General features: G+C 64.3%; 43 protein-coding genes (2 of these 43 running past the window's edge). 8 read left to right on the forward strand and 35 right to left on the reverse strand.

Annotation, left to right across the window (positions count from 1 at the left end):
* Positions 1-1,046 carry the 3' portion of an FAD-binding oxidoreductase gene (locus FJV77_RS22485; RefSeq protein ID WP_142868807.1) on the forward strand. 340 nt of this gene lie to the left of the window's left edge, so the window shows 1,046 of its 1,386 coding nt (coding positions 341-1,386); its start codon lies beyond the left edge, outside the window; its stop codon occupies positions 1,044-1,046.
* An 11-nt stretch (positions 1,047-1,057) separates the two neighbouring features.
* Here FJV77_RS22485 and FJV77_RS22490 read toward each other — a convergent pair whose 3' ends face one another.
* Positions 1,058-1,714: a YjbE family putative metal transport protein gene (locus FJV77_RS22490; RefSeq protein WP_142868808.1), complete on the reverse strand. Its 657-nt coding sequence runs from the start codon at positions 1,712-1,714 to the stop codon at positions 1,058-1,060.
* A gap of 242 nt (positions 1,715-1,956) precedes the next feature.
* Between FJV77_RS22490 and FJV77_RS22495 the strand changes: the two genes are divergently transcribed.
* Complete coding sequence (locus FJV77_RS22495) at positions 1,957-2,604, forward strand: ThuA domain-containing protein (RefSeq protein ID WP_142868809.1); 648 nt, start codon at positions 1,957-1,959, stop codon at positions 2,602-2,604.
* A gap of 156 nt (positions 2,605-2,760) precedes the next feature.
* Here the strand turns inward: FJV77_RS22495 and FJV77_RS22500 are convergent, their stop codons facing one another.
* The 4 genes from FJV77_RS22500 to FJV77_RS22515 all read right to left on the reverse strand — a co-directional run bounded on the left by FJV77_RS22500 (position 2,761) and on the right by FJV77_RS22515 (position 10,533).
* On the reverse strand, positions 2,761-4,092 hold the full coding sequence (locus FJV77_RS22500; RefSeq protein WP_142868810.1) for an HlyD family type I secretion periplasmic adaptor subunit: 1,332 nt from the start codon (positions 4,090-4,092) through the stop codon (positions 2,761-2,763).
* A gap of 13 nt (positions 4,093-4,105) precedes the next feature.
* Positions 4,106-5,941 (reverse strand): type I secretion system permease/ATPase, encoded by a 1,836-nt coding sequence (locus FJV77_RS22505; RefSeq protein ID WP_246691347.1) that lies wholly within the window; start codon positions 5,939-5,941, stop codon positions 4,106-4,108.
* 77 nt (positions 5,942-6,018) lie between these two features.
* Positions 6,019-9,576, reverse strand: a complete 3,558-nt coding sequence (locus FJV77_RS22510) for a DUF5801 repeats-in-toxin domain-containing protein (protein ID WP_142868811.1) — start codon at positions 9,574-9,576, stop codon at positions 6,019-6,021.
* Positions 9,577-9,885: 309 nt separating this feature from the next.
* Positions 9,886-10,533, reverse strand: a complete 648-nt coding sequence (locus tag FJV77_RS22515) for a response regulator transcription factor (RefSeq protein ID WP_142868812.1) — start codon at positions 10,531-10,533, stop codon at positions 9,886-9,888.
* A 121-nt stretch (positions 10,534-10,654) separates the two neighbouring features.
* Here FJV77_RS22515 and FJV77_RS22520 point away from each other — a divergent pair, with 121 nt between their 5' ends.
* A complete protein-coding gene (locus tag FJV77_RS22520) occupies positions 10,655-10,810 on the forward strand; it encodes a hypothetical protein (RefSeq protein ID WP_246691345.1) in 156 nt (51 codons plus the stop codon).
* 21 nt (positions 10,811-10,831) lie between these two features.
* On the opposite strand, the gene FJV77_RS22525 is transcribed toward FJV77_RS22520, so the two are convergent.
* Positions 10,832-11,395 (reverse strand): hypothetical protein, encoded by a 564-nt coding sequence (locus FJV77_RS22525; protein ID WP_142868813.1) that lies wholly within the window; start codon positions 11,393-11,395, stop codon positions 10,832-10,834.
* Between the two features lie 330 nt (positions 11,396-11,725).
* Between FJV77_RS22525 and FJV77_RS22530 the strand changes: the two genes are divergently transcribed.
* Positions 11,726-12,262, forward strand: a complete 537-nt coding sequence (locus FJV77_RS22530; protein ID WP_142868814.1) for an OmpA family protein — start codon at positions 11,726-11,728, stop codon at positions 12,260-12,262.
* A gap of 85 nt (positions 12,263-12,347) precedes the next feature.
* Here the strand turns inward: FJV77_RS22530 and FJV77_RS22535 are convergent, their stop codons facing one another.
* The 8 genes from FJV77_RS22535 to tagH (FJV77_RS22570) form a co-directional block, all read right to left on the reverse strand.
* The gene (locus FJV77_RS22535; protein WP_142868815.1) at positions 12,348-14,003 is read right to left on the reverse strand and encodes a caspase family protein; all 1,656 of its coding nucleotides are present in this window, start codon (positions 14,001-14,003) and stop codon (positions 12,348-12,350) included.
* Between the two features lie 225 nt (positions 14,004-14,228).
* A complete protein-coding gene (locus FJV77_RS22540) occupies positions 14,229-16,628 on the reverse strand; it encodes a peptidoglycan DD-metalloendopeptidase family protein (protein WP_142868816.1) in 2,400 nt (799 codons plus the stop codon).
* A complete protein-coding gene (locus tag FJV77_RS22545) occupies positions 16,625-17,080 on the reverse strand; it encodes a DUF1036 domain-containing protein (RefSeq protein ID WP_246691346.1) in 456 nt (151 codons plus the stop codon). Before FJV77_RS22545 ends, FJV77_RS22540 begins: the two co-directional genes overlap by 4 nt.
* 11 nt (positions 17,081-17,091) lie before the next feature.
* Positions 17,092-19,467 (reverse strand): serine/threonine-protein kinase, encoded by a 2,376-nt coding sequence (locus FJV77_RS22550; protein ID WP_142868817.1) that lies wholly within the window; start codon positions 19,465-19,467, stop codon positions 17,092-17,094.
* Positions 19,464-20,222 (reverse strand): protein phosphatase 2C domain-containing protein, encoded by a 759-nt coding sequence (locus FJV77_RS22555; protein ID WP_142868818.1) that lies wholly within the window; start codon positions 20,220-20,222, stop codon positions 19,464-19,466. Before FJV77_RS22555 ends, FJV77_RS22550 begins: the two co-directional genes overlap by 4 nt.
* A gap of 157 nt (positions 20,223-20,379) precedes the next feature.
* The gene (gene tssM, locus FJV77_RS22560) at positions 20,380-23,898 is read right to left on the reverse strand and encodes a type VI secretion system membrane subunit TssM (protein WP_142868819.1); all 3,519 of its coding nucleotides are present in this window, start codon (positions 23,896-23,898) and stop codon (positions 20,380-20,382) included.
* Positions 23,895-25,454: a type VI secretion system protein TssL, long form gene (gene tssL / locus FJV77_RS22565; RefSeq protein ID WP_142868820.1), complete on the reverse strand. Its 1,560-nt coding sequence runs from the start codon at positions 25,452-25,454 to the stop codon at positions 23,895-23,897. The genes tssM (FJV77_RS22560) and tssL overlap by 4 nt, the downstream gene beginning before the upstream one ends.
* 236 nt (positions 25,455-25,690) lie before the next feature.
* Entirely contained in the window at positions 25,691-26,716 is a 1,026-nt protein-coding gene (gene tagH, locus FJV77_RS22570) for a type VI secretion system-associated FHA domain protein TagH (RefSeq protein ID WP_142868821.1), read from the reverse strand.
* 271 nt (positions 26,717-26,987) lie between these two features.
* Between tagH (FJV77_RS22570) and tssI the strand changes: the two genes are divergently transcribed.
* Genes tssI through FJV77_RS22585 form a run of 3 tightly spaced genes read left to right on the forward strand, consistent with a single transcriptional unit; the run spans position 26,988 to position 30,935 of the window.
* On the forward strand, positions 26,988-29,321 hold the full coding sequence (tssI, locus tag FJV77_RS22575; protein WP_142868822.1) for a type VI secretion system tip protein TssI/VgrG: 2,334 nt from the start codon (positions 26,988-26,990) through the stop codon (positions 29,319-29,321).
* 7 nt (positions 29,322-29,328) lie between these two features.
* On the forward strand, positions 29,329-29,754 hold the full coding sequence (locus tag FJV77_RS22580) for a DUF6484 domain-containing protein (protein WP_142868823.1): 426 nt from the start codon (positions 29,329-29,331) through the stop codon (positions 29,752-29,754).
* A gap of 11 nt (positions 29,755-29,765) precedes the next feature.
* Positions 29,766-30,935 carry a hypothetical protein gene (locus tag FJV77_RS22585; protein WP_142868824.1) on the forward strand — a complete coding sequence of 390 codons (1,170 nt, stop codon included), beginning with the start codon at positions 29,766-29,768 and terminating at the stop codon, positions 30,933-30,935.
* Positions 30,936-30,938: 3 nt separating this feature from the next.
* Here FJV77_RS22585 and FJV77_RS22590 read toward each other — a convergent pair whose 3' ends face one another.
* Genes FJV77_RS22590 through tssA form a run of 18 tightly spaced genes read right to left on the reverse strand, consistent with a single transcriptional unit; the run spans position 30,939 to position 50,999 of the window.
* Positions 30,939-31,982, reverse strand: a complete 1,044-nt coding sequence (locus tag FJV77_RS22590; protein ID WP_142868825.1) for a hypothetical protein — start codon at positions 31,980-31,982, stop codon at positions 30,939-30,941.
* Positions 31,979-33,067 carry a DUF2169 domain-containing protein gene (locus FJV77_RS22595; protein WP_142868826.1) on the reverse strand — a complete coding sequence of 363 codons (1,089 nt, stop codon included), beginning with the start codon at positions 33,065-33,067 and terminating at the stop codon, positions 31,979-31,981. Before FJV77_RS22595 ends, FJV77_RS22590 begins: the two co-directional genes overlap by 4 nt.
* A gap of 3 nt (positions 33,068-33,070) precedes the next feature.
* Complete coding sequence (locus tag FJV77_RS22600; RefSeq protein WP_142868827.1) at positions 33,071-33,562, reverse strand: hypothetical protein; 492 nt, start codon at positions 33,560-33,562, stop codon at positions 33,071-33,073.
* Entirely contained in the window at positions 33,563-33,991 is a 429-nt protein-coding gene (locus FJV77_RS22605; RefSeq protein WP_142868828.1) for a hypothetical protein, read from the reverse strand.
* Positions 33,992-34,011: 20 nt separating this feature from the next.
* A complete protein-coding gene (locus FJV77_RS22610; protein ID WP_142868829.1) occupies positions 34,012-34,911 on the reverse strand; it encodes a DUF4150 domain-containing protein in 900 nt (299 codons plus the stop codon).
* Between the two features lie 3 nt (positions 34,912-34,914).
* Complete coding sequence (tagF, locus tag FJV77_RS22615) at positions 34,915-35,454, reverse strand: type VI secretion system-associated protein TagF (RefSeq protein WP_142868830.1); 540 nt, start codon at positions 35,452-35,454, stop codon at positions 34,915-34,917.
* Positions 35,436-38,975, reverse strand: coding sequence for a type VI secretion system membrane subunit TssM (tssM, locus tag FJV77_RS22620; protein WP_142868831.1), 3,540 nt, complete (start codon positions 38,973-38,975; stop codon positions 35,436-35,438). The genes tagF and tssM (FJV77_RS22620) overlap by 19 nt, the downstream gene beginning before the upstream one ends.
* Before the next feature lies 1 nt (position 38,976).
* Positions 38,977-40,308 (reverse strand): type IVB secretion system protein IcmH/DotU, encoded by a 1,332-nt coding sequence (gene icmH, locus FJV77_RS22625; RefSeq protein ID WP_142868832.1) that lies wholly within the window; start codon positions 40,306-40,308, stop codon positions 38,977-38,979.
* 4 nt (positions 40,309-40,312) lie between these two features.
* Positions 40,313-41,647 carry a type VI secretion system baseplate subunit TssK gene (tssK, locus tag FJV77_RS22630; RefSeq protein WP_142868833.1) on the reverse strand — a complete coding sequence of 445 codons (1,335 nt, stop codon included), beginning with the start codon at positions 41,645-41,647 and terminating at the stop codon, positions 40,313-40,315.
* A gap of 58 nt (positions 41,648-41,705) precedes the next feature.
* On the reverse strand, positions 41,706-42,158 hold the full coding sequence (tssJ, locus tag FJV77_RS22635; protein ID WP_142868834.1) for a type VI secretion system lipoprotein TssJ: 453 nt from the start codon (positions 42,156-42,158) through the stop codon (positions 41,706-41,708).
* A gap of 3 nt (positions 42,159-42,161) precedes the next feature.
* Positions 42,162-43,637, reverse strand: a complete 1,476-nt coding sequence (tagH, locus tag FJV77_RS22640; protein WP_142868835.1) for a type VI secretion system-associated FHA domain protein TagH — start codon at positions 43,635-43,637, stop codon at positions 42,162-42,164.
* Positions 43,634-44,677, reverse strand: coding sequence for a type VI secretion system baseplate subunit TssG (gene tssG / locus FJV77_RS22645; protein WP_142868836.1), 1,044 nt, complete (start codon positions 44,675-44,677; stop codon positions 43,634-43,636). Before tssG ends, tagH (FJV77_RS22640) begins: the two co-directional genes overlap by 4 nt.
* Positions 44,641-46,515 carry a type VI secretion system baseplate subunit TssF gene (gene tssF, locus FJV77_RS22650; RefSeq protein WP_142868837.1) on the reverse strand — a complete coding sequence of 625 codons (1,875 nt, stop codon included), beginning with the start codon at positions 46,513-46,515 and terminating at the stop codon, positions 44,641-44,643. Before tssF ends, tssG begins: the two co-directional genes overlap by 37 nt.
* 1 nt (position 46,516) lies before the next feature.
* Positions 46,517-47,272, reverse strand: coding sequence for a type VI secretion system baseplate subunit TssE (gene tssE / locus FJV77_RS22655; RefSeq protein ID WP_112565916.1), 756 nt, complete (start codon positions 47,270-47,272; stop codon positions 46,517-46,519).
* Positions 47,259-47,708 carry an Hcp family type VI secretion system effector gene (locus FJV77_RS22660; RefSeq protein ID WP_023673716.1) on the reverse strand — a complete coding sequence of 150 codons (450 nt, stop codon included), beginning with the start codon at positions 47,706-47,708 and terminating at the stop codon, positions 47,259-47,261. The genes tssE and FJV77_RS22660 overlap by 14 nt, the downstream gene beginning before the upstream one ends.
* A gap of 54 nt (positions 47,709-47,762) precedes the next feature.
* Positions 47,763-49,271 (reverse strand): type VI secretion system contractile sheath large subunit, encoded by a 1,509-nt coding sequence (tssC, locus tag FJV77_RS22665; RefSeq protein WP_112565910.1) that lies wholly within the window; start codon positions 49,269-49,271, stop codon positions 47,763-47,765.
* A gap of 3 nt (positions 49,272-49,274) precedes the next feature.
* Complete coding sequence (gene tssB / locus FJV77_RS22670) at positions 49,275-49,814, reverse strand: type VI secretion system contractile sheath small subunit (protein WP_142868838.1); 540 nt, start codon at positions 49,812-49,814, stop codon at positions 49,275-49,277.
* A gap of 6 nt (positions 49,815-49,820) precedes the next feature.
* Entirely contained in the window at positions 49,821-50,999 is a 1,179-nt protein-coding gene (tssA, locus tag FJV77_RS22675) for a type VI secretion system protein TssA (RefSeq protein ID WP_142868839.1), read from the reverse strand.
* A gap of 326 nt (positions 51,000-51,325) precedes the next feature.
* Here tssA and tssH point away from each other — a divergent pair, with 326 nt between their 5' ends.
* Positions 51,326-54,142, forward strand: coding sequence for a type VI secretion system ATPase TssH (gene tssH / locus FJV77_RS22680; protein ID WP_142868854.1), 2,817 nt, complete (start codon positions 51,326-51,328; stop codon positions 54,140-54,142).
* A gap of 25 nt (positions 54,143-54,167) precedes the next feature.
* Here the strand turns inward: tssH and FJV77_RS22685 are convergent, their stop codons facing one another.
* The 3 genes in view from FJV77_RS22685 to FJV77_RS22695 are tightly spaced (at most 4 nt apart) and all read right to left on the reverse strand, a layout consistent with a single transcriptional unit that may run on beyond the window.
* Entirely contained in the window at positions 54,168-55,397 is a 1,230-nt protein-coding gene (locus tag FJV77_RS22685; RefSeq protein ID WP_142868840.1) for a VWA domain-containing protein, read from the reverse strand.
* A gap of 2 nt (positions 55,398-55,399) precedes the next feature.
* The gene (locus FJV77_RS22690) at positions 55,400-57,652 is read right to left on the reverse strand and encodes a DUF5682 family protein (RefSeq protein ID WP_142868841.1); all 2,253 of its coding nucleotides are present in this window, start codon (positions 57,650-57,652) and stop codon (positions 55,400-55,402) included.
* A gap of 4 nt (positions 57,653-57,656) precedes the next feature.
* Positions 57,657-57,671 carry the end of an AAA family ATPase gene (locus FJV77_RS22695; RefSeq protein WP_142868842.1) on the reverse strand. It continues 1,065 nt past the right edge of the window, so 15 of the gene's 1,080 nt are visible here — the last part of the coding sequence; the start codon falls outside the window, past its right edge; it ends in the stop codon at positions 57,657-57,659.

The following is a 57,671-nucleotide window of genomic DNA, read 5'->3' on the forward strand; positions in this document are numbered from 1 at the left end:
GCGCGCCGCTGCAAATGGTGCAGGAAGCCGCCGATGCGGCCGGCCTGATGTTCGGGGTCGACATCGGCGCGCGCGGCACGGCGACGGTCGGCGGCAACATAGCCACCAATGCCGGCGGCATCCGCGTGCTGCGTTACGGCATGTACCGCGCTCAGGTCCTGGGGCTGGAGGCAGTGCTTGCCGACGGCTCGATCCTGACCTCGCTGCGCGGCCTGGCCAAGGACAATTCGGGATACGATCTCAACCAGCTGTTCATTGGCAGCGAAGGCACGCTGGGCGTGGTCACCCGTGCCTGCCTGCGACTGCATCCGAAGCCCGCCACCGAGGTTGCCGCCTTCTGCGCGCTTGGTTCGCTGGACGCCGCTATCGCGCTGCTCGGGCTGCTCAAGCAGCGGCTCGGTCCCTTGCTTTCGGCCTATGAGGTGAATTTTTCGCCGCTCTACGGCGCCATGATAGCCGGCATGGCCGCGCCGGCGCCGCTGCCTGCCGGCGCGCCCGTCTATGTCCTGGTCGAAATCCAGGGCAACCAGGCCGAGCTGGACGGCGAGCGTTTCGCTTCGGTGCTGATGCAGGCCGTCGAAGACGGCATCGTCGACGACGTGGTCGTCTCGCAATCGCCGCGCGAATTCCGCGCGCTTTGGGACGTGCGCGAAGAGGCCAACCGCTTCCTGTTTGCGATCGAGGGCCTGATCGGCGTCGACATCTCCATTCCGCTGTCGACGATGGCGGCTTTCCTGCGCGACGCCGAAGCGGCGATCCGCGCGACGGACGGCAGCGCCGAGATCTACGTCTTCGGCCATCTCGGCGACGGCAATCTGCACTATCAGGTCGACACCACTGAACCGGCCGCCGCCTACGAGATCATCTATCGCAGCGTGGCGGAGTGCGGTGGCGCCGTCTCGGCCGAACACGGCATCGGCCTCGACAAGAAGAAATGGCTGAACCTCGTGCGCAGCGACGCGGAGATATCAGCCATGCGCCGCCTGAAGGCGGCCTTCGATCCGCACAACATCCTCAATCCCGGACGTGTCTTCGATATGTCCTGATTGTTGCGCGGCTAGCTCGCGGCCGGCGAAAGCAGTGCGTGGTAGTCGACCGTTCGCAATTGCTCGACGCCGTCCAGCGTCATGTTGCCGGCGACATAGACGATGATCGCCAGGCCGAGCCAGCCGATCCAGCGGTATCTGGCAAGCAGCGCCGCCACCAGTGTCGAGGCGACAGCCATCAGAACCACCGACAGGATGAGCCCGAACACCAGCGCGTTCATGTCATGGGCGGCGGCGCCCGCCACGGCCAGCACATTGTCCAGCGACATCGAGACGTCGGCGACCACGATCTGCAGGATCGCCGTGCGCAATGCCTTGGCCGGCCGCACCGCCGCAAGCGCTGTCGCGGCAGGGTCGGCGTCGGCATCGCTGTCTTCATCGCCGCGGGCGGAACGCAATTCCTGGAACATGTTCCAGCACACCCAGAACAAAAGCATGCCGCCGACCAGCATGATCCCCGGAATTTCCAGCAGCTGCACCGCGATCACGGCAAAGACGACGCGGATCACCGCGGCCGCGGCTATGCCGGCGACGATCGCCTTCTGGCGCAACGCTTTGGCCAGGCCGGCGGCCGCCATGCCGATCACCACGACATTGTCGCCCGAGAGCACGAGGTTGATGGTGATGACTTCCAGATAGGCGGCGACAGTCGTTTGGTCGAAACTCATAAAGCGGTCTCCCCGGAAGGCTCCGGCTGGTTGCGGCGGATTGGACCGATGTCTGCGCAAACGCGAAGACAGCTGATTTGAGTGCGGCCCGGCATTGAAACAAGACGCCAGGCGCGGCCAATCGTTACTCATCCACCGAATTCACTGCCGGATGGGCCGCATCGCGACAGAAATGCCCCTCATGGAAGGGAAGACAAACGAGTTCGGCTTGCTTATCAATGCCGACCAAAGGAGAAACGAGCATGAGCAAGACGGCACTGATTTTCTGGGGCGGTTGGGAAGGCCACACGCCGGCCCGCAGCGCCGCAGTCGTCAGCGAGATATTGACCGGGCATGGCTTCGAGGTGCGGATAGAAGAGGGCACGTCAGCGCTTGCCGATTCGCAGCTTTCGGCAATCGATTTGATCGTCCCGGTGGTCACAATGTCGACGATCGAGAAACCGGAGCTGCAAAACCTTGTAGCCGCCGTCAGAGGTGGAACCGGCCTTGCCGGCTTTCACGGCACCATGGGCGACAGCTTCCGCAACGAGCCGGACTATCACTTCATGACCGGCGGCCAATGGGTCGCCCATCCCGGCGACATCATCGACTATCGCGTCGACATCACCAGCGATGATCCGATCGTCAGGGGCATCGATAGCTTCGCCTACCGTTCCGAGCAGTACTACATGCATGTCGACCCGAGCAACGAGGTGCTGGCGACGACGACGTTTGGCGGCGAGCATCTCGACTTTGTAGACGGCGTCGTCATGCCCGTGGTCTGGAAGCGCCGCTACGGCAAGGGCCGCGTCTTCTTCAGCGCGCTTGGCCACACGGCGGATGAGTTTTCCGTGCCGCAAATGCGCAGCATCTTCGAGCGCGGGGCGTTGTGGGCCAGCCGGGCGGGCTGATTCTGGGCCTGTCGTCAAGCTGAGCGCAGTGGGACGGATTGCTTTCGGTCCGCGCAAGGCGGCGGACCTGTGGCCTGGGTGGCGACGCAGGTCGGGGAATTGGTCCGGGTGGCGGTCTTTGTCCGGTCAGATAAAGAAGTCTTGGACAGCCTGCGGCTATTTTTCCCGCATCGCCCGGCGGAAGTTCTGCGTGATCGGCTCGGCGAGGTAAGCGAGCACGGTGCGAGCACCTGTCCGGATCATCGCCTCGCTCGACATGCCGGGCAGAAGTTTGCGGCCCTCCAGCTTGGCGAGTTCGTTTCTGTCGATCAACACGGTTGCGGCGAAATACGGCGCCCCGCTGCGCTCGTCCACCATGCGGTCGGCCGACACGATCTCCACGACGCCGTCGAGTGGCGGCAGGTTGTAGCGTGCGAAGGCCGGGAAGCTGACGCGCGCGGGCTGTCCGGCGGCGATCGTCTCGACATCCTCTGGTTTGACCATGGCCTCGACCACGAGTTGTTGTCCGAGCGGCACGATTGTCATCAATGTCTCGCCGGGTTTCACGACACCGCCCGCCGTGTGGACCTTCAGATCCATGACGATGCCGTCAACCGGTGCGACGACCTCGGTACGGGTAAGCACGTCCTTGGCGGCACGCTCCTGCTGTCCGAGGTCAAACAACTCTGCCTCGACCTTGCTCAACTCGTCGACGGCCTCGTTCAGCCGAACCGTGCCGAGGTTCAGGATTTGCATGTCGATCTCGGCCATGGCGCTTTTGGCACGGGCGATTGCGGCGATGTTGGTAGCGCGCTCGCCCTCGAGTTCCTGCTGTTGTCGCCTGAGCAACAGGTTCCGCTCGCGGGTGGTCAGCCCCTTCTTGAGCAGGCTCTCGAGGTCTTTGGTTTCACCCTCGATCGCCTCGATCTGCTTGTCCTTGGTGACGATAAGCTGCTCCAGTCCCGTTATCTCTTCCTCGGTCTGGTGGCGGCGCTGGCTGAGAATTTCCCGCTCGTCCTTCAAATTATGGTGCTTCGCCGCGAACACGTCACGCTGCGCGCCCACCGCGTCTTTTGCGGCCGTGGCGGGGTTTGCGAGCAACGCCGGATCAAACGCGATCTCGGCCTTGTCGTCACGCTCGGCCCTCAGACGCGCGGCCAGCGCCTCTCGCGTTGCTATCCGGTTCTGGATCAGGTCAAGCTGCGCCCTTGCCTGCGTGGTGTCGAGCCGAACCAGAACCTTGCCGGCCTTGACGATATCACCGTTGGCGGCGTTCAATTCCGCGATGATTCCGCCCTCGAGGTGCTGGATGAGCTTGCGATCGCCGGCGACCTTCACAACGCCCGGCGCCACCGCGGCGCTGTCCAACGGCGCCAGCGCCGCCCAACCCCCGGCCACGCCGAAGAACAGGAACATGATGGCGAACCCGGTGGACGTCACGCCCGCAAGACGCAGGGGTACCGGCTCCAGCAGGGAGGGTGGCGGGAGGGGTAATGGCACGACGTTCATATCGGTTCTCGTTTCATGCCTGGTTCGCCACGACAGCCGTGCTCATTGCGCCCTGACGCGACGTACGCTTTGAGGAGGGAGGTGTCCCGTTGTCGACGCCCACCACTGCGGCGGCGGCGGAGATTTCCGGCATAGGACTCGCCGGCACCTGAGTTACCTGGCGGATGCGCGCGGAGAGTTCGTTGAAGACATAGTCACGGGAACCGAAGAGGTCTTGCTGGCCACGGTTGAGGACCAATATCTTGTCGACCTTCTCCATCATGTTCGCTCGGTGCGCGATCAGGATAACGGTCGTGCCCGCTGCCTTGATAGCGCCGAGGGCGGCAATCAATGCGTCCTCACCCTCGCGGTCGAGGTTGGAATTGGGCTCGTCCAGGATAATGAGCGCCGGGTCGCCGTAGAGCGCCCGCGCCAACCCGATGCGTTGGCGCTGCCCGCCTGACAGCACCGCGCCGGATTCGCCGATCTCGGTGGCGTAACCCTTCGGCAGCCCTTTGATAAGTTCGTGAACGCCCGCCAACTGCGCGGCCTTGACCACGTTGTTGAAGACCGCCGGGTTGAGTGTCGCGAAGCGGCAGATGTTTTCGGAGATGGTACCGGCGAAGAGTTCGATGTCCTGCGGCAAGTAACCGACATGGTGACCACGGTCCTCCGCCGCCCATTGGGCAACGTCCATGCCGTCCAGCAGCGCACGCCCCCCGGATGGACGCCAGGCACCGGCCAGTATTCGCGCCAGGCTCGTCTTGCCGGCCCCGCTGGGGCCGATCAACGCCATGGCTTCACCCGGCCTGAGCTGGAAGCTGATCCCTTTCAGGATGTGCTCGCTACCCTGTCGGGCCAGCACAAGGTTCTCCGCCTCGAACCTGCCTTTCGGGCGGGGTAGCGGCAGAACCGGCGTGGCTTCCCGGTGCTCTCCGGCGACCGCGGTGAGACGCTTATAGGCGGCACGCGCTCCCACCGTCGCCTTCCATGTGCCGATCGCCTGCTCGACCGGGGACAATGCGCGCCCCATCAGGATCGAGGCGGAGATCATGATGCCGGGCGAAGCCTCGTTGCGAAGCACCAGATACGCACCAAGGCCCAGTATGGCCATTTGCAGGGCCAATCGGTGGCAACGCGCGATGGCCGCGATGACGCCGCCACGGTTGGCGGCAAGAACCTGTCCCTTGTTTGCCTCGTCCTGCTGCGCCTTCCAGCCCTCCAGCAGCGGCTTCAACATGCCCATCGCCTGGACGACCTCGGCGTTGCGGATCGCCGCCTCGGCCTGCACATAGGCCCGCGACTGTGCGCTTGCGGACTCGGTCAACGGTTTGCGTGTGATGTATTCGTTGAGCAACGCCAATGCGAACAGGACGATTCCGCCGCACAGCGCCAACCAGCCAAGCCAGGGGTGCATGAGAAATATGGCGGCGAAAAACAGCGGTGCCCAAGGCGCGTCTAGGATCGGGAAGATGCTTGGGCTGGTGAAGAAATTCCTGACTTGATCCAGGTCGCGCAAGGGGCGGGAGTTGGCCTGACCGGGTGCTGAGGCGGCATATTCCACCGATGCGGTAAGGAGAACCGGTGCCAACCGCGCGTTCATCCACGATCCGACTTTGGCCAGAAGACGGCCGCGCACCACCTCCAGTCCCGCCATCGTCGCAAGTGCCCCTGCCGCCATCAGCGACAGCATCACCAACGTCTCCAGGCTGTGGCTGGACAACACGCGGTGGTAGACCTGGAGCATATAAAGCGCCCCGGTCAGCATCAGCACGTTGATGCCGCCGCTGAACCAGATAAGCGGCCGGATGGCGCGTTTTGCCTCTTTCATAACCACCTGCAGGGCAGGGGGCTGTTGTTTGGTTTTCATCATTTGGCGGACATCTCCGTGCAAGAGATCGCGGGTGGCGGTAGGGGGCAGCGTTAGCTGCCCCCGTTGGTCAACCGTCAGGCAACGTCGACAAGTATGTGCTGGACGTCAGTCGAATCCCCGTCCGCGTCCGCCACCTGGAAGGCGAAGTCGAGGTTGGCGTCGACAGTCCCGCTGGTCTGCTGCACAAACCCGATGTCGACGATCTTCAGGACATCGTTATCGGTCGGATCCCAAGCCGTCAGACCAGAGGTGGTACTGCTGCCGTGATTGGCTCCGATGGCCCCGTCCAGGTTGATGGCGGTTCCCGTCAACCCATTGGCGCTCTGCATGATTTGAATGCCTTGTATCTGGTAGGTCTCACCGGCGGCCGTGTAGTCGTTCTGTTCGAGGATGAGCAAGGCATCGTTGTTATCGAGCGTGAACTCGGTGCTGTACGGGAAGGGGACATTGGCGTTCCCTTTGATCAGGTCCGAGTTCTGCACATTGACCGCCCTCGTTATCTCGTTGCCGTTGGCATCCTTCAGGTCGAGGATCAGGACGAGGTCTTCACTGTTGCCGATGCCGTCGAACTTGATGACGACACCGCTGGCCACCGCGGTCGGGTCAAGCCGCTCATCGCCACCACCAGGCGCTTTCGGGTTCACATCCCCCAGAATGTTCTCTTCGAAGAACCGCAAGGTCAGAGCTTCACCCTTCTGGATGGTGTCGCCAGCGACCCCGTTCGTCGCCTGGGTCGCGGAAACCCAGTCTTCGTGGAGGTTGGTGATCATGTCGTGGGTGGCACCGCCGTTGTTGAACGTGGTATCACCAACAACCGCTCCGTCGCCGGTCGAGTTGAAGCCGAACTTGATGGAGTTGGTTGTCGAGTTTGCGGTGAACTGCACGAAGAACGGATCTGGATCGCCGTTCGGCGTCAGCTGCTCGGCGACGATCAGCGGGTGTCCCGTGTTGCCGGTGGGCGCCTTGGCCAGCAACTCGTTGGTATGCAGCACGTCGAAGCTGAAGCCTTCGAGCGCGTCGGTCAGGGTGATGGCATAAGTGTCCAAAACCTTGTCGAAGACGAGGGTGCCGGCCGCCGTGCCCGTCTGTACGCCAGGTGCCGGATCCTTGTCGTAGGTGAAGCTGAAGTTGAACGTCGCGGAGGCGGAGTCCTCCGATGCGAGTGTCACGTCCGAGGTGATGAGAGTGCCCCCGCCGCCGCCGATGATCGTGCCGCTGAGTGCGATCTGGACCCCATTAAGCGGGTCGCCATCCTGGTCGACAAAATCAGAACCGCCGTTCGTATAGAACAGGGCCGTATGAGCGTCCGCACCAATGTCGTAGCCGAAGGCTCCACTGGCCTCCTCACCGGCCGCGTTAACCAGGCTTTCGTGAGTACCATCGCTACCACCACCGGATGCATCACCGTCGAAAGGCACCGTGATCGTCGGACCATCATCCTCGAAGGTGAAGGCCGTGCCGATATCGGCAGTATCCGAGGCGGTGTCGCCGTCACCATCGGTGGCGGTGGCAGTCAAGGTCACCAGGCCGGCCGCGGCAAGTACCGCCGCCGAAGCGCCGCTCTCCACCGGGTCGGTCGGATCGTTATGGATGACCGCGCGGTCCTGGGTCAGCGTCACCTCGCCGGTGTTCTCATCGACGCTGATCAGGAAGGCGACCGTAGCCGTGTCGCTCTCCAGATAGCCTTCGACTTGGCCGCTGAGATTGACGCGCAGCAGGATGTTGTCGCCGCTGAGCGTGTCGTCGAGGCCGCTGTCGACACCAGCGCTCTGGACGTCGAGCGCATAGGTGACGGCACCGCCGTCGGCGCCGAGGTCGGTGGTGAAGGCGGAAGCAAACCCTGCCGATGCGGTATCGGAAAGTTCCGAATCGTCGGTGACGAGCGTCGGAACGGTGCCGTCCGCCGTCACCGTCGGGCCGTCGTCCTCGAAGGTGAAGGCTGTGCCGATATTGGCTGTCGCATCGTCTGTGTCGCCGTCACCGTCAGTGGCGGTGGCAGTCAGCGTCACCAGATCGGCTGCGGCAAGTGTCGCCGCCGAAGCGCCGCTCTCCACCGGGTCGCCCGGATCGTTATGGACGATCGCGCGGTTCTGCGTCAGCGTCACCTCGCCGGTGCTGTCGACACTTATCAGGAAGGCCACCGTGCCAGTGTCGTTCTCCAGATAGCCTTCGACCTGGCCGCTGAGATTGACGCGCAGCAGAATGTTGTCGCCGCTGAGCGTGTCGTCGAGGCCGCTGTCGACGCCGGCGCTCTTGACGCCGAGCGCATAGGTGACGCCGTCGAGGCCGTCGGCGCCGGGGTCGGTGGTGAAGACACCCGAGAAGTCTGTCGACGTGGTATCGGGAATGTTGGTGTCGTCGGTGGTCAACGTCGGAACAGTACCGTCTGCGGCCACTGTCGGCCCGTCGTCGTCGAAGTTGATGAAGGAGCCGACCTCTTCGGTGTGGGCGTTGGTGGTCGTCGCCGAGAAGTGGAACTCGGTGATGTCGCAGCCTTCGTTCGCATCGACGCCCGTTACCGTCATTCGATCCATGTTGGTGGCGGTGGTGATATCGACGGTGGTGATGTTATCCAGCCCGGTGATGGTCACGGCGTTTCCGGTGCCGGTAAGCCCTGAGACGTGGATGGTGTCGCCGCCTCCTGTGACATAGTCGCCATCAGCGGTGATGGTGGTGGCAACCCCCGATTGGCCCGTCAACGTGACGCTGGTGATGTCAACGGCGCTGGTCGTGGTGCCGTCGAAGAAGTCCGTGCCTTGCTGGTCGAGCGTGTTGTCGAAGGCGCTGATCGTGACGTCCACGCGAGCCGTCGGAGTAGAAGGCGTAATCTGGTTGATCGTGAACCCGGCCTCGGTGATGGTCTCGATATGGCTGCCGTACTGGATTTGCGAGGCAGTGCCGGCGTTCAGCAGGCCGCCAGTCACAAAGTCGACCTGCAGCGTTTCCCCCGGATTGATGCTGTTGTTGTCGACGCCGAAGCCCTGCGTGCTCACGTTGGCGGTGCCGCCGTTCGCATCAATCACCAGAAGCTGCTTGGCAGCGTCATCGGGCGAATTGATCAGGTAGAAATCATGATTGCCGGGAGCCGCATTCTGGCCTGAGAAGTTGATCTGTGAGGTCCCCTCGATCGACGCGTACACCAGATCGGTCAGATCGATCTGGTCGTCCGGGTCGCCCGAGTTCGGGTGGAGCAACGCCACATACTGGACCAGGTACAGGTCCGCATCAGTGGCGCTGGTGTGATCGAGCCCAAACGAGAAGGCGAGCGGATCGGTTGGGTCGGGCTCGGCAGTCGGGTCATCGGTACCAATGACGCCGATCACGACATCTGCATTGTTCGGGTCCTGGAACAGCCAGACATAATTGCCATCGACCGTCTGAATGTCGGTCACCACGCCGTCGGTAGTGGAAAACGGCGTTCCTGAGGAGTCTTGGGTAAGAACGACCGAGGTGATGGTTTCCCCCGCGTCGGCCGTGGCCTGCACGAAGTCGGTCTTTGAGGCGACCTCCAGCGCGGTGCCGAGAGTCAGGAGATGTAGCAGGGTGGGGTTGCTGGAAGGGCTGATATCATCGTTCTGAAGACCGGTCGTCTCGTCGATGACGATGTCTTGAGTTGTGATGTCGAGTGCCATGGAGATTCTCCCCTTTTTGAACGCATCAAGAAAAAGGGTATTCACCCCCCACCCGATGCCGGATGCACCTACCCCAGGGCATCCGCTGGCGCACGGAATTGTGGCCTTTAATCCCGCAATGTGCCGCCGACGCGGAGGGCGCGTCCATTCCCGGTTGGATAGTGTTATGGTGAATGGCCGTACCTGATCGAACGATATATATCCTTCGGTAGATCAGGCCGGCGCGGGCGCGCTGTTGGCGCGGCCATTGCCATCAGGCGGCTTTCCGGCCCGTTGCGGCATCCTGTCGATGTCAGGCGAAAGAGAAGGTCAGAGCAGGCCGGTTCGGCCTATTGCTGGACGCTCGGCATCCTTGCCATGCGCGACCCAGGCCAATTCCGCCCGGCCGCCGAGATGCAGCTTCTCGTAGACGTGATGCAGGTGCATCTTCACCGTGCCTTCGGACACATGCAGCCGCTGTGCGATGGTCTTGTTGCGCAGCCCGCGCGAGACGAGGTCGGCGATCTCGGTCTCCCGCCCTGTAAGCCTGGACGTCGGCTGGTGCTGCGATTGGGGCATCAGCAGTTGTTGGACGATCTTGTTGTCGATCCACTTCTTGCCTGCCGCCACCGCGCTCACGCATTCGACGAGATTGCGGTTACTGATGCCGTCGAGCAGCAGACCGTCGCTGCCGAGCGCCTGTATTTCCTTGATGTCGAGCCGGCCGCTTGGCTGCACGATGAAGATGACGCCGGGAGCGTTGTTGCAGGCCTTCAGGCGAGAGGAAAGACCGGTCGTCTGCGGATCGGCGATATCCAGGCCGACGATGACAATATCGGGCCGATGGCGCTCTATATGAGGGAGAACATCTAGAGGGCGGCGGCACTGGGCGACAACATCGTGTCCAGCCTTCCGCAGAACCCAATCCAGACCGGCGAGATACACCCCCCGCGGGTCCGCGACTACCAAGACCGACATGTGAACCCCGTCCGTAAAAAACGCAACGAACTTTGTTTAATATGTCAAGAAAACCAGAGCTTTGGACAATTGTCAAGAAGTTGCTAATATACTAACATAACCAAGACTATAAAAGAAACTCGTGGGTGTTTCCGCGCGTTCGATGGGCGCTACCGAGGAGCGGCCGTGCGACCAGGCCAAGACCACCAATGATATCTCGGTGTTGCGCCTGGAACATCCGCTGGGCACGCGCTTCAAGGTGGCGCTTGGCAAATGGGCGCAAAACGGCTGCAAATGAAACCGCTGCAAGTGAGAGCAATCAGGCTCTGCGCAGCGCTTCGGTTTCGGCCAGATGGATGCCCATTTCGACAAAGGCGGTGAGCACCGAGAAACGATCCTCCACCGCAACCCGCGCCAGTCCGGCCAGAATGCCGGCATTGACGGCATGGGCAGCGGGCAGCGGCCGTAGCCTCGACCCGTCGGCCTGATCCGCCGAGCCATTGACATGCCGTTGCACCGCCAGTGCGATCCAGCCGGCAGGGGTTTGCTGCCGCGCCATCGCCGCCTCGGCGACAGCCGCCCGGCGGCTTGCATTGCCGGGTTCGCCGACCCAGTCCTGGATCAGCGCCAGCGTTTCGAGATCCTGCTCCTCGAGCAGCTCGGTCAGATGATCAAGGCACTCATGGCCCCACCAGATCGCCGCGCGGTCGGGCAGGAGATAGGCGCAAAAGGTGATCGCTTCTTCGGGGATGCGGCCGGCCATCAGCCGGCGGCAGAACTCGAGCGAGGGTTGGTCGGTGGGAACAGCCGTCATGTCCCGGGCAACGGCGCTGTTTGCGGCGAAGAGATCGCGTGCGGTCTGGAATCGAAGCCCGTTGACCATCGCTGCTATTGTCCTCCCCCCAAGAGCAGCTATCACTCAACTCGCCTGCGAGCCGCGGGTCAAGCCTGTCGACCGCCACATGTCCATGACGTTGTTCACAGACAAACGCGCCGCGCTTTGGTATATTCCACAATCAGACCCACGATCCCGAAAAAAGGCGAGGCCGGCTTTCGGAGAGATGGTCGAACAGAGACATGGAGCCTGACCGTCTTGGTCCGACGGATCGGGCTTTGGTGATATCGGAAGCTCAGAGCAATTCCAGGAAAGGTGTGAAGCGGCTTTCCGTCTGGAATTGCGTCGAAACAATGAGTCAGAGCAGGAGTAGCCGTTATGCAGCGGGGCAGTTCAGTTTTAGTGTTGGCGGCCGTGCTTTTTTCGACGCACGCCTACGCCGACCCACTTCAGAAATCGGAAGACATTGTGAAGTTTTTTGCCGGTTCGATCGATCACGGCGCGGCGCGCGGAATCTGCGTCGGCACCGAGGATGAGTGCAAGAGCAAGACCGGCCAGAAAGATAAGCCGCCGGAGAAGACCGGCCTCGATATGCTGATCAATTTCAGCCTGGATTCATCCGAGCTCGACGCCAAGGCGCGCAGCGAACTCGACGAGTTCGCCAAGGCGCTGAAGGACGACCGTCTGAGCAAGCTGTCCTTCGTCGTCGAAGGCTATACCGACGCGTCCGGCTCGGCGAACTACAATGAGGGCCTGTCGCAGCGCAGGGCGCAATCGGTGACGGCTTTCCTGGAATCCAACGGCATCGAGTCCACCCGCATCAAGGCGGTCGGCCTCGGCGAGGCCAATCCACGCAACCCCAATCCCTACGATCCCGTCAATCGCCGGGTCGAGATGCGGATCAAGGCGCAGTAGTGTCGCCGGCTGTATCTCGGCCGATGTAACGGCAACGCCGCGTGTCCAACGGACACGCGGCGTTGTTGCTGTTTGATATGATCGATCAGTTCTTGAGCACGCCGCCGACCGCTACGCCGGTGCCGAAGATCAGCGCCTTGGTCAGGAAATCATTGTTGTCCCGCGGTGGCGGTTCATCCTCGCGCACGATTTCGCGGTTGCTCCTTTTCTGCACGAATTGCTGTTGTCTGCGTGGTTTCTGGGCGTACTGCTTCTTGCGCGGTTTCTCCGCCACCGGCTTCAGCGTGCGGGCCTTTTGCACCACCTGTTTCTTCGACTTGTCTACGCCGGCCTGGTCGGCCTCATGCTTGGCGCGCACGGCCTCCATCATCGGATCGGTCTGGATCTCCAGGAACGCCAGCTGCTCACGCGTCAGGAAAGTGGTTGGCGGCAGCCCGTTCTCCTCTTGCCAGTCGCCGATCGCTTGCCGGGTTTTGGCGCCGATGGTTCCGTCGACGCGGCCAAGCTCGTTGCCCAGCGCCTCGACGCGCAATTGCAGGTCGATGCGGCCCTGGCGATCGAGACCGATGGCGTTCTCTGTCTCCGCGGTGCCGAGCACCTTCTTCATGTCGTCCGAAATGCCGACCGAGGTGCGCACGGCAGATCCGGGGTTCGCTTCGGCAGCATCAAGCGCGGCTACTTCGCGTTCCTGGGCTTTCGGATCCTTCAGCGCGTCGATGTTCAGCCGCGCCACCGTGGCGAAGCGGCCGTTCGGGAACTGTTCGAGATAGGCTTCGTAAAACGGCGCGGTGTTGCGCTTCGAGGCCTCGTCCCACAGGCGCTGCTCGACTTCCCACGAGGGCGGTTCGCTGGCGACGGGGGCAGGGGTTGGCGCTGCCGTGGCGTTCGAAGCATCGGCGGCCGGCTTGGCCGCGGCTTCAGCTGCTGGTTTTCCAAGGAAGACTTCGCGGCCCAGCGATGCGTTGTGCCATGGCCGTTGGCGGCCTTGGGTGGTCTCGGCCACTTCGCCACGCACCCGGGTCAGCGCACTCTGGATCTCGACGCCCGGTTCGGTCAGATGTCTGGCGAGCGCGGTGGAGTAGGGGCTGTCGACGCCGTTGCCGTCAAAGGCGATGGCGCCCGGGTCGGTGGCATAGGCAATCAGGATGCCGCCGGTTCCGACGCCTTCCGATTTCGGATCGATTGGCGCGAGACCCGTACCCAACGCGGTGGATCGGGTCTTCGGCATCGCAGCGGCCAGCGTCCGTGCCAGCGGGTTGTCGCGGCAGGCATCGAGGATGATGACGCCGACCGCCGGGTCGGGCGGCAACGCGGCCATGAAGTCGTCGATCTGGACGGTGCGGGTCTTGAGATAGGCAGGCGATGTCAGCTCGGCGTCGACCGGGATCAAAAAGTTCTTGCCGTCGACCTGCATGCCGTGGCCGGCGTAGAAAATGACGGCCAGGTCGGCATCGTAGGACTGCTCGGTGAATTTGCTGATCAGGCCGTGCATGCCGGCATTATCCTGGTCGACGCCCTCGATCACCTCGAAGCCGGCATTGCGCAGCGTCGATGCGATGAGGCGCGCATCATTGGCCGGATTGGGCAACTCGACGGCATGGACGTATTTGCTGTTGCCGATGACCAGCGCGACGCGTTTGGCGCCAGGCGCCCCGGCATCCGGCGCTGCAGCCTGGACGGTGCCAAGCGCGGTCAGCGTTAACAGAAAAAATCCGCTCAAAAGGACGGCAAACGCTTTCATGGATCAGCCCTCCGCCCCACAGGGGCGCACTATGGATGTCTGCGCATGCTAAATTTCACCAGCGACACAGTCGCTTCTGCCAAAATGGCTCTTGGGCGTATGTGATCCCAACCACAGTTTTGGTTCACGACGGACCCAAAAAAGCTCTCTAGATGCCCCGCTAATATACCATCCGCCGGCCTCAAAACCAATCGGCCTGCCGAAAAACCCGGTCGGCAGCCCGGCTTAACCGGGCTCAAGCGTATTCTGGATCGAACCGACCAGCGCCGTTATCGCCTGCTTGTACTTTTCAAACTCCGGCGACGTCTGGCGGACTTCCGTCGTTGTCGTCTGCGGGCCGTCGGTCGTCGCGGGCGTCGGCAATTTGCGGCCCATTTTCCGTTCCGCCCAGTCGACGACGTAGCTGGCGGTCTTGCCGGTGAGGAAAGGGTTGGCCTGGATGACGGCCGAGCCGAGCACCGCGTTCAACTGCGCCGACCCCGGCGCCGCCAGCACCTGATGCGCGCCTTCCATGCCGAGGAAATGGCAGAGATAGAGCCGGCCGGCGGTGATCTGGTGGCCGCGCGCCTTGAGATAGGCCTCGCCCTCGCGCGCCAGATTGCGCACCATCTCGCGCGAGATGGTGGCGTCGTAGCGCAGCGCCAAAAGGTCGGCGGTCGACAGCGAGCGCGCCAGTTCGGGACGATAGGTATTCATCATCCGGATCCAGGTCTTGGATATGAACTGGCCGGCGCCGGTTGCCGAAGACAGCGGGTTCTTCGCCCGCGCGCTGCCGCCCGATTCGACATGAACGATACGGTCGGTGAGCGTTTCGACGGCGGGATCGCTGGAGGTGGCGGCGATCGCGGCGGTCGCGGTGCCGAGCGGATCGATCGCCTCGCCGCCCTGATAGAGTTCGAAATGCAGATGCGGCCCGGTCGACAGGCCGGTGGTGCCGATATAGCCGATGATGTCGCCGGCCTTCACCTTGGTGCCGACGCCGCTGGCGATGGCGAATTTCGACATATGCGCATAGCGCGTCTCACGGCCCCCGGCATGCGCGATCTTCACCACGTTGCCGTAACCGCCGCCGTCGCCCTGGAAGATGATCTCGCCATCGAAGGCGGCGGCGATCGGCGTGCCGACAGGTGCTGCCCAGTCGACGCCCTTGTGGATGCGGACCACGCCCAGGATCGGATGCTTGCGCGGCCCGAAGGTCGACGTCATGACGCCGCTGACCGGCGTCACCATGCCGTTGGCAACTGTCAGCGAGCGCACCTGGTCGTCGCCCGAGACGCAGGAAAACTGGCCGTCGCTCTGCTGGAAAACGAAACAGTCGAGGCTCTTTTGCGCGCCCTGCACACCGACATAGAGCACCCGTCCGTCGGTCTCGTTCTTACCGCGCGGCGTCTGCGAATAGATCAGCACAAGGCGCTGGTCCTCGCTGGCAAAAGCGTCCAGATCCTGTCCGCGCGACAAATACATGATGGCTTCGCCGATGATGCCGCCCGGCACATTGTTGCGCGCCGCCGTCGAATAGATCGCGTCGAGCAGGCGGTATTGCCGTTTCTGCGTGCCTTCGGTCTCGGCGCCCGAATAGTTGAACAGATCCTCGCGCACCCAGGGGTCGACACCCGACACGAAAGCGCCGGCCGCGTTGCGTGTCAGCGTGCCGACAAAGACATTCTTGGCGTAGATCGAGACTTGCATCAGCGACATTGTCGTGGTCTCGCGCGTCGGCCTGAAGCCGCGCATCGCCACGACATAGCCAGGCTGCAGGCCGTCCTTGTCGAACAGCGCCTTCAGCGCTTCTCCGGCAAGCTTTGCGTCCTCGGCGGAAAAATGCGCATCGAGCGCAACGCTGTCCAGGCTGCGGTCGTTGAGGATCTTGACGAAAGTGTCCTCGGTCGCCTCGAAGCGCTGATATTCACTGGTGACGGTGGCAACGCTGGTGTTGTTTTCGACCGCTGTTTTCTGGAAGGCGGGGAGGGCCGCTTCGCCTTCATCGATGGTCTCGCCCCAGCCGGCTTCGGGGTCATCAGCTGCCGCCGAGGCACCCGGAGCGGCCTGCGGATCAGGAGCCGGACCCGGAGCCGACGGAGCCTCGTCCGCGCCGGGCGAGGGCTGGAGATCGTTCTGCAGATCATTCTGCGGATCGCCGGGTTCTGCGGGTGGCGTCACCGCGGTCTTCCGCTGCGCCTGGAAGAAGGCGAAATCCTCCTGCGTCGACGGGATCGTCGTCATGAATTTTTCGCTGGCGCTGAGCATCACGTCGGACAGGACTTCGATCTCAGGAGAGATGCCGGCCTGGTCGAGCTCCGCCGGGCGCGGCATCGCGCGGCCCTTGGTTGCAGCGCCGGCCTCGGGCGCCAGCGTGATCCACATCGGGTCGCCGGCCAGATCGATGATGGCGGGCACATAGACCGATGCGTCGGCCGGCACGTCGTCCGAGCCTTCGACGGCGTGCAACTCCTCGTCCTCGTCGCCAAACGACCAGTAGTCGGCGGTGAGGTAGAAGCCGGTGGTGATCGCGGCAAGGACGACGACCCCTAGACCAACCGCCAGCCCGAGCCAGATCCTGCGTCTGCGCAGCGCGGCGCGCGCCTGCTTCTTTGCCTTGAAGCTGGTGTCGATGCTGTGCGTCACGGCGCGCTTCCGGTCAGGAAGAAGGTCCAGCGCACCTGTTCCTGCGTGTCGACTTCGAGAAACTTCGCGGCGATATGGCCGCGTTGCCAGCATTCAGTGATGCCGCGGATCGAGAACCGCCGCCGCTCGATGCACATCTCGGTGGAGCCTGCCAGGATGGCGTGGCCGAAGACATCCGTGGCGTAGATGTAGATGTAGCGGTTGGTCAGCTCCTCGCGGATGACGTTGACGCATTGATTGGCGCCGATGGTCCACCAGCCATCGGTCTGGTCGGCATCGTCGACCTTCTGGCCGACGGCAAGATTGACGACGTCGAGCGTCTGGTTGCAGACGGTGAATTCGGCGCGCGCCTGCCCGGTGGAAAGAAGCGCCAGCAAGAGCGCCGCAAACGCGATCGCGGCGAGTTTTGCGCGCGCATTCAGGGCAATGGGATCACGGCGACGGCGTTCCATCGGCGTCCGTGCTACCCGCCGAGGCGGAAATATTTGGCGGTCGCCGAAAATGCCGAGGTCCTGGCGCCGATCTCGTCGAGGATCCGGGGCAACAGCACCGAGGCCGGCGTCGGCGTCGAGAAGTCCGCCGCCTTGATCTCGTCCGGACCGGTTATCACCATGATGATCTGCGGCAGCGCCTTGCCTACCGCCTTGTCGGCGGCGCCGAGCCCGATCGGGATCGAGAAGGTCGCCTTGTCGGCTTGTGCGACAACACGGTCGTCGAGGTTGAAGGCGATGCCCCTGTGGTCGATCAGAATCACGCTGGACACCAGCCCGCCACGCGTCACCAGCGTGCCGTCGATCGGCGAACCGTCCGGCACCGATGTCTGGTCGAGCACCAGCTGCGGTCTGTCGGCCGTGCTTGCCCCCATGAAACGCAGGAAGTCGGTGATCCCGCATTGGGTCGGCTGGATGAGGCGAACGCTGATGTCCGGCTCGACACGGAACTTCGCCTGGAATTCCCCAAGCAATTGTTCGAACGGCGGCACCGACGTGCCGAAGCCTTCAATCGCGACACCCTTGTCGGTGGCAGATGTCACCGTGGCATAGAAACAGTCACCCCCGTTGAAGGCGCGTACCCAGGCGACCCGCTCCGCGGCCGTATCGGCCGGCGGCGGCACCTCCGGTTTGGGCACATTCATGGCAATGTCGGGCTGGCTTGGCTTGGGCTCTGCGGTCGGCTTAGGCGCCTGCACCTCGGGCTTGGGCGCCTGCGCGGTCGGCTCAGGCGCCTGCGGCTCGGGTTTAGGGGCTTGAGCGGTGGGTTCCGGCGTCGGCGCCAAGGGTTTGGGTGCTTCGGCCGTTGGTTCAGGTGTTTGCGTGGTCGGCTCGGGTGCGGCTGCCTTGGTCTCCACCGGCGGGCTGACAGGCTCGGACTTCTTCGCGACATCGGGCTGTGTCGGGTTGGAAGGTGGTTGCAACGAGACCGTCTTGTCGGTTGGTTCGGCTGGCTCCGGGGCCGTACTGCTCGACGCGACTGGCGGTGTCGGCTGCGGCGTGACCGGCGCTTTGGCTTGATCTTCAGCCGGAGTCTCTGCTGGTTGCGGCTTTGGCTCTTCCGCCGGCGCAGTGTCCGGAGCGGGCTTGTCCGCGACGATCGGCTTGGTCAGCTCGGGTTGGAGCGGCGGTGTCTTGCCGGTATCGATGGCGCGAGGCCGGTCTCCGAAACCCAGGATGCCCGATGCATAAAGTCCTCCCAGTGATGCCACGACAACCGCCGCCAGCGCCGCGATCGTCAGGCTTCGGCCTGTAGTAGCAGGCTTCGTCGGTGTGCTTGCTCGCCTGGGAATTTCAGCTGCCGGCTTCGGTTGCGACAGAAGCGCTGGGCGCACGTGCGGCACGAACGATGGCTCTGCCGTGCCGCTTGCGGGGACCGCACCGAGCCCTTGTGTCTGCGAGCCCTCGACCTTCGAGACCGGCCCGGCGGTCTGCCCGGTTCGCGGCAGACCCGGCCGGGGGGCAAGCGAGGCCGGCGGCAAGGTGGCGTCGCTGTCATCGCGCGTCAATCGGGCGATTTCGGCCATGCTGGCCGGTCGATCACTCGGGTCAGGCTGCAGCATCGCTTCGACGATGTCCCTGAAATCGGCATCGATGCCGGAGAGATCAGGCACGGTCCGCCGTTTTTCGACGATCTCGTATTGCGAGCCGCCCATGTCGATCGGCTTGCCACGCAGCGCCGCCGCCAGCACCAGCCCCAGGCTGTAGATGTCGGACTGTTCGCTGACCTCGCCGCCATAGAGCCCGAGCTGCTCTGGGGAGACATAGTTGTATTTTCCGGCGAACTTGCCGCCGATCAGCGTCTCGCCGCCGACCGCCGCCGATCGCGCAATGCCGAAATCGATGATCTTGGCGCGATCGACCCGGCCGCCCGGCAGGATGATGTTGTCGGGCGAAAGATCGCGGTGGATGGCGCCGGCCTGGTGCACTGCGCTTAAGCCCGATGCCAGCCTGTGGCACAGCTTGCGCACATCCTGCGGCGCCATCGCGCCGCCGCGCATGACGTCGTACAGCGACTGGCCGTCGACGAATTCCATCGCCAGATAGGGTCGCCCTATACCGGGATCGATGGTGAAGACGTGATAGCGCACGACAGCGTCGTGCGACAGATGGTTGAGGATCGAGGCTTCCTTGCGAAACAGCGACAGGATCGTCTGGTCGCGGGCGAATTCCGGCAGCACGATCTTGATCGCGACATGATCGCCGGTCTGGATGTTGTGGCCGCGATAAACCTCGCCCATCCCCCCCGAGGCGATGCGTTCGTCGAGCTCGTAGATGCCGCTGAGCTGGGTGCCGACGCTGGTATCCGCCATATTGGGCAACAGCCGCGTCTTGTCGTCGGAGCTCATCGGTCGTGGCCTCCTGCTTGGGACAGGCCGTTGCCTTTGTCTGTGATCTTGACCAGCACGATGGTGACGTTGTCGGTGCCGCCGCGCTCGAGAACCATTGCCAGGAGCTTTTCACAGGCAGCCTGCGGCGCTGCCGATAGAGCCGCAGCCGCAATCTCCGCATCGCTGACATGCGCTGTCAGCCCGTCAGTGCTCAGGATGAAAATGTCGCCCGCCAGCGTCTCGCCTTGCTGGAAGTCGATGGCGATGTCGTCGTTGACGCCGATTGCGCGTGTGATGACGTTGCGGCGCGGCCAGTTCTGCGCCTCGGCGGCGCTGATCGCGCCGCTGTCGAGAAGTTCCTGGACCTCGGTGTGGTCGCGCGAAATCTGCGAGATCGCGGCATCGCGCACGAGATAGACGCGGCTGTCGCCCGACCACAGGCAGGCGAACCTGCCGTCCATGGCAAGAAGTGCTGCGACGGTGGAGCCGATGGTCACGCCGCGTGACCGTGCGATCCGGCGGATCTCGGCATGGGCCCGGTTCAGCCGGTCCTCGAAACGCGCGCGCAGATCCGGCGCCGAGCTGGCGATGCCGATCGTTGCCAGATGCTCGACAATGCTCGCCGAGGCGACCTCACCGGCCTCATGCCCGCCCATGCCGTCGGCCACGACCCACAGGCCGATCTGCGGCTCAACCAGATAGCTGTCTTCATTGTGGTCGCGCACGCAGCCCTTGTGGCTCACGCCGTAGCTCTCAAAGGCGGCACCGCTCACTTGCCTACCCTCCGCAACGCCTTGGCTGACGTGCCTGGCCAGTCTGCCACAGCCCCATCCATTAGAGTATCGAAATCTAGGCCGCCGATGACGGACGGTGTGGTGCAGCCGCTGTCTCTTCGCCCCGCAATCGCCGATCCCGCCATGCAATTCCCCATCAGAAGGCCTTAGGACAGCTGAAGGCCGAGAGCGCCGGCAGCGTGAATGGGTTGCCGTCCTCCCCGGTCTTGATCGTGTAGGCGACATCGCGCCCGCCAATGACGAAACGCGCTTCGAGACTGTCGCCATTGGCGGTAACCTGAGCCTTGTCCAGTAATCGTTTCAAGGCCCAGGGGCCGTCGAACTTGATTGCGGACTCGCGCCCCGGCAGCTCCGGCGTAAGGCTGAGACTGGCCGCGCCGGTCTTGCCCGGCCACGGAATCAGGCCCGGCGTGTTGCCCGCCTGGGTGGCCTGCAGCACCTGGCCATCGATGTTGAGCAGCGCCATGTCGGCATCGCCATGCAGCGACAGCGGCGTGAAGGTGATGTTGATCGACGGCACCGGCCCGCCAAGCGGAAAGAAAGCGGCGCGGATTTGTGCTGCAAGCTGGAAATTCTTCAGCGTCGATTTCGCCAGATTGCGGCCGAACTTGGTGTCCTGTTTCCAGTCCCAGTCCTGGCCGCTCATGTCGACCAGCGACGCCAGGTTCTGTGCGAAGAACCGGTCGAGCACCCCGCCCGGAGAAAACAGCCTGGCAAAATCAGCCATCGCGACATCGTCGGTGCTGGCAGGGGCGAATGGAAAGCGCCCGGCAATCACCTCTTCGCACGGCCGGCCGACCGTCTCTTCCAGCATTTCGTTGAGATGCGTGGTCGATGTTTCGGCCACAGTGCCCTCGAAATCATCCGCTGCGGTACTGACCATCCTGGCCAGCGCCTTCGGCAGTCGCGAGGCATTGGCGCGCAGCGTCGAGATCTGCAGCTGCAGATTGGCGTTAGCCTGGTCCGTCTGTGCGGGGACATCGGCCGCCAGCCGCACGCTTTGATAGATTTCGCGGAAATTCTGGGTCAGGGCATCGAGCGGGCGCTGGCCGGGTGCGCCGGCCACCAAAGCCTGAAAGGACCGGAACTGGGCCTCGATGTTGGCGCCCGGATCCTGGCTCTGCGTGCTGACAAAGGCAGTCCCGGCCCGGCTTTGCGATTTGCGCGCCGCGAGCTCGATGCCGATGCGGGCGAGGCCCTTGGCGCGGGCGGCGGCTTCCTGGTCGCTGTCTTGAGACGCGGCCGGATTGCGCTCCTGCGTCAAAGCCGTTTCGCGCGCGATCGCCTCGAAGAGCTGCATTAGTGGTGAACTCGGCGAGCCGGCTGCGGACAGCGCCAGATATTGCGGTTTGTCGGCGGCCATCGCCTTGAACTTCAACCTGTCGAGTACCTCGTTCCACGCCGCCGCAAAACCCTTGCCATAGCGATCGAGAAGCTCGGGGCCGAGCTTGAGCAACTCCTGGTCGAAGCCGCCTTGCTCTCCGCCGCTGCCGATCACCCATTGATCGTCGACCAGCGCCTGCGCCACCTTGGCGAGCTGCGCCAGATAGAAATCAAAGCCGGCATGTGTGTAGAGACCGGGGACGCGAAGCGAGGCCAGGTCGTTGGCGTCATTGCGCTCGAACAGCACCGGCGCTTCTGGGCCGGCCTGCTGCGACACCGAAAAATCGTCCAGCGCCGCCGCATAGGTGGCCGACTGGATGAGCGCGGTGGCCCGGTCGGCGAGGCTCATGCGGCCGAGCGAGCGCTGGGCGGATTCGACCAGCGAACGGTTGAGCTCGAACGAGGGATCCTGGTCGTCATCGAGCGCCAGCATGGCGCGCAGATGCTTCTCCAATTGCGCCCGCCCATCGCGATTGTGGGCGCCGGGGTAGCGGTTCTTTTCCCAGTCCCGCTTAAGCCAGGTGACGACCAGCTCGTCATCGACTTTCGGCGCCTTGCCGCCAAGCATCAGGTAGATCTTCAACGGCTCGTACAGCGCCATCGGATCGGCCATCCTGGCCTCGATCGTGCGTTCGAGCTGGAACAGCAGGCGCGAGCGGAACATCCGCTCCAGCCCTTGCCGGTAGGCGGTCTCGGATGCCGACAGGACACGCTCACGCTGGCTGAGGCCGAAGGTCGCCTTGGCCGGCGTCGGCTGGTCTTTTGCGTCATAGCCGGCCGGCAGGCTGCGTAGCGCATCGAGCGCGCCGATGACGGTTTCGAGGTCCGCATCCGACACCGTCGTGCTTGCCAGCAGCGGAGCGGCTGTCTGGCGATATTGGCCGACCGCCTGGCTGGTGGCGGCAACCAGAGATTTGTTTGTTGTAAAGCTCAGGCCAAGAACGCCAAGCCCGGCGATCGCTATGGCCGCAATCGCCGCCAGACCGGCATAGCGGGCGATGGTCGCCCGCCTGTCGGCTGCCTTGTCATAGGACACCCAGCCGGACTCGGAGAAAATCACGCGGCTCAACAGATCGTGCAGGAAGAAGCTTTTGCCGGTGCCGGAAAGATGCGCCTGGACATTCTTGCCGAAACTACGGCCGATGCTGCCGAGCAGTTGGTCGATCGGTGTGCCTTCCTGGGTGCCGGAGGAAAAATAGAGACCGCGCAAGGGCGCGTTCAGCTGCTTGCGCGTCGGCTCGAAGACGCCGTCGAGGAAATGCACGATCCGGCCTTTCAGCGCGCCGAGCTGCGCTGCAAAGCCGAAAATGGCGATACGAGCGACGGGATCGGTCTCCGCCTGCAGCCGCTCGCTCATCTCTTCGCTCAGGCGCTTCACCAGCGCGTCGAATTCGGCCGGCGCCTCGCCAACCATGTTCAGGCCGCGCTCGGCGGTCTGGAAGGTAGCGCCCCACACTTGGCGCCGGCGTGCGTCGTCGAAACCGCCGAAAGTCTCCATGAATCCGGAGACCAGGTCTGCCTTGGTGAACAGCACATAGACCGGGAAGCGGACCTTCAGGACCGCGTGGATTTCCTGCAGGCGACTGCGAATCTCGGCGATACGGGCGGCCTGCTCGCCGTCCGCCATCAGGTCGGCAAGGCTGATCGCCAGGATGACGCCATTGATCGGCTGCCGCGTCCGATGCCGCTTGAGCAGCGACAGGAAGGCGAGCCAGCTTTTGCTGTCTGTCCCAGCATGCGAATCCTGCGTGGTGTAGCGTCCGGCCGTGTCGATCAGCACCGCCTCGTCGGTGAACCACCAGTCGCAATTGCGCGTGCCGCCGACGCCTGCCACAGGCTGCGCCTGGCCCGACCCGGCAAGCGGAAAGTTCAGCCCGGAATTGACCAGTGCGGTGGTCTTGCCGGCGCCCGGCGGGCCGATGACGATGTACCAGGGCACGTCATAGAGGAAATTGCGCTTGCCGCTCGACTGCCTGAGCGTCGCAACCGCCTCGTTCATGCGGGCTTCCAGCAGCTTTGCGTCGCTGCCGTCATCCTCTGCGCTGGCCATGGCGGCTTCCAGCGCTCTCTGCGCCTTGCGCCTTCGCCAGAACCTGACTGCATAAATGACCACCGCCGTTCCAACGGCAAAGCCGATAATCACTGCGCGCAGCCAGACCGGGTCCAGCGGCCGGGCGCCGGCGAAGCGGATCAACGGTCCGGCGAACCAGACCGCGGCGGCAAAGCCGGCGAGCGCGAGTGTGCTGAAGATGCGCAGCAGCCAGCCGGTCACAGTGTCTCCTCCCGCTGGATCATCACATCGACACGGCGGTTTTTGGCGCGGCCCTCCGGTGTTGCATTGTCGGCGATCGGCTCGTCCTCGCCCTTGCCCTCGACCTTTGTCCGCGACGGATCGCTGAAATGCGCCGCGATCATCTTTTCGACCGACTGCGCGCGGGCGACGGAGAGGTCGAAATTCGACTTGAACGCGCTGGTCTTCTTCGGCTTGACGTTGTCGGTGTGGCCGACGATCCGGACCGGCCCGCGCTCCGCGTCGAGAGCTGCCGCGATGCGGATGGCGACGGGCTCGAAATCGGCTTTGACGTCGGCCCGTCCCGACTGGAACAGCAAGGAATTGCTGATTTCCACGACAATGAAATCGCCCTTGCTGCCGACGCTGACGCCGCCGGCTTCGATCTCCTTGCCCAGCGCGGCGCGGATGCGATCGATCTGCGCAATTGCCGCCGGCGCGGCGACGGGCTTGACCTCCTCGGTCAGCGGCACGAAGCCAGTGCGCTCGATGGTGACCGGCGTTGCCGGATTGAGCGCCAGCAATTCGCCGGCGACGGCCTCGCCGTCATTGGTAATGAGCACCCGCAGCGTGAAAAAGGCTGCTGTCAAAACCGCCGCCGTCGCGGCAGCAATGGCCCAGAGCGGGATTCGCCTGGAGCCTTGCGCTGACGTCAGCGACAGGCCTTGCCAGCGCGGCGAGATGTCGTCGTCATCGGGGACGCGGAAATAGGCCAGCGTCTCGTAGACGTCGCGGCGGACACGCTCAAGGCCCTCGCGTGCCTCACCGCGATACTGGCCTTCGAAGCCTAACGACAAGCATACATGCATCAGCTCGATCAGATTGCGGTGAGGTTCCGGCGTCGCCAACACTGTGTTCAGCGCCTGGAAGAAACCGGCGCCGGTGGGTTTGACCTGGAAGAAGCGCTGCAGCATGCAGTGCTGCGCCCACGCATCCCGGCCGGAGCCGGGCAGGTTGGCGATGATATCGTCGGCGGTCTCGCAAAGCACATAGCTGGCGATGCGCGCATCCTCTTCCGAGGTATCGGTCCTGGCGATCTTGCGGTCGAACTCCTCGATCAGGCCGGCGACATGCTCCGCCAGCGGCTCAGCCTGTCTTTCGAGGGCCACCAGCCGCAGGTGACCAAGCAGCATCAGCAAGGGCGCCGCGGCAGCAACGATCGGGTTGGCCGTTCCATAGTCGACGCCGTCGCTGGCGCCGAGCAACACATCCCACGGCGTTTTCTCTGCCGTCCCGGCCGAACCATGAAACGACGGATCGGCGGGCGCTGCGGCGAAAGGCGCGCCTTGATAGATCACGGTCCCCGTGACGTCGGCCTGCGGCGGCTGGCGGCCGGCATTGGGATCGAAAACCGTCGATTCCGGGATGCTGGCAGGGGCGATCACGGTGCTGTCGGGCGCCCGCGCATCGCGGGCAAGAGCCGTCTTTTGCTTGCGGTCGGGATTGGGGCGGTCGGGATTGGGGCGGCCGGGATTGGGGCGGCTTGGGCGGATGACGGTCTTGCCGGCCGGATCGAAAGGATCGTCCTTCGAGCTCATCGCCGATCCCCGCCTCTACGCGCGCACGGCCGCACGACGCACGGCGCTACGCCCGCGCGAACGCGGACCGCAGGACGCTATCTCGCCGTGACATGACATTTGCCGCAGACCCCGAGGTCGACCAACCGTACCCGCGTGCTCAATTGTCGTATGTGATCGTAGTCTCAGAAGGTTCCGATTGAAACCCGGCGCAATTTTGGTCGCCAGTTGCCGGATCGGCTTGATGGCAGGCGAGGTCAGCTCTTGCCTGGCGGTTTCTGTTTGGCGGCCTTGGTATAGGCTTCGCTGAAATAGGTGAGGAATATGTCCAGGAGGCCGTTTTCGTGCGCCTCCTCCTTGGCTCGCCAGGTCGCGACCAGCGCGTCCCAGGCGCGCGTCTTCTTCGACGCAAAGGACGACGGCGGCAGTTTTTTGGCAATCGCCTCGGGCGACAAATCGTCGAGCAGTCGCGCCAGTGCCGCCTGCATGGCGGCGAAGGTGGCGAACTCATGCGTCTTGAGGTCATGGAAAGCGTCTTCGATACTGTGCCTGGCGTCGAGATAGCCGGCCCTGCGGCGGGCAAACATGATGTCGAGGATTTCGTCCGTCCCGGGCACGAACTTCAGCGGATTGTTGTCGGCGGCATTGATCATGGTTCGATCGCTGGTCTTGGCCAGGACTTTCGCCGCGGCGCGCGCCTTCAACAGCAGCACCAGTTCGTCGACGACGATCCGCAATACGGCGCCGATCTCGCCTGCCACCTCATTCGGCTGGCGCAGCAGAAGTGCTTCCGGCGGGATTCCGGCGCCGGCGGCAATCGCGCGCAGGATCTCGTCGGCTTGCTGTGGCCGGCTGGAGACCGAAGCCGGTGGCGCGGTCGGTGACCGTGGCGCTGCGACATGGTCCGGAAAGGATCCGGCGACAGGCATCTGCCGTTGCGTCGAGCCATGGCCACCGAAGGCTGCGTTCGCGTCATCGATCGATACCGAGACGATATACCGCCCGATCCGGAGCCGGTCGCCTTGCGCAAGCCGGTGCGGGCCGGTCAGGCGCTGGCTCGAGCCGTTGACGAAGGTGCCGTTGCGCGAGACGTCGTAGAGAAAGAAAGCGCCGCCTTCATAGCGGACTTCGCAGTGCCGGCCGGAGATGAATTTGTCCGGATCGGGCAAGGTCCAGGCGCAGTGCTCGCGCCCGATCTCGAAGCCGCGGTCGCGCGATGCGTAACCGGGCGGCAGCCCGGCAGGCAGGACATCGACATTGCTGATCTGCAGACTGATGAACATGCAATATGGCCTGTCGACCGCTGGCGTTCCATTGATCCGATGCGCCGCAGTCTAGCAGCTTGCGGGCACAGCGGGAGAGCGGCGTTTCACACTGGCGAAAGCGGCGCAAACAGGACCTGCCTGCCGCTTGTCCTCTTTGGTCTGCCACGGAACATGTGGTAGGCTCAACACGGCCTGGGGTGGCAAGGTGCGAAATGTCCCTGAACGTGAGGTCGTTAACACAAGAAGGGCTGCGAACCTGCCACACTAGCGTCCAGGAGGGGCACGACCCATGCCGAGTGAACAACGCGCCGCACTTGTGCAGACGCCGGTCGGCGCCGAGCTGTTGACCTTCACGCATCTCGTCGGCCGCGACGAGATCAGCCGCTGTCTTGCCTACACCGTGGGATTTGTCAGCACCAATGCGGATATCGATCCGCTGAAGATGCTGGGCGGCGTCGTTTCGATCGAAGGCGAGTCCGATCCCAAGCGCTGGTTCAGCGGCCTCATCGCCGAGTTTCGCCTCACCCGCATCGAAGACCGGTTGGCTTACTACGAGGCGGTCGTCAGGCCGTGGCTGTGGTTCCTCGGCAACGCCACCGACTGCCGCATTTTCCAGGACAAGACCGCCGTCGAGATCGTCGAGGAGATTTTCTCCAAATATGGCGGCATCGCCAAGTTCGAAAAGCGGCTGCAGGGATCCTATCCGCCGCGCGAATATTGCGTCCAATACGACGAGAGCGACCTCGATTTCGTCCAGCGGCTGCTCGAGCACGAAGGCATCATGTACTTCTTCGAGCACGCCGAAGGCGAGCACAAGCTGATCCTGGCCGACGCCATGAGCAAGCTGAAGCCGGCGACGGGCTATGAGACGGTGCTCTATCAATTCGAAGGGCAGGGCTCGCGCCGCGACGTCGAATACATCACCGAATGGATTCCAGGCAGTGCGGTGCGCCCGGGCGCCTATGCCCACACCGACTATGACTTCGAGAAGCCCGCCGCCGACCTGATGGCGAAGTCGGCGCAGCCCTTCGGCCACAAGCAGGCCGCAGGCGAGAACTATCGCCACCCCGGCGCGCATCTGGAAGTCGGCCGCGGCGACAGCCTGGCGGCGATCAGGCGCGAGGAAATCCAGGCGCCGCATATGCGCATTGCCGCTGTCGGTACCGTGCGCGGCCTGTTCTCCGGCTGCACCTTCAAGCTCGACGGCTTTCCGCGCAAAGACCAGAACAAGGAATATCTGGTCGTCAGCGCTGAATACCGGTTGTTCGATCCGGGTTATCGCGCCGGCGTCGACACCGATGGCGAGAATTTCAAGGTCGTGCTCGGCGTGGCGCCGACCTCAGTGCCTTATCGGCCGCCAAGGATCACGGCGCGGCCGATCATGCGCGGGCCGCAGACGGCGACGGTCGTCGGTCCGTCCGGCGAGGAGATCTTCACCGACAAGTACGCCAGGGTGAAGGTGCAGTTCCACTGGGACCGCCTGGGCAAGAAGGACCAGAAGAGTTCCTGCTTCGTGCGGGTGTCGCAGACCTGGGCCGGCAGCGGCTGGGGCTTCATCCAGATCCCGCGCATTGGCCAAGAAGTGATCGTCGATTTCATCGAAGGCAATCCGGACCTGCCGATCATCACAGGTCGGGTCTACAACGCCTCGCAAATGCCGCCCTACGGGCTGCCCGGCAACGCCACGCAGTCGGGTTGGAAGTCCAACTCGTCGAAGGGCGGTGGCGGCTACAACGAGCTGATGTTCGAGGACAAAGCCGGCTCGGAGCTTGTCAACTTCCAGGCGCAGAAGGACCATCACCTTCTGATCAAGCACGACCGCAACAAGACGGTGCAGCACGACCAATCCGATCGCATCGACCACGACGCCAAGCACTCCGTCGGCCACAACCTCGACGAGGATGTCGGCAACAACAAGACGGTCAAGGTCGGTGTCGACCAGACCACCGATATTGGCTCGAACGATACCGAGACGGTGGGCAAGAACCGATCACTGACGGTGGGGGTAGATGAGACGATCAATATCGGCTCCAACTCCACCGAGACCATCGGCGCCAATCACACCCAGACCGTGGCGATCGTCCAGACGATCACGGTCGGCGCGGCGCGCGTCGACAGCGTTGGGGCGGCAGAAACCCGAAGCGTTGGCGCCATCCAGACGAATCAGATCGGCGCATCGCGCTCGATGACGGTCGGGGCCGGACAGACGCACACGATAGGTGCGGCGGACAGCTGGACAATCGGCGCCGCCCAAAGCGTGAAGGTCGGCGCGGACCAGAGTTTCGCTATCGGCGGTGCGCAGTCGTCGGAGATCGGCAAAGCCAGGTCGGCAAAGATCGCCGCTGATGACGCGACCGATGTCGGCGGCGCCCACTCGCTAAAGGTCGGCAAGGGCAGCGGAATCCAGGTCGCAGAGGACAGCTCGATCAAGGTTGGCAAGAACTTGATGATCGAAGCAGGGGACTCGATCACACTCAAATGCGGCGATGCTTCGATCACTCTGAAAAAGGACGGCACCATCGTTGCCGACGGCAAGGACATCACGATCAAGGGCAGCGGCAAGATCAACATCAAGGCCGACGGCGAGGTGATTGTGAAAGGCAGCACGATCAACAACAATTGAGGGCGTCATCATGGAAGTGCTGGAGCGTATCGACGGCGTCGTGATCGGCCTGCTGATCGGTTTCGAGGGTGGGGCACCGCTGGTGGTCTTTGTCGGCAACCCGCGCGAGACCGCGATTGCGGCGCGCAGCTTGGCCGAGCTGGACAGTTCGGCGATCGGCTCCGAACTGGCCTTGCTTTTCGAAGAGGGCGACCCGATGCGACCGCTGGTGGTCGGTCGCATTGTCGATCCAGCGTCCCGCAACCGGAACCTTGAAGTCGTCCGTGACGGCGAGCGCGTCGTCATCACTGGCGATGAGCGCATAGAACTGCGCTGCGGCCTGGCATCGATCATTCTGGAGAAGAATGGCCGCGTGATCATTCGTGGCACCCAGTTGACCAGCCAGGCCAGCGGCACCAACCGTATTCGCGGCGGGGCCGTGCATCTCAACTGAGGCCGTTGCGAATGCACTCCATCGCGACCATCGCGACCATCGCGGCCATCGTCGACCAGCATGCCGAGGATGCGGCGTTCCTTTGGCTGCGCCGTCGTCGGGAGATCGACGGTCCGATCCTCGACGAGACCGATATCGGCCGCATCGACCAGCGTCTCGAAGCCAATCTCGAAGGGCTCATGGCAGCCGGCAAAGCCGGGTGGGAAGCAGCCCAGGCGCGCTTTGCCGACTACGCCGAGCCTGGTGAGCTTTTTGTAATTGGCGCGCTGGCTTTGCGTTGGGGCGACGCCAAGTTGGTGTCCTCTGCAATCGACGCCGCCGCAAGCCTGGGTGAAGCCGGCATATCGAGCCTGTCTGCCGCGATCGCGCGCACGCCGCGCGAAAACCTGCGGCCGTTCGTGGCGCAGTGGCTGGACACGCGCGACGCGCGGCAGCGCTGCCTTGGGCTGGCTGCGCTCTGGCATCATCGCATCGACCCCGGGCAGCGCCTGCATGATCTGGCCAGCCATTCCGAGGCGGTCGTACGCCGGCGCGCCATCAGGCTCGCCGGCGCGATGAGAAGGCGCGATCTGCTACCGGCGGTATTGGCCGGCCTCGATGGTACGGCGAAGGAGCGTCTTGCGGCCGCCTTGGCCGCTTGCCTGCTAGGCGCGGCGCGATCTGCACATCCCGTGATCGACAAGATCGTGCTGACGGAGACAGACCTGGCGGAGGCGGCGATTGAACTGCGTCTGCTGACGACGACGCCGAAGGCCGGCAAGGCCTGGCTGCAATCGCGCCTTGAACAGCCCGTACTGCGCGTCGCGGCCACCACATCAATCGGTCTCTTCGGCGATCGCGCGGTGATGCCGTGGCTGATCGAGAAGATGCGTGATCCGGAACTGGCATTCGCGGCGGGTGCCGCGCTTCGCGACCTCTTCGATGTGGATTTTGGCGACACCGATCTCTTTGTCTCCGACCCTGCTGTTCTTGGGGAGAGGTTTGCCCATCTCGACGACAGTTCGTTGCCGGCGGCGGATCGCGTCGAGACCTGGTGGGATGAAGGCCGCGGCGGGCGCAATCACCGTCCGTTCCGGTCAATGCGCCGATTGCGGCTCGACGCTTTGCGCGCTGCGTTCCCCGCACCCGATACGCCGCTGGCCGACTGGCGTTTCACACGCCGCTTTGCGGCCTGGATGTGATGGTCAGGGCCGGGTCATGCGAGCCACGACAGCCGCCGCCCGCAGACCGTTTTCGGAGGCGAGTTCACACATGGCGGTCGGGCCGGGCGCATAGTCTTTGAGAAAACTGTCGGCTGCTAGCATGAGCGCAAGCGCTCCGCTGGCCGCCCCGACATCGCCGATCGTCATGGCGGGATAGGCAATGGGCAGGACTTCCCGTCGGGTACGATAGAAGCGAGGCCGCGCGATCAGGTGCTCCCAGCCGCTGTAGCGCTCGCCGTTGCTGTTGCTGACGACGAAATCGATGTCGGGTTCGGACGGACCCGATCCGGCTACGGCGTCGCGAAGGGCGCCGAGCAGAGCACGGCCCTGGCTGTAGCGATCCGACAGAACGCTGTCCTTTTCCTGGGCGATCCCGATGCCTTGAATGGCGGCGTGGACGGATGCCTTGCCCTCTGGTTCGTAGGTCAGCCGGACGAAAGCCGCCGCCTCGCCGGGAACAAGACCCTGCGCATTGTCCTGCGACTTGAGCCGTCGGGCCTGGCCAAGGCGGCCGAAGTCCGTGTCGTTGACGAGGCTGTCAACGCCGCCGAGCAGAACCTGCTGGACCCCATGCTTTTCAATCACGTCCACCGCACTGTCCAGCATGGAGATGCTTGCTGCCGCGCCGCCGTCGATCAACCGCGATGTGGAATGGAAGCTCTGGCCGACCGCCTTGATCACCGCGGTGAGGAAGTCAGGTGGCGCGATGTCGCGATAGGCTGGGTGATTGCGGAAGCTCTCAGGCGGAGAGAGCAGGATCGCCGTGGCTTCGGCAGCGACCGTTCCCGTCCGCAACGCTTCGCCGATGGCGCGTGCCGCCATGTTGATCAGCCATTCGCCGTCACTGTGGCGCAATTGGTAGTGGGTGGGAATGCGCGCGACAATCTGGACGGCGCCAAAGGGCTCGGCGAGGATTTTTTCCTCGAAGGCCGAAAGACCGGCCCTGATCGCAGCGATGGTTTGTGGCGCGTTGAGCCCGGCAGCCGTTACCGCGCCCGCGCCGGCGATATAGAGCGGTCGCTTCATGGCTGCCACATGGGCCGGTCCCGCAACGTGCCATCGCCGCCCGTTTGACTGAAATAGGCCTTGCGTTTGCGTCTTGCGACCAGAAGGGCTGGTGAAACGTGGCCGAAAACGATCTCGCGCAGGGCTGGTGAATTGCGCCTGGTTACGAAGGAAAGCCGCGCCTTGAGCGTGACGCGCCAGATATCGGGCTCGATAATCACTGTATCTGGGCGAAACATACGATCCTCGATGCGATCCTGGTAAACCAGCCGCAACGGCGCAACGACATACGGCAATCGAAAATTCCAGCGTCCGGTCGGGGTGAGGCCGACCAACGATACCTGTTCGCGACCGCTGAACTCCGCCAATTGCTGGTCTGCAGGGGTACACAGATGATACCGCGGATCGAAATCCTTTGGCGGCAACGGCCACTGTGTATCGATCCACGCTTGATCGTAGGTCCCGGCATAGCCGATGCGCGGCTGCCAACTGCGACCGAGCGCGCCAAACCCGGCAGGCTTAGGTCGGTCGGAGGGACTGAGGAAAGGCTCTCCCGGATAGGTGATGTTGGGCGCCTGCGTCCTGACCGCCGGATCGGCCGAACGCGCTTGGTGGAACCCGACACCGACTGGGTTTCGCGGGTCCATCTTCCCGTCTGGCGCAGTGCCGCCAAAGGCACGTTCATAGACGACGGGCATGGTCCTGAAAGGATGCGGAGCGCTGTAGTTGCCGCTGTCATAGATGCGGTCGCCGGCGACGTTGAGCACTTTGCGAACATTGCCGATGCTAAGGCCGACTTGCATTTCGCGGACCGGCTTGCCGTTCGGGGCATAAGCGGTGCCGTTGACAATCACTTCGGCTACAGGCTTTTTCGCGACGATGTCGGCCTCGTAGCGGTTCGAAGACAATGCCGGATCGCCGAAAGGCACGTCGCCGAAGGTGACCGGCAATTGCTCATCGGCCGGCTTCAGCCCGGTGCTCTGTTGCGGGGCTTCGAAACTTGCCGAGAACATGGCGACGAGCACCTCTTGCCCGTCTGCGTCTGGCTGCACATGCGTGGCGGCGGCGAAAGGAGTGCGGTTTTCGAGCCAAACGTCGAATGCCATCGTTCAGCACCACTTGCCGTGCTCGTCGAGCCCGACAGGCCAATAAGGCATGCACGCGATCAAACGGACAAGCTCGGTCTCGCCGGCGTCGACCAGCCATTGAAGCAGAAGGTACTCGGGCCGAATCTTCTCCGTGTCCGGCATCATCGCGTTGCGGTTGGCGCATTCCAGCCAGATCACACGAACGATCCACACAACACGCGGGTCGGATGCCGGGCCGGCCATCCGGTTGTTGAAGGCCGCTTCCAGTGCGTCTTCCTGCGAAAGGCCCTTGTTGCGCTCGGCTTCGACTGTCCCCTCCCACCACGGAGCGGCTTCGTTGTATGCCTGTTGAATGAGCTGGCAATAGGCGTCGAACAATTGCTGGTAGTCGGCAGCGGCGGCGGCATGCGGCTTGTCCGCCGTGTACCAGCTGGAGTGCGCTCCCACATCGAACATCGCCGTGAGCAGGCGCTTGATGCCGGTCTGGGTATCGTGAAGGGTGAGGAGAGCCATCTAGACGGCCTCCTCGAACTGATTGAGACCGACAGGGACATAGACGATGCCGGCGACTAGCTTGTGCAAGTCGGGGGCTTTCGTCTTGATGTCCAGGATCAGCAGATCGACCGGACGACGATAACCGATCGGATCGCCATTGTCGTTGGTTCCCCAAAGCTCCTCAGGCGGCTTTTCGGGAGGCGGCTGTTCGGCGGCTTCAAGAGCGTCGTGGTTCAGGTCGTCGATTTCGAGATAGTAATTTCGAAAGACTGCCAAGACGCGCGGATGACCCGAATAGCCGGTCGGCCACCGATTGGAAACATCAGCCGGAACCGGATCGCCCAGCTTTTCGATGCCTGCCAGCTTCTTCCACCATTCCATCAACTCCGGTTGCAGAAGCCGGAGCTCATCGATGTAAGCCTGCTGGATCTCCTCATACGATCGCATCACATCTCCTCTCGGCTGTCCTATGCTCCGGGATATTTCGACCGGGCATATGCGTCAGCTTGGCTGCCTTGGCTTTGCGCATGCTTGCGACAATGCGGTTTAACGCGATCCGTTTCGCCCATGTGTTTGAGAAACGCATCCGGCGACTTTTCCATATGGCATCCGCCCATCGCCCAGGCGACGGACAGAGGAGGCTGGTGATCCGGCGTGAAAGCTTCTTTTTCCACGCTGCCGTCTTCAGCCATCTTCGATTCTTGGTGCACCCTGCCGCGCTTACGGTCGACGACAATCAACGTGCCGTTGGAGTACTGGTTCGCGCCATTCACCTTCGAGATCAGTGTATCCCAGACGCCGGGATTGTTCGGAAGTTTCGCGCACTCCCAGCAAGGCCCACCCATGGTCTTGTCATAGTGCGGCTTATTCAGCGGCGCCCGGTGTTTTTCCTGATCGTAGGGCACTGTACAGGGCACCCCGGCCTTGTCTCCCAGCACCTTGTTGAAATCCACGATTGCCTGAGCATCGACGCAGTTGGGCGGGTCGCTCATCTCGTTCTGGCCCATGGTATCGCCATGTCGCGCGACGCCCTTGCCTTCGATCTTGACGACAAACGACCAGAGTTTGAACGTACCCTTGCCCTTGGTCTTATGGGTGATGACGCCACCACCCTGGGTGCCGGCTTCGTCGCCCGTACTGGTGGCGACTTCGGACGCATTCTCAAGCGCCGTCGGATTGCCCTGTATCTTGACGCTCTTGCTGCCTTTGGTGAGGTCGCTGGCGGAAAGCATATTGACGTAGGGGACAGGGACCGGGCCGGTTGGCGGTGGCGGTGGGCTCAGGCAAACGTCGCCGGGCGCAACGCCTTGACCGCCGCTTCCCTTGTGGAAAAATCCCATGCCTTCCGCGTAGACGCTGTTGCCCATGGCCTAGCGCGCCTCCGTCTCGCGTCGTGGAGCTCGCATCGCCAGCAGCCCGTTCGCCGCCAGATCGTGAATATCGGCGAACCTGAATTCGTTGACCTCCCAATCCTCGCACCAGAACACGATTTCGCTCGGAACGGCCCCTGCAACTGGCTGTGCCACATCGGCAAGACGCTCAAGCAGGCGCGCCGGAAGCCAGTGCTTTTCGACGCATCCGTCGATGAGATTGACCAGTGCATCGAACCACGGATCGGCGGGGTCGGGCACCGGGCCTAACCGCACGATTGCGAAGGGGTAACGTCGGCCGACGCGATCCTCGCTCATGCGCCACACACCGGCGCAGGGCTGGTCGCCGAAAATGCCCGCCTGGACGATGAAGCGCCACACACGCGGATCGAGCTCGCCCTCGTCTGGCCTCTCACGCAATTCCATCGACATCCAGCGGTCCCAGCGGTCGATGAAAGTCCGCGGAAGATTGGCAGCGACGAAATCTCCGGTCGCCGGAATCTTGCCGAAAAAGCCGGTGTTCAGATCTGCGGCGGACATGAGAATTTCTTGAACATTTCGAGGTTGTAGGGATTTTCGACGCTTGCCGCCTTGAGCTTGAAGTCGGCGTACATGCCTTTCGTTCCCAGCCGCAGGCTGTAGACGTCGGACAGCGAGGTGCCGGTGAAGCGGCCGCCGCGCAGCATCCTCAGCCACGCCCAGCTTCCGGTCTCGTTGAGCATGATCTCGGGCGAGCCGTCGATCGGCTGAAAGGCGAGCGAGATGACACCGGTGCCGTCCTTGCCGGGCCAGGTCATCGGCTGCGGCCGCGTCGCATTGTTGAAATAGACCAGGTTCTGGCCGTCGAGATTGAGGGTGACGCGGGTGACGTTGGGCGACAGGTCCGTCGGCTCCAGCGTGAACGCCATCACCGGACCCTGACCACCCGGGAAGAGATCGTCGCGGATGCGCCGGGCCTGCTCGAAGGCGGCAAGCGCCGACGGGTCGAGGCCGAAATCGGCGCGCCATTTCCATGGCTGCGCCGAGGTGTCGACATAGCCGAGCAGATGGTCGTTGATGAAGCTGTCGATCATGCCCGCTGGTCCAAACAGGCGGGCGAAGTCACGCACATTGACGTCGACCGCGCTGTCGGGGCTGAACGGATAACGGTCGTTGAGCGCGGCCTGGCAGAAGGGCAGGATGTCGGCGCGCCATATTGCGTTGAGCTCGGAGGCCACGGCCTTCTGCGTTAGCCCGCTGGTGTCGCCGGCGATGCCACTCAGCCAGGTGTTGACGGGGTCGGGCAGGATCTGCGCCTGCCTGGCGACGGCGCCGGTCAGCTCGGCCAGCCCGCCCTGTTTCTTGATCGCATCTTGCGGGTCGGGATTGGCGGTCACCGTCTGCAGCACATTGGACAGCGCCGTCAGCGCCACCACTGCGGCGTCAAGCGCCGGCGGCTGGCCATCGACCTCGGCAATCGTGCTCTTGAGCGGCTTGAAGTGCTCGGCCACCAGCGTGCCGGTCAGGTCGACCTCGCTCGCCGAGCCGGCGCGCGGCAACAACTTGGCGCCGGTCTTGACGATCTTGCCCAGCTTGCCGAGTTTGCCCAGCAGTTTGGAGCCGCCCTTCGCCGCCGCCTTGTCGTCGGTCGCCGGCGCCTCGTCGGAGCGGGTAAGGTCGACCTCCTGGACCACCGCCGTCAACAGCCGCTTTAACGCTGAATCGGCGCTGGACAGGTCCTTCAGATTCTCGCTGGCAATGTTGAGGTCGCTCAGCGGCGCCAGCCGCATGTCGCGCAGGAAGCTGTCCCACTGCGCGATGTAGTCGTCATAGTAGAGCTTCAGAATGTCTTCCGACAGCGCCGACACCGAGGTCTCGGAATTCTCCGAGCAGCCGCCGGCAAACACCGCGCGGTCGAGTGCCGCCTGGGCGGCGACATCCTCGACCCGGTCGAGTATCGCATCGTGGAAACCGTCATAGGTAAAGGCGCCCGATATGCCGACGCGCAGCGTCTTGTCCGAGCGTCGCGAAAACACCTTGGCGCCGTTCGGGCCGGCGAAATTGGCGGGGATCCATTCCTTCAATCCGGCCACCGCCGGATCGGCCAGCAGCTGCTTGTAGGCGCGCGCCGGCAACGAGATCGTGCACACCGTCTTCAACGCTTCGGCGACCAGCGCCTGGTCGGGTGCGATGTAGCTGTCGTCGACCGCCATGCGGCGGATCGCAGCCAGCTGGTGTTCTTCGGCATCGGCGGTCGGGAAGGGTGCGGCCGGCGCGAATTCGGGCAGGTCGTTCACCCACCAATTCTCAACGAAATCGGAGTCCATCTGCGACAGGCCGGTCATCATGCGGTAGGTCTTGAGCGCGCCAAGCATGAAATCCGGATCGCGGATCTGCCGCCACATCGTTGCTTCGAGCAGCGCCACCATGCGCGGCTCGAGCACGTTGCGCAAAGCGTGGTCATAGGTGTCGGTCTGCGCCCGCATTAGCTCGGCGGAAGCCGATGGCCCGAGCAGATCTTGCGCCTTGTCGGGAGGCGCGGTCCTGGCATTGGCGACCTCGTCCATGGCGTTGAGGGCAACGTCCATCGCCGGCTGCTGCACCGAGGCCGGCGTCGCGGCCGCCGACGTCAGCGGCGCCTGCAATGCCTCGAACTGGCCGGCCTGCGCGGCAATCGCATTGCGGTTGTCATAGTAGGACCAGGTGAACAGCGAACCGGCCAGGATGGCGGCAGCCGCGCAGGCAGCGGCGGCACCGCGCCAGATCCAGCTGCGGCGGCGCTGCGCCAGCGGATCGAACGTGCCGAGCCCGGCCTCCTTGAAGATCACTTCGGTCAGAAGGTTCTTGAGGAAGAAGCTGCGCTTCTCAAAACGCTGCGTCGGCATCGAGCGTCGCGCCGGCAGGCCGAAAGAAGAGGCGAGTGCTGCGGTCAGCCGGTCGATCGGCGCGCCTTCCTGGGTCGCCGAGGTCAGATAGAGGCCGCGCAGCCAAGCCGCCTCCTCGTAACGGCTTTCGCCGAACATCGCCTCGACCAGCACCTGGATCGGCTCGGACAGGCTTTGCAGCTGTGCGGGAAAGCGGAAGATCTCGGCCCGCTCGGCGAGCTTGTCCTCATCTTCCAGCCGCGGCACCAGCCGTTTTTCGAGCTCTCGCGACAGGGTGGTGATTTCGCCCGCGATGGTCTTGGCGTCGACGCGCGCGTCGAGAGGGAAGGTCGTCCCCCACACCTGTTCGCGCGCCAGCGTCGACAGGCCGCCGAAGAAAGCCTCGAAGCCTCTTATCAGATCGGCCTTGGTCAGCATGAGATAGACTGGCAAGCGGATTTCCAAGCGCTCTTCGAGCTCGGCCAGTCGCCTGCGGATCTTGCGGCCATGCGCCTTGACGGCTTCGTCGCCCTCGGAGAGCGCATCGATCCCAAGTGCGACGATGACGCCGTTCAGCGCTCGCCGGCCGCGATGCTTCTTCAACAGGTCGAGGAAGCCCAGCCATTCGGCGGCGTCGACATCGGGCTGGCTCTCCTGCTGGACATAGCGGCCGGCAGTGTCGATCATCACCGCGTTTTCGGAGAAGAACCAGTCGCAGTTGCGGGTGCCGCCGATCCCTTGCAGATCGTCGGTCAGGTCGATCGGAAAGTTGAGCCCGGACTGGCGCAGCGCCGTCGTCTTGCCGGTCGCCGGCGGGCCGACGATCACATACCACGGCATCTCGCGCAGGAATTTGCGGCCGCCGAGCTTGCGCCGCTTCAGCTCGACCATCACGTCCTGGAATTTGGCGCCGACGGCGGCGACGTTCTCCTCGCCGGGGCTGAGCCGCCTTTCCTCGACGGGTGCTGCGATCTCGGCGACGAACATGCGGTTGGCGCGGATCGCGCGGCGCTGCGCGACGATCAGCCAGATCAGCCAGAAGATCACCAGAAGCGCGATGATGACGATGCGCACCGTTTCCGACGCCATCGGCACATAGTCGCCGACCCGCACGATCGGGCCGAACACCCAGATGATCAGCGACAGCAGCGCCAGCCCGATCAGCGTCCACAGGAAACGCGATGTCAGGACCGCCCAGAGGAAGCGCAGGATGAACATGTCACAGCCTCTTCTCGACCAGCACTTCGACGCGGCGGTTGAGCGCACGGCCTTCCCGCGTGGAGTTGTCGGCCACTGGATCGCTTTCGGCGCGGCCTTCGGAAGTTATGCTCTCCTTCGGCACGCCGGCTTGTATCAGAAGCTCGGCTATTGTCTCGGCGCGCGCCTCCGACAGGCGCTGGTTGCTGGCAAGCGGGTTCGATCTTTGCAGGCGCACATTGTCGGTATGGCCAACAACGGTGATCTTTCCGATCAGGTCCTTGTTGTCCAGGATCACCTTGGCGATTGACTCGATCAGGGGCTCATAGCCCTGGGTGAGTGTCGGACGCGACGATTGGAAAAGTTCGGGGCTGGAAGCCTGGATAACGAGCTTGGCCAGCGAGACGCTCTCCGTGCCGCTCAGAGCTCTTCTCGTTTCCGCCGGCGCTGCCTTCTGAAATTCCGGTAGCAGCGCATAGTCGACGGCAACCGGCAGAGGCGGCGGAGCGTCGGCCTTGGGTGCCGCGCGGGTGACGTCGGCGCGTGTCGGCGGCGGCAAGGCACGCACCAGCGCCGAAAGCTCGACCGCCTGGCTGCTCAGGCCCATCGACAGGCCGACATGGATGGCTGTGGCGATCACCGCTGCCGCCACCGCCATCACCCAGATCGGCACGATGAAGCGCTGCGGTTCGTCGGACGCGATCACGCCTCTCCAGTTGGGCGACAACGGTGCGCCTTCGGCGTCGCTGTCGCGCAGGAAGCGCGCCGCCGCCACGCGCACGGCATTGAGCGAGCGGTCGCCGGAACGGCCCGGCACCCGGTATTTGCCGCGAAAGCCGAGCGCCATGCAGTGATATTGCAGCTCCAGCATCTCGCGGTCGCGGTTGGGGTGGCGCTCGAGCTCTTCGAGGCGGGCAAAGAATTGCGCGCCTGCGTCGACGTCACCGCGCAGCATCACCACCAGCGGCTGGCGCGGCCAGGCGCTGGCGCCGCCCCACGGCGTGTTCAGCGCGAGGTCATCGAGAAGCGCCGCCACCAGCCACGCCGCCTGGTCGGCGCGCTCGAGCGACGAGCCTTGCGCCATCGTGGCATCGCGGCAGCGCACGAGCTCGTCGAGCAGCCTCGTGCGCAGCGCTTCCGGATTTTCCGGCGGCAGCGCGTTTTCCAGTTCGGGCGCAAATTCCAGCAAGGGTGAGAACGCGTTGACGAGCACGTTCGGATGCGCACGCGATGAGCGCTTTGCTGTCACACCCGAGGCCGGCAACGGCATGGCGCGCGGCGTCGGCGCTCCGCTCAGACGGATGCGCGTACGCTCCCGATCCTCGGACAGTCCGAATGGATCGTCCCTGCTCATCATCTCACCTGTTGACCGAGTAACAGTCGACCTGCGGTTCGCTGGGCAGTACGCCCGAAACGCCGATCACAAAGCCGGGCGCTTCAAGCAGCGAGGCCCAATGCTCGCTTTTCTGGTCGAGCTCGAGGCATAGCCGGTCGCCGTCATAGGGAATTTCGCGCGGCTGCGAATGCAATGGCTTCAGCGGAATGCCGGGCAGGCGCGATTTCCACAGCCCTTCGAATTCGCTGGCCGAACCGACCGTCGCCTGATTGACGAAAATCTTGCGCAAGGCATCCTCCGACAGTTCGGAGCCGATCCGCACCACGATCCGGCTCGCCACCAGAAGCTTTGGGTTGTCGATGCGGATCTTCCACACATTGGTGGCATGCCGCATGACCGGCAGCGCGCGCGATTTCGGCTCGATGTAGCGCAGGCTGAGGATCAGCGAGCGCAGCGCGTCGGCCAGTGCCGAATAGGCCGGGCCTGGCGCCATGTGGTCGTAAACAGGCAGTTCGCCGAGCCGCCGCGCGCTCGAGCCGTAGGTCGCCATCGAGCCGGCAAGGCCAGCAAGCTCCATATAGACCTCGGCCGGATGGAAGACGTCCTGCGCCAGCATATGCGCCAGCCGCGGCCGCGCGGCGTTGACCAGATTGAGGATCAAAAGATCCTCGACGCTGCGCCCGGGGCCACCCAGCACCATCTTGCCATGCGCCTCGGCGATCTGGTCGAGGCCGGTGACCACCTCCTGCAGCAGGCGGCTGTACCAGGAGGCCGCGCCGATGACCAAGGTCGGCGGCAGGAATGTATCGTCGAGCGCCACGCCGCCATCGGCGCGCACGCCCTTGAGCTCGCCCACCGGCAACGCGGTGTAGCCGCCGACCGCCGTTCCCGGCGCCAGCAACAGTGCCTGCGGCCGCGCGATCTCGATTTCCTCCGGGTCGGAGCCGCCATGCACGGCGTCGCGCACCGACACGATCCGGCCGCGATAGCGCGCGCCGGAGGGCTCGGCATGGGCAGGATCGAAGCCGACGCCGCCGGGCGGTTCGAGCGGCAGCGCGATCAGCACCGGCCCCGCGCCCATCTCCGGCGTCACCGCAAGCGGCCGCGGCGCATCCATCGTTTCGGGGATCGCAAACGGCGTCCCGTCGGGAAAGATGCCGCGCGCCGAAAGCACCGAGATCTGGCCGGCATCGAGCAGCGCCTGATCGAGCGTCAGCGTCCGAAAGCCGAACGTATGCAGATGCCCGGCCTGCAAGGCGCCGCGCACCGTCGCCTCGAAGAAGCGGTCTTGTTGCTGGAAATGCTGGGTGCGCAGGAAAAGCCCCTCCGACCACAGCACCCTGTTTGCATCGCTCATGCCGGCACTCTCTGCTTCCTGCTCATCACATTGGCGCGGCTTTGCGGACCTTTCGCCGCTAGGCGGAAATGCCGCCGCTGCCGAGCTTCACATTGACGGTGAACTTCGATCCCGGCGAAACCGACTTGGTCGTGCGCCAGGTGCGTCCGGTGGGTTCCCTGATCAGCGCGACGAAGCCGAGCGCGGCCACTTCGGGTTCGACCGTGATCGTCTTCGACGCGGTCTTGCCGGGCCCGACGGAAATCGTGTCGGAGCCGACGAGATCGCCGCCAAGGGCCGCGCCAGCACCGCCCTGCAGGGCAAAATAATCGGCCGAGTTGAAGGCGCTAGTGCTCTTCAGACGCAGGACCATGACGGTCACCGGCCTGTCGCCGCCGCCCGGTCCAGGGTTCATGCCGGCGCCGCCGGCCAGATTGACCGTTATGACGGATGGTTTAGGCGGGCCGCTCTGGCAAGCCGTCAGCAATCCTGTCGCGCCCAAGGCAAGAATGAATTCGCGTCTGTCGATCATGTCCTAGTCCTCCTCATAAGCGTCCCTAAAATCAGCGCCGATTTCGCCCAGAAAGCGTGTCTCGGCGCTGTGAGCGATTTCACGGTGGCGTTTCTGGTACAGTTCCCAGAGCTTGGCGCCGCGCCCGCCGGTCAGCAGATTGCCGATGGGCGAACTCGACTTCAGTTCCTGCTCGATCGCTGCCGGATCGAAGCGGTCGATCATGCGCTTGAGCGCGCCCTGCACGCCGCGCCAGGCGCGAACGTGATGCTGCGCGAGATCGCGCACCGCATCCTTGATCGCCGCTTCGGCGCCGAGGAAACCGGGGCTGCGGTCGGCCAGGATGGTCACCAGCGCATCGTCGACCGAGGGCAGGAATTTGAGCGGGTTGACTTCGGATGCGCCAACCACGGTTTGAGCGACGCGGGCGTTGCCCTTCTCTTCGGCGCGCTTGCGCAAAAGCTGCATCAGCCCTTCCATCATCAGCCGGTATTCGCGGCCGAATTTCTCCATATCGGCCACCGGATCGCTGCCGGGAAAATCGGCCTCGTCCATGCCCATGCCGCGCAGGAAGGCGGCGCGCAATTCCGCGTCCGACGGTCCGGCTGACAGCCGCGCCGCGACCTGCCGAACGGGGGCGCGATGTGGGGTCGGGGCTGGCGTTGGCGGCGATGGCTCGGCCGGGCGGACCGGCAGATCCCACGGCGCCGGAGAGGGAGCAGGCGAGGGCGTATCGATCGCGCTTTTATCCGTCACGCCTGCGTCAAGGCTGGTGGTCTCGGCAGGGCCAAAACCGAAGCCGTCATCGTAGGCCGGCGGCTTTTCGGAACTGGATCTGCTCGGCTCTCTCGACAGCGGCGTGGAGTCGAGGCCGAAGGGGTCGTCGAACAGCGGCTTGCCGCCGCCTTTGTCGGTGGCGGCCCCCGGCGCCGGCGTCGCCACCGGGTCGAGGCTGAATGGATCGTCGAACGCCTGCGAGCTGCGTTCGTCGGAGCGCGCGCGCGCGAATGCGCCGGGCACCGGCTTCTCGAACGGATCGGGCAGGTCGGCGGGTCGCGGCCGTCCCGGCTCTTCTTCGGTGGTAGACGAAAAGAAATCGTCGCCGCCGAGGCTGACCGGCGCCCGTGATGCCGCCAGTCTGGCATCCGGCACCGAAGGCCTGGAGGCCGGCGGTTCGGTCGTCGCTGTCTGCAGGTCGACCCATACGACATAGTCGCCCAGCCGCAGCCGCATGCCGCTTTGCAGCCGCGCCGAATTTCCCGCGCCGAGCGGGCTGGCGGCATCGTCGATGAACAGCCCGCTGCTGGAGGTGTCGGTGATGAAATAGCCGCCCTGCTTGCTGGTGATCTTGCAGTGGGCGCGCGAGACGAACATGTCGGGATCGTTGATCTGCCAGTCGGCGTCGGCGCTGCGGCCGATCACCAGTTCACCCTCGTCCAGCCGCGCCTGCCGCGTGACTTGCGCGCGTGGTCCTTGTTCGAGCGTCAGCAGCAGGCTCATGCCGCCACCTCTTCCCGCCAGCCGACGATGGTCCGCAGCCGCATGTCATCGGCATCTCCCCGCTCAGGATTGCGCGCCAGCCAGGTGGTGCGGGCGAGCTGGACGGTGCCGAGCTTCGCCGGCGGCACTGCCTTTGCCGCAAGTACGATCCTCAGATCGACATCGATGGTCTCGCCGATCAGGTCGCGCACCGCCTGCTTCAACAGCTTCAGCCGCTCGCCGCCCGGCAGGAAGGCCTTGTAATCCTTGTAGCTCAGCGCGCCGATGCGCAGCTCGATCCGGCTCTGCCGGCTGAAGCTGCGCGGGCCGATCGTGGCGCTTCGGCCGAGCGTGGCATAGCTGCCGGCAAGCCGCGTCTGCAGCGCCTTGGGGATGGTCAGCCAGGCGGCGACAAACTCCTTCAGCACCACCGGCACCTTGAAGGCTTCGGCGAGGAACAGGGTCAGCCGCTCGGGGCCGTCGACTTGGGCAGCGAGCGAAGCGGCCTGCCGAAGTTTTACCGTATCGAGTTCGGCATCCTGCGTGCCCGGCAGACCGATACCGGCCATCGCTTCCAGCATGGAGCGGACGCGGCCGCCGACCCCGCGTTCGACCTGCACCGCCGGATGCGCATCCGCCCAGGCGCGATAGTAGAGCGCAATCATCCGGTGCTGCAGGATGTTGACGAAATCGACGAAGGTCGTGTCGCTCGTCTGCCGTGCCTCGGCACCCGCATACCAGCGTTGCGACAGGCGATCGAGCACCCAGCGCGTCAGATGCAGCGGCATCGGCCCTTCGGGGCCGAGCAGGCCGAGATTGTTGACCGTAACGCGCGCCGGCGACTTGTCCGTCGGCTCGCGAAAATCCACCACATCCTGCACCGCGAAGGACAGCCGCACATTCTGGCCGAGCCTTGCCGGCTCGCGGTCCGGCCGGCCGGAATGGCCGAACAGGCCGCCTTGCCGTTCCAGCCGGCGCAGCAGTTCGAAGAAGTCGAAACTCTCGGACAGGGTTGCGGCTCGCTCTAGATCAGGTAGCGATTGCCGGGCGTCATCGGCCATGGCACATCCTCCTGTTTCTGGAGCAATCGCGTGCGGGTGCGCACGAACCCATTGATGCCGGCATGACGGGCAAACAGCCGCGACAGCAGACCCGACAGCAGCAAGGTGCTTTGTCCTGCCAGCACCGACTGGTCGACATGCAGCGTCACCTCGGTGCCGCGCCCAAAACACATCGGTCCTTCGATCGCCAGCCTTTCGATCACCGCGCGCGAGTCGATGCGCACGATCGAGCGCACATTGCGGGCAAGCCCGGGATCGCCGCGCTCGGCATAGAGATCGAGCAGCGCGTGCAACGGATCGACGCCGCGGCCTTCCTTGGCCAGGCTGAGGAAGTTGAGCGCCAGCTGCGACACCAGCCGCCAGGCCAGGTCGTCGGCGCGCGACTCGCCGTCGGCTCCGGCCGGCAGCGCCGCGGGGATCGCCGGCTGCGGCGAACGCAGCGCGCCGAGCAGCCGGACCGTCTCCACCGGGTCGCCGGCTTCCAGCGTCAGGGTCGGTGTGTCGTCGAGGATGGCCAGGTCGCGGTTGGTGCAAAGCGCCACGATGTCGACGCGCTTCAGCGGCCGGTTGGCCTGGCTGTGGACCGGGCGCGAGATCGCCAGGAAGACGTCGTCGCCGGCATAGGAGGTGCGCGTCACGCCCTGGCTGCGCTCGTCCTCGGTTGGCCGACGCGGCCGCCGCTCGGTCGAATAGACCCAGCCGCTGCCACGGTTTTGTCCGAGGCTGAAGAGCTCCGGTATCTCCGCATCGGGACCTTCGGCGTCAGCATCTTCGACGCGGACGACCCGGTAGATTTCAAAGTCGCGCGCCCGCGTGCGGTCGGCGTGCAGCACTTGGCGCGTCTTGCGCTGATCGAGCTCGATGACGTTGCACTCGCGCTCGAAGAGATTGATGATCGGCGTCGCGAAAAGTTCGAAATCCGCCGGCGTCAGATCGGCGAGTTCCGGCACCGGACGCCTGAACAGGAAGACGATCTCAAGCCCCGCCTGGCATTTGCGCACCACCGGCTGCAAGCCGGTTACGCGCGCATAGTGGAAGCGCTCGGGCATCATGAAATATTCGCGCAGCAGGCGGTAGCCTTCGAAGGTCGGCCGCGTGCGCGGCATCATCGCCTCGGCATCGGCGATGCCCACCATCTCGGGCGCCGGCAGAGGCGACAGCGGATTGGCCTTGCCTTCAGGTCTTGCACCGACGCTCGCGCAGACGCCGAAGATCGCGTCGAACGTCAGTGGCGCCTTGGTGCGGTTGGCGAAATAGAAGTCGAGCCGGTCGAGCGCCAGTTCGTCGAGCTTGCCCTTTCCTGTCCGGGCAAGCGTGATGCGCAGTGCGGCTTCGCCGCCCTTGCCGCCGATCGGGCCAATGCCGGCGGCGGCCAGTGCGCTGCGATCCTGGAAATAGCCGACCGAACTGATCGCGATCGGAAACAGCGTCATGTCCTGCGCGGTGGTGAAGGTGCAGCGCGTCGACAGGCCGGCCTGCAGGCTGGAGACCAGCCGCGTACCGCGCTTGACGACATGACCGGCAAGCATGGTCTGGACCTGCTGGCCGGGCTTCAGCACCACCATGGCGGTTGCCGGCGCCGGCGTGACGAGATCGGGATAAAGCACGTCAAGGATGGCGCGCGAAAACCGCGAGCGTTCGGCGTCCACCTTCAGCCGCGTGCGCGCGGCAAGGAAGGCGACGCCGTCGAGCAGCCGCTCGACATAGGGGTCCGGACACGGCACGGTATCCAGCGACAGATTGCGCGCGACGGCCGGATGCATGTCGGCGAACTCCGCCGCCAGCCCGCGTATGTGGGACAGTTCTTCCTCGTAATATTCTACGAAGACCCGGTCCATCTCAGGCTTCCCTGAACTCGGTGCGCGCCAGGCCGTTGTCGAGATTGATCGTCGTGCGCAGGCGCATGCGCTCCGGCGTCGGCGTCATGATCAGCACCGCGTCGATCTCGATTTTCAGACCGGTCTTGTCGCCAAGGTTGACCGAGACCTTCGTCGCGCTCTCCTTGAGCCGCGGTTCGAAGGTGGCGAGCACGGCGCGGATTTCGCGCGCCAGCACATCGCGATCGAAGTCGCGCGACGAACGGCCGGAGAAGGACGGCACGCCATAATTGACGACGCTGCGGCGCACCTCCGGAAAGTCGTCCAGCGCTGTCGGGCTGTCGGTCATCTGCTCGGCCTCGAGATCGGAAAGCATGGGCGTCGATTCGAAGCGTTCGGTGTTGAACAACGCCTCGATGTCGCGCCGCACGGCCTCGCGCAGCACGTCGGGCGATACCACGATGCCGCGGCTTTCAAGTTCGCCGCGGTGTCGGTTCTGAAACGCCAGCCGGTGCAGCCGGCGTTTCTGATCGGGGTTCAGCGCATCGTCGGCGTCGATGCGCCTCGGTCCGTCCGCCAGCAACTCGTCGAGGCGCTCCTCGCCGAGTTCGTCGTGCAGAGCCTGCCTGAGCCCGTCTATCTCGGAACTCAGGCCGGGCAAATCGTTGACGAGGCGGTCCCAGAGCGAAGGCTGTACTGCCTCGCGCTTGGCCCGTGAACCGCCCGCCTGTGCCTTGTCCGCGGCAGGGCGCTTTGCACGCCCCTCACTTGCCGACATAGACATCCATTTCGGCTTCGTCATTGTCGTCATAGACGAACTTGATCTTCTTGTAGGCGAAGGAGACCTCCTCCTGGATCAGGTCGGCTTCATCGTCGGCCTGCGACATGTCGTATTCCATGATCGAGGCATCGGTCAGGGTGACGACCAGATAGTCCTTGCTCTCGCCGTCGATGGTCCGCCGCGCCGAGAACTTGACCTCGTCCAGCGCCTTGTTCTCGAACAGGGCCTTGGCGAGATAGGGCGAGGCCTTGTCATAGTGCTTGGTGAATTTGATCATGCCCATCGACACGCGGCCTCGGCGCGAGAGCGAATTGGGGTCATAGGGCGCGACCATCTTGTAGTCGACGCCATGGATCTCGATCTCGTCGTCGTGGCCGTCGCGCGTGCTGGGGCCCTTGATATCCGGAACTTTCAAAAAACCGTCGATCTTCATTGTGGGCATTTTCGTTCTCCACCGCTTTCAACAAAACAAGGTTGGTTGCTGCAATCAGGTCTTCACGGACGGCAATTCCGACACCAGCCGGAGCGAGGCGTTGATGCCTTCCAGCTGGTAGTGCGGGCGCAGATAGAAGCGGGCGTTGTAGTAGCCCGGCCGGCCCTCCACGCTGTCGACCTGCACCTCGGCAGCGGCAAGCGGACGCTTGGCGCGTGCCTTGTCGTCGGCGAAGGCCGGGTTGGCCAGCACGTACCGGTTGATCCATTCGGTCAACCAGATCTGCATGTCGGAGCGTTCCTTGAACGAGCCGATCTTGTCGCGCGCAATGGCCTTGAGGTAGTGCGCGAAACGGGAAACCGGGAACAGATACGGCAGGTTGGCGGAGAGCCGTTCATTGGACTGGGCGTCGGGATCGACAAGGCGTCCGGCACGCGTCTCGTCGTCCTGCAGCGAGTGGGCGCCGATGAAGGCAGCCAGATCGGTGTTCTTGCGGTGCAGGATCGGCATCAGGCCGAGCTTGGCCAGTTCCGCCTCGCGCCGGTCATCGATGGCGACTTCGGTCGGGCATTTCATCGCGATCGAGCCGTCATCCGTCGGGAAAGCGTGCACCGGCAGGTTGAGCACCGTGCCGCCGTTCTCGACGCCGCGGATCTGCGTGCCCCAGCCGAACAATTTGTGGCTGCGGTTGATGTTGACGCCCATCGGGAAGGCGGCGTTCATCCAGACATATTTGTTGTGGTCGCCATGCACCTCCTCCTCGAAGGAGAAGCCCTTGACCGGAACGGTCTCGGACCCGTAGGGCAGCCGCGCCAGCACACGCGGCATGGTGAGGCCAATATAGCGGGCGTCCTCGCTTTCGCGCAGCGACTGCCACGAGGCATAGGCCGGATTGTTCACGATCATCTGCAGGTCCTGCGGGTTGGGCAGTTCCTGCCAGCTGTCCATGCGGAACAGCCGCGGTGAGGCGGCGGCGATGAACGGCGTGTGCGCCGAGGCGCAGATGCCGGATATGTTGCGCAGCAGGCCGACGTCGCGCGGATGGTTCGAAAACTCGTAGGCGCCAACGATGCAGCCGATCGGCTCGCCGCCGAGCATCGAATACTCGTCCGTATAGACTTTCTTGAAGATCGGGCTCTGGTCCCACATCTGGCCTTCATAGTCTTCAAGCGTGTCGGCCAGTTGCTCCTTGGAGATGTTCATCACCCGGATCTTGAGATGCTTTGCATCCGTCTCGGTGTTGTTGATGAGATACCAAAGGCCGCGCCATGTGCCTTCCATCTCCCGCACTTCCGGGGCGTGCAGGATTTCGTTGACCTGCGTCGTCAGCATCTTATCGATGCCGGCGATCAGCGACTTGATCGATTTGATCGAGTTCGACGAAATCGTCGTCGTCTCGGAGCGCGACTGCGCTGCCAGCGCCAGGTTGCGCACCAGCTGCTGCAGCTTCTCGCTGTCGTCCTTCTTGACCTTGAAGTCCTTCTCCAGCAGCTGGCTGAATTCGCCGAGATCGACGGCCTCGGCTTCGGCGACGGATGCTGCGGTCTTTTGCTGTTCGGCCATGATCTATTCCTCGCCCTTGTCGTCGTCGGACATCGCCTGGCTGGCGATCTGTGCCAGCAGCGGCTGATTGTTCAGCAGCTGGGCGATGCGCTTTTCGGCATCGACGCGACCGTCCATGAAGCCGAGCAGTTCCTCGAGCTGGCGCCGCATCTTGAGGATCTCGGCCAGTTGCGGAACCTGTTCGGCGATCTTGTCGGGGGCGAAATCGCCCATCTTGGTGAAGGTCAGGTCGAGCGCGAGCTCTTCGTCGCGCTCCTGGCCTTCGACCTGCGGCAGGGTGTTCTTCACCCGCGCCTTGACCCTGGGTCCCAGCGCTTCCATGAATTTGGGGAAGCGGTTGGCATCGGTCTCGACAAAGGAACGGTCGAGCACCGTCTTTGCCGCTTCCCTGGTCTGCGATGCGCCCGACAGGTCGGCCATCACGCCCATGACGAACGGCAGTTCGATCGTCGTCGGGCTGCCGTAGGTTTCGACATCGTAGGCGATCTGCACGCGCGGGGCGCGATTTCGCTCGATGACTTTCGCTTTGCTTTCGGCTGGCATGTGTTGCTACCTTTCATCCTTCTGGGCAGTCTTCTTGGCGTCGGGAACGCCGGCGAGCAGCCGGAATTCCTTCAGCCCCGACGGGGCGAGATCTTCCATCAGTTCAACAAAATCCATGTGCACCATGCGGCGCACCCGGCGGGCGAGATGCGGGATCGGGCTCGACGGCTCGGTGCGGTCGTAGAAGGCCACCACAAGGTCGAGGCATTTCACCACATCGTCGCGCGAGGAAATCCTGTCGGGGAGCCCCGCACCTGGCTCTGCGTAGCTTGCCATCGTCTCGGCTCCATGACCGTTTCTGGCCGGCATTGCCGGGCTTGGCGTGGCAGGCGCCGGGCTGGCTGCGCCATTCGTCGCCGCCGGGGCCGTCGTTTCCACCGCCGTATTGCGTTCCAGCGTCGTCAGCATGCGCTGCAAAAACCGCTTCAGGTCCGGGACGGCAGCGCCGCTGCCCTCAAGACGCGCGTTCAGCGCCGTGTCGACCGCGTCGAGCGCCTCGATCGCGCCGTGAGCATCGGCGATAAATGCCGTCATCTGTTCGCCGGCCTGATCCATCTGCGCGGCGCATCCGCTGCCCACCCGGTTCAGGAGTTGCCCGTGCGCGCTGACCAGCGCTGCCTTTTCGGCGGCATTCAATCCCGACGCTGCTTCCTGAAGCATGACTCGATCGTCGAGCGCGCCCTGTTCCAGATCGCGTCCAGTAATCGGCCCCATGGGTCGTGGGGCGAAGAAAATCATCTGCCTGAGGTCCGCCAGCAATCCGTCCTGGCTGTTCTGCAGGTCGGCCAGAGCGTTGAGGCGGCGCAAGGCTGCGTCGCGCGGCTGACCGCCGGGCCGCAGCGCCGGGTGCATCGTCTCCCAATGCGCCTCGAAAGTCCGCGCGATCAGTGTCAGGCCCTGCGCCAGCCCGGCGAGCCCTTCTTCATTGGCGAGCGCCCGAGCGACGATGACAAGCAGGCGCAGGTCGCGGCCATGCGAACGCAATTCCTCGGCCTTGCCAAGAACGGCAGGCCAATCGACGGGTATAGTCGATTGCGCGGCAGGCTTGTTGCGCCCGTCATGGACGACCTTGACCTGCGGCTCGGTGAGGCGCTCGAGCTCGTGAAAGGCCGGATCGTTGCGCAAGTCTTCGCCTGACGGATTTTCACCGTCCAACGGAGCAAGCCAGAGTGCGAGATCGATCACAGCTACCCCCAGCGACCGGCTCTAAAACCGTACGTGACCCAACGTTAGCACACGGTTGCACCCTACCACAATTCGGCAAACCGCTCAAAAGTTAACGGGCGCTAATGCCAGCCAGTGCAACTGCATCTCGAATGGCGCAATCTATGGCGTGCTTGCCCAGCCCCCGTATGTGAAGCGCATCGCATAGAATTGGAAAAATTCGTGGTTGTCTGCATTTGATGGCGCGGGACTTTCCACAAAGGGAAGCGGCCGGCTGAATGACGCGCTTTGTCAAGCGGCTGCTTATGTGGCAGGCTGTCGACGGGCAGATTGCAGGAGCACGTTCGATGGAACAGCGCCGGTCATCGCAGGGTTTCAAACGCAAGGAACTGGTGGGCAAGCTCAATCCGGTCTGCCTGCGCGCCTTCAAGGCCGCCGCCGACAGCGCCAAGCTGCGCGGCAATCCTTACGTCGAACTTGTCCATTTCATCGAGCAACTGGTGTTGTCCGAGCGCTCGGACGTGCAGATGATCATTGCCGATGCCGGCATCGATGCCAGCCGGCTGACCAGCGACATGACCCGCGCGGTCGACAAGCTGCCTTACGGCGCAACCTCGATCGAGGAATTTTCCGACCACATCTTCCATGCCATCCAGGAAGCCTGGAACCTGGCGACGCTGGAGTTCGGCGTGGAAGAGGTACGCAGCGCCCATATCGTGCTCGCCTGCCGGAAGACGCCGGTGCTGGAAGGCCTGGTGTCGAAGATCAGCGCCGAGTTCGACAAGATCGACGCCGACGCGGTCATCGCCCGCTTTGCCGAAGTGGTGGAGGGGTCGCTGGAAGCCGGTGCAGCGGCTGCGGCAACTCCCGCCGCGGAGGCGCCACGGCGGGCTCCGGGTGGGGAGTCCGCGCTGGCGAAATACGCCACCGACCTCACCCAGCGCGCCCATGACGGCAAGATCGATCCGGTCGTCGGTCGTGACCCGGAGATACGGCAGATCATCGATATCCTGATGCGGCGCCGGCAGAACAACCCGATCCTGACCGGCGAGGCCGGCGTCGGCAAGACCGCGGTGGTCGAGGGCTTTGCCTTGCGCATCGCCCAGGGCGATGTGCCGCCACCGCTGCAAGGCATCAGCGTGCGCATGCTCGATGTCGGCCTGATGCAGGCCGGCGCCAGCGTCAAGGGCGAGTTCGAAAAGCGCTTGAAGACGGTCATCGACGAGGTCCAATCCTCCGAAACGCCGGTCATTCTGTTCATCGACGAGGCTCATACGCTGATCGGCGCCGGCGGTGCCGCCGGAACCGGCGACGCGGCCAATCTCTTGAAGCCGGCGCTGGCGCGCGGCGAGCTGCGTACCATCGCGGCCACCACCTGGGCCGAATATAAGCAGCACATCGAAAAGGACCCGGCGCTCACCCGCCGTTTCCAGGTGGTCAAGATCGACGAGCCGTCGGAAGCGGTGGCCGTTCTCATGCTGCGCGGCGTCGCCGGGGTGCTCGAACAGCACCACGAGGTGCAGATCCTCGACGAGGCCATCGAGGCGGCGGTCGGCCTGTCGCACCGCTACATCCCGGCGCGGCAATTGCCTGACAAGGCGGTGAGCCTGCTCGACACCGCTTGTGCCAGGGTCGCGGTCTCGCAGCATGCCACGCCGGCCGAGGTCGAGGACATTTTGCGCCGCCGCCAGGCGCTGGAGGTCGAAAGCGGCATCATCGGCCGCGAAGCCGCGATCGGCATCGAAGTGGCCGAGCGCCAGGCGCGGGTCGAAGCCGGGCTCGCCGAGACTGAGACCACGCTCGCTACTGCGCAGGAGCGCTGGGAGCGCGAAAAGGCGCTTGTCGCCGAAATCCTCGAATTGCGCGCGCGGCTGCGCGGCGAGGGCGTGCCGCTCGATGAGGTAGCAACCGCCGAGGCTGACGCCGAAACGGCAGCGCCGGACGCGGAAAAGACCAAGGTGCCGAGGGCCGAGCCGCCCAAGGCTGAAACGGCAAAGGCTGAAACGGCCAAGAGCAAAAAATCCAAGGCCAAGGCTGGAACGGCTGCGGCGGATGCCGACACGCCTCCAGCCGACCCGGCCGCCGATCTCGTGCGGCTGCGTGAACTCATGGCCGAGCTTGCCACGGCGCAGGGCGAGACACCGCTGATCCTGCCCTCCGTCGACCGCAATGCGGTGGCTGCCGTGGTCCAGGATTGGACCGGCATCCCGACGGGGAGAATGCTGTCCAGCCAGACCGAGAAGGCGCTCAAGCTCGCCGAGACTTTGTCCGAGCGTGTCGTCGGCCAGGACCATGCCATGGAGATGATCGCCAAGCGGGTGCAGACGAGCCGCGCCGGGCTCGGCGCGCCGGAAAAGCCGGTCGGCGTGTTCCTACTTTGCGGTCCATCGGGCGTCGGTAAGACCGAGACGGCGCTGGCGCTCGCCGAAACGCTTTATGGCGGCGAGCAGAACCTGATTTCGATCAACATGTCCGAATTCCAGGAAGCACACACCGTCTCGACGCTGAAGGGCGCACCGCCCGGCTATGTCGGCTACGGCAAGGGCGGCATCCTGACCGAGGCCGTGCGCAGAAAACCCTATTCGGTGATCTTGCTCGACGAGGTCGAGAAGGCGCATCCCGATGTCCACGAAATCTTCTTCCAGGTTTTCGACAAGGGCATGATGGACGACAGCGAGGGAAGGCGCATCGACTTCAAGAACACGTTGATCCTGCTGACCTCCAATGTCGGCTCCGAAGTCATCATGGAGCGGACCGGCAACGGCACGGTGAGGGCGGGGCTCGACGGCCTCGACACCGCCCTGCGCGCCCCGTTGCTGAAGGTATTCCCGGCGGCCTTTCTCGGCCGCGTCGTGACCATTCCCTACTATCCGCTGTCGGATTCGATGATCGAAGCCATCACCCGCCACCAATTCGGCAAGATCGCCCGGCGGCTGCGCGCCAGCCACGACGCCGAACTGGTGATCGGCGATGGCGTCATGGAGCTGGTCAAGGCGCGCTGCACGGAGATCGAGTCCGGCGGACGCATGATCGACGCCATCCTGACTAACACGCTGCTGCCGGAACTCAGCCGTGGCGTGCTGAATCGTTCGCTCGACGGCGAGAAGATGACCAAGGTGACGGTCAGCGCTTCCGCGGACGGGTTTGCCTATTCGTTCGAATAGGTCTCACAGCGAGCCTGCGGCGGCTCTATTGCTGCGGTGTCTCCGTCTCGGCGCGGATCAGTTTGATGTCGGCGCCCGCCGCCCAGGCGCCGATGTCCTCGCGCCGCAACGCCGCCGCCATCATGTCGGGAAACAGGTCCGGCGTGCAGGCAAAGACCGGTATGCCGAGTGCGGCGACCGAGGCCGACATTACCGGATCATAGCCCGGCCGGCCCTGATCGGTCAGCGCCAGCAGAACCACGACATTGACGCCGGACCGGACCAGCGCCGCCAGTCGCCGCAGCAAGTCCTGGCCATTGCCGCCTTCATAAAGGTCGGTGATCAGCACGAAGTGGGATTTGGTCGGCCGCTCGATGCGGTCGGCGCAGTAGGCGACCGCCTGGTTGATGTCGGTGCCGCCGCCGAGCTGCACGCCAAACAGCACTTCGACGGGGTCGCTGAGCTCCTCGGTCAGGTCGACGATGGCCGTATCGAAGCAGACCAGCTTGGTGCGCACCACCGGCAGCGAGGCCATGACAGCGGCGAAGATCGAGGCATAGATCACCGAGCTCGCCATCGAGCCGGACTGGTCGACGCACAGCACCACCTCGTCGAGATCGACAAGCCGGCGCTGCTTGCGCATGAAGCCGACGAGTTTTTCCGGCACGATGGTTTTGTGCTCCGGCTGGTAGTGTCGAAGATTGGCCGAGATGGTGCGCGGCCAGTCGATGTCGCATTGGCGCGGGTGGTTGGTGCGCCGCGAGCGGTCGAGCGCGCCGCGGATCGCCTCGGCGGTCTTCTGCTCCAGCCGCTGCATCAGCTTGGCGACGATGTCGGCGATGATGGTGCGGGCAATGTCCTTGGTCTTGGCCGGCATCACCGAGCGCAGCGAAATCAGGTCGGCGACCAGATTGACGTCGGCCTCGATTGCCTTGAGGAATTCCGGCTCCATCAGCATCTGCTTCAGGTTCAGCCGTTCGAAGGCATCCTTCTGCACGATCTGGACGACCTGCGCCGGAAAGAACGATCTGATATCGCCCATCCATTGCGCCACACGCGGCGCCGAGCGGCCGAGCCCGCCGCGGCGCTTGCGCGGGTCGGCATCGGCACTGGCGCCGTCGCCGTAAAGCGCATCGAGCGCCGACGACAGTTTTTTGTCGGCGCTGGAAAGGGCTGAGGAAGCCTCGTCATCGGCGCCGATCGCCAGCCGCCAGCGGCGCTCGCGTCCGCCATCGGCCGATGGTGCGGAGTCTTCCCCGTTTGTTTCGTCATCCATCGTCACGCTCCGCCCGCCAGCAGGGGCCTAAGCTTTTCCAGATGCCGGCGCCAGCCCTCGCCGCCATCCGGGGCCGGCATCAGTCCGGCCGGCAGCCGTGCGGTGCGGCCGAGCACGGCCTCGATCAGCCGTCGGCGCTCCATGCTGTCCAGATTGGAGAAGACGCGGCGCAGCAACGGCAGATGCGCGATGAAGGCCTCCTCGTCGAGGAATTTGAGCCAGGCATCGACAGCGCCGCGCAGGCCCTCGTCATAGATCAGCCGTTGGCCGGCGGTGCTGAAGAAGCCTTCGAAGAATCCCGCCGCCTGCGCCACCGGCGTTCCCGGCGACAGCCTGCGCCCGAGCAGTCCGGCGGCGTCCTCGGCCGACAGCTGGCCAGCTTCGTAGAGCAGATGCGCGGCGCAGCCGGCGAGCACCGCCGTCGAGCGCTGCCCTTCGAGCACTCCTGTCAGCCCGTTGCGCCAGGCATCGAGCACGCCTTCGCCAGGCTCGACCAGGCGTATCGCCGCATCCGCCTTGCGCACCGCGCCGACCAGCGTCGTTGCCGCCTGCTCGTCCAGGTCGCGCACCGCATAAGGCAAGGCGATTGCGCCCTCGACGATCAGCCGTTCCAACAAACCGGACAGCCGGTTGGTTTCGGTCTTGCGCGCCTCGCCGTAACGGATGATGTCGGCAAGCGGCGGCACCGAGGCCAGGATTTCGAGGCATTCGCTGCTGTGCGCGGCGCGCGCCTCCAGCGCCGCGAGGCCGGCGCTCGCGGCCTCCGACAGATCCGCCGTGATGGCGCTCTGGACCAGTGCGGCAAGCGTGTCGAGGCTGACTGCGGCGCCGAGCATCTGGATCAGGCGGCCATTGGCGGCCTTTTCGATGGTCGGGCCATAGATCAGGTTCTCGACCAGGCGCACGGCATATTCCGGCTCCCAGGCCAGCGTCCACTTTTCGCGAAAGGTGCCGCGGCTGCGACCGGCGTCGGCCAACCTGCCCCATTGCACGCCGAGCACGTTCAGCCGGTGCAGCAATGTCGAGCGAAACAACCCGCTTTCGCTGCGCAAATCGACGGACAGTTCGCGCTCCAGCGCCTCCGGCTTCAGCCGTGCCGCCTTCTGGTTGCGCTGCAGATCCTCGATCAGCGGCGCCAGCGGGGTGTCGGGCGGAATCTCGCCGACATCCGCGCCCAGGAGCAACTCGGCCTCGACCAGCGCCCACAGCAGTGCCTCGCCGTTGAACAGCGCTGCGATCGCGGCGTCGCGCAATTCCTCGAAGCCGGGTTTCGGCCGCTCGCGAATGGCAGCCAGTGTGCGCGCAAGCCGCTCGGCTTCGATCAGCGATGCCGTCGAAACCAGGTGGCCCTTCGCCCGCAGCACCGCCGCGATCATCGCCAGCCACAGCGTCGCTGCGTCGCGCCGGCCGCGCGTGCGCCACAGATGCTTGCACCAGCCCGGCGCGACGACGCCGGCGCCGTAGCCATAGCCCAGTGCCAGCCGCGGTCCGGTCCATGGCGCCCAGGTCATGATGCTCTTGCGCCGGGCAATTCCCTTGATCAGGGCCTGGTCGTTTTTCTGCGTGTGCGCGGCCTGCAAAGCCGGCACGTGCCACGCGCCACAGACGACGGCGATCGGTCCATCGAATTCCTTGCGCGCGGCGGCGATTTCCAGCCGCATATGCGCCTCACGCTTGGCCTCGAACGGTGCGATCGTGCCTTCGCCATCGCGCAGCGTCGTCATCGCATCGGCGATGGCCGCGAAGATCGGACCCGGCTGCGGGTTCTGCTCGATGATGTCGGCCCACCAGCTCTCGCCGTCCTCATAGCCGGCGGCCTGAGCCAGCGTGCCGATCGGATCGCGATGCGACGCCGCCTCGCCATCCTCGCCATCCTCGCCGGTGAGCTCGGCCGCATCGGCGTCGTCCGTCGTGTCGACGTTGTCGGTTGCTGGCGGGGTGAACCGCGCCGACGACGGCAGGTCGATGAACCGCAGCGCTGCCTTGTTCTCCACCGCCCATACTGCCGCTTGGTATTCCGGCGAGAACTCGGCGAACGGCCAGAAGCTGGTCGCGGCCGGATCGTCCTCGGGGTAGCAGAGCAGCGCCACCGGCGGCTGCATTTCCGGACGCGCCAACAGCGGCAGCAGGGCGGACGCATCGCTCGGCCCCTCGATCAGCACGGCGACCGGCTGCAGGTCGCGCAGCGCCTGCACCAGGCTGCTGGCGGAGCCAGGCCCGTGATGGCGGATGCCGAAATAGGCGACGTCGCTCATGACCTCAGATCGCTGCGTT

The sequence above is a fragment of the Mesorhizobium sp. WSM4306 genome (assembly GCF_007003975.1).
Taxonomy (GTDB): domain Bacteria; phylum Pseudomonadota; class Alphaproteobacteria; order Rhizobiales; family Rhizobiaceae; genus Mesorhizobium.

Bases quoted from the DNA above. Each gene is read 5' to 3' on its own strand.
- FJV77_RS22490 (WP_142868808.1), bottom strand. From the start codon at position 1,714: ATGAGTTTCGACCAAACGACTGTCGCCGCCTATCTGGAAGTCATCACC.
- FJV77_RS22495 (WP_142868809.1), top strand. From the start codon at position 1,957: ATGAGCAAGACGGCACTGATTTTCTGGGGCGGTTGGGAAGGCCACACG.
- FJV77_RS22500 (WP_142868810.1), bottom strand. From the start codon at position 4,092: ATGAACGTCGTGCCATTACCCCTCCCGCCACCCTCCCTGCTGGAGCCG.
- FJV77_RS22505 (WP_246691347.1), bottom strand. From the start codon at position 5,941: ATGAAAACCAAACAACAGCCCCCTGCCCTGCAGGTGGTTATGAAAGAG.
- FJV77_RS22510 (WP_142868811.1), bottom strand. From the start codon at position 9,576: ATGGCACTCGACATCACAACTCAAGACATCGTCATCGACGAGACGACC.
- FJV77_RS22515 (WP_142868812.1), bottom strand. From the start codon at position 10,533: ATGTCGGTCTTGGTAGTCGCGGACCCGCGGGGGGTGTATCTCGCCGGT.
- FJV77_RS22525 (WP_142868813.1), bottom strand. From the start codon at position 11,395: ATGGTCAACGGGCTTCGATTCCAGACCGCACGCGATCTCTTCGCCGCA.
- FJV77_RS22530 (WP_142868814.1), top strand. From the start codon at position 11,726: ATGCAGCGGGGCAGTTCAGTTTTAGTGTTGGCGGCCGTGCTTTTTTCG.
- FJV77_RS22535 (WP_142868815.1), bottom strand. From the start codon at position 14,003: ATGAAAGCGTTTGCCGTCCTTTTGAGCGGATTTTTTCTGTTAACGCTG.
- FJV77_RS22545 (WP_246691346.1), bottom strand. From the start codon at position 17,080: ATGGAACGCCGTCGCCGTGATCCCATTGCCCTGAATGCGCGCGCAAAA.
- FJV77_RS22550 (WP_142868817.1), bottom strand. From the start codon at position 19,467: ATGAGCTCCGACGACAAGACGCGGCTGTTGCCCAATATGGCGGATACC.
- tssL (WP_142868820.1), bottom strand. From the start codon at position 25,454: ATGAGCTCGAAGGACGATCCTTTCGATCCGGCCGGCAAGACCGTCATC.
- tagH (WP_142868821.1), bottom strand. From the start codon at position 26,716: ATGTTCATCAGTCTGCAGATCAGCAATGTCGATGTCCTGCCTGCCGGG.
- tssI (WP_142868822.1), top strand. From the start codon at position 26,988: ATGCCGAGTGAACAACGCGCCGCACTTGTGCAGACGCCGGTCGGCGCC.
- FJV77_RS22585 (WP_142868824.1), top strand. From the start codon at position 29,766: ATGCACTCCATCGCGACCATCGCGACCATCGCGGCCATCGTCGACCAG.
- FJV77_RS22590 (WP_142868825.1), bottom strand. From the start codon at position 31,982: ATGAAGCGACCGCTCTATATCGCCGGCGCGGGCGCGGTAACGGCTGCC.
- FJV77_RS22595 (WP_142868826.1), bottom strand. From the start codon at position 33,067: ATGGCATTCGACGTTTGGCTCGAAAACCGCACTCCTTTCGCCGCCGCC.
- FJV77_RS22600 (WP_142868827.1), bottom strand. From the start codon at position 33,562: ATGGCTCTCCTCACCCTTCACGATACCCAGACCGGCATCAAGCGCCTG.
- FJV77_RS22605 (WP_142868828.1), bottom strand. From the start codon at position 33,991: ATGCGATCGTATGAGGAGATCCAGCAGGCTTACATCGATGAGCTCCGG.
- FJV77_RS22610 (WP_142868829.1), bottom strand. From the start codon at position 34,911: ATGGGCAACAGCGTCTACGCGGAAGGCATGGGATTTTTCCACAAGGGA.
- tagF (WP_142868830.1), bottom strand. From the start codon at position 35,454: ATGTCCGCCGCAGATCTGAACACCGGCTTTTTCGGCAAGATTCCGGCG.
- tssM (WP_142868831.1), bottom strand. From the start codon at position 38,975: ATGTTCATCCTGCGCTTCCTCTGGGCGGTCCTGACATCGCGTTTCCTG.
- icmH (WP_142868832.1), bottom strand. From the start codon at position 40,308: ATGAGCAGGGACGATCCATTCGGACTGTCCGAGGATCGGGAGCGTACG.
- tssK (WP_142868833.1), bottom strand. From the start codon at position 41,647: ATGAGCGATGCAAACAGGGTGCTGTGGTCGGAGGGGCTTTTCCTGCGC.
- tssJ (WP_142868834.1), bottom strand. From the start codon at position 42,158: ATGATCGACAGACGCGAATTCATTCTTGCCTTGGGCGCGACAGGATTG.
- tagH (WP_142868835.1), bottom strand. From the start codon at position 43,637: ATGAGCCTGCTGCTGACGCTCGAACAAGGACCACGCGCGCAAGTCACG.
- tssG (WP_142868836.1), bottom strand. From the start codon at position 44,677: ATGGCCGATGACGCCCGGCAATCGCTACCTGATCTAGAGCGAGCCGCA.
- tssF (WP_142868837.1), bottom strand. From the start codon at position 46,515: ATGGACCGGGTCTTCGTAGAATATTACGAGGAAGAACTGTCCCACATA.
- tssE (WP_112565916.1), bottom strand. From the start codon at position 47,272: ATGTCGGCAAGTGAGGGGCGTGCAAAGCGCCCTGCCGCGGACAAGGCA.
- FJV77_RS22660 (WP_023673716.1), bottom strand. From the start codon at position 47,708: ATGAAGATCGACGGTTTTTTGAAAGTTCCGGATATCAAGGGCCCCAGC.
- tssC (WP_112565910.1), bottom strand. From the start codon at position 49,271: ATGGCCGAACAGCAAAAGACCGCAGCATCCGTCGCCGAAGCCGAGGCC.
- tssB (WP_142868838.1), bottom strand. From the start codon at position 49,814: ATGCCAGCCGAAAGCAAAGCGAAAGTCATCGAGCGAAATCGCGCCCCG.
- tssH (WP_142868854.1), top strand. From the start codon at position 51,326: ATGGAACAGCGCCGGTCATCGCAGGGTTTCAAACGCAAGGAACTGGTG.
- FJV77_RS22685 (WP_142868840.1), bottom strand. From the start codon at position 55,397: ATGGATGACGAAACAAACGGGGAAGACTCCGCACCATCGGCCGATGGC.
- FJV77_RS22690 (WP_142868841.1), bottom strand. From the start codon at position 57,652: ATGAGCGACGTCGCCTATTTCGGCATCCGCCATCACGGGCCTGGCTCC.